Annotated in this window: 55 protein-coding genes (2 of these 55 running past the window's edge); 34 read left to right on the plus strand and 21 right to left on the minus strand. The window is 60.9% G+C overall.

Annotated features, from left to right (window positions below):
• Both gyrA and trhA read left to right on the plus strand, forming a co-directional pair.
• A protein-coding gene (gene gyrA, locus ACR3E4_RS17195) for a DNA gyrase subunit A (RefSeq protein ID WP_480532361.1) crosses the window boundary here: on the plus strand, positions 1-1297 show its 3' end. Its footprint begins 1409 nt before the window's first position; only the last 1297 of its 2706 coding nucleotides appear in the window; its start codon lies off the left edge, out of view; the stop codon is at positions 1295-1297.
• A 126-nt stretch (positions 1298-1423) separates the two neighbouring features.
• Positions 1424-2092: a PAQR family membrane homeostasis protein TrhA gene (gene trhA / locus ACR3E4_RS17200; RefSeq protein WP_480532188.1), complete on the plus strand. Its 669-nt coding sequence runs from the start codon at positions 1424-1426 to the stop codon at positions 2090-2092.
• Positions 2093-2112: 20 nt separating this feature from the next.
• Here the strand turns inward: trhA and ACR3E4_RS17205 are convergent, their stop codons facing one another.
• Genes ACR3E4_RS17205 through ACR3E4_RS17215 form a run of 3 tightly spaced genes read right to left on the minus strand, consistent with a single transcriptional unit; the run spans position 2113 to position 5536 of the window.
• Complete coding sequence (locus ACR3E4_RS17205) at positions 2113-3582, minus strand: carboxypeptidase M32 (RefSeq protein ID WP_480532186.1); 1470 nt, start codon at positions 3580-3582, stop codon at positions 2113-2115.
• Between the two features lie 4 nt (positions 3583-3586).
• Entirely contained in the window at positions 3587-4732 is a 1146-nt protein-coding gene (ctaA, locus tag ACR3E4_RS17210) for a heme A synthase (protein WP_480532184.1), read from the minus strand.
• Positions 4733-4792: 60 nt separating this feature from the next.
• A complete protein-coding gene (locus ACR3E4_RS17215) occupies positions 4793-5536 on the minus strand; it encodes an RNA methyltransferase (protein ID WP_480532182.1) in 744 nt (247 codons plus the stop codon).
• Between the two features lie 163 nt (positions 5537-5699).
• On the opposite strand from ACR3E4_RS17215, the gene ACR3E4_RS17220 reads away from it, so the two are divergent.
• The 4 genes from ACR3E4_RS17220 (at position 5700) to ACR3E4_RS17235 (ending at position 8923) form a co-directional block, all read left to right on the plus strand.
• Complete coding sequence (locus tag ACR3E4_RS17220; protein ID WP_480532180.1) at positions 5700-6320, plus strand: thiamine phosphate synthase; 621 nt, start codon at positions 5700-5702, stop codon at positions 6318-6320.
• 55 nt (positions 6321-6375) lie between these two features.
• A complete protein-coding gene (locus tag ACR3E4_RS17225) occupies positions 6376-7269 on the plus strand; it encodes a PfkB family carbohydrate kinase (RefSeq protein WP_480532178.1) in 894 nt (297 codons plus the stop codon).
• Positions 7266-8180, plus strand: a complete 915-nt coding sequence (locus ACR3E4_RS17230) for a pseudouridine-5'-phosphate glycosidase (RefSeq protein ID WP_480532176.1) — start codon at positions 7266-7268, stop codon at positions 8178-8180. The genes ACR3E4_RS17225 and ACR3E4_RS17230 overlap by 4 nt, the downstream gene beginning before the upstream one ends.
• 65 nt (positions 8181-8245) lie before the next feature.
• Positions 8246-8923 carry a DUF502 domain-containing protein gene (locus tag ACR3E4_RS17235; protein WP_480532174.1) on the plus strand — a complete coding sequence of 226 codons (678 nt, stop codon included), beginning with the start codon at positions 8246-8248 and terminating at the stop codon, positions 8921-8923.
• Here ACR3E4_RS17235 and ACR3E4_RS17240 read toward each other — a convergent pair whose 3' ends face one another.
• Positions 8924-9949, minus strand: a complete 1026-nt coding sequence (locus tag ACR3E4_RS17240) for a patatin-like phospholipase family protein (protein WP_480532172.1) — start codon at positions 9947-9949, stop codon at positions 8924-8926. It abuts the gene before it with no gap.
• Positions 9950-10013: 64 nt separating this feature from the next.
• Positions 10014-10787 (minus strand): 3-hydroxybutyrate dehydrogenase, encoded by a 774-nt coding sequence (locus ACR3E4_RS17245; RefSeq protein WP_480532170.1) that lies wholly within the window; start codon positions 10785-10787, stop codon positions 10014-10016.
• Positions 10788-11080: 293 nt separating this feature from the next.
• On the opposite strand from ACR3E4_RS17245, the gene ACR3E4_RS17250 reads away from it, so the two are divergent.
• The 5 genes from ACR3E4_RS17250 to ACR3E4_RS17270 all read left to right on the plus strand — a co-directional run bounded on the left by ACR3E4_RS17250 (position 11081) and on the right by ACR3E4_RS17270 (position 15336).
• A complete protein-coding gene (locus ACR3E4_RS17250; RefSeq protein WP_480532168.1) occupies positions 11081-12895 on the plus strand; it encodes an extracellular solute-binding protein in 1815 nt (604 codons plus the stop codon).
• Between the two features lie 32 nt (positions 12896-12927).
• A complete protein-coding gene (locus tag ACR3E4_RS17255) occupies positions 12928-13752 on the plus strand; it encodes an arsenate reductase/protein-tyrosine-phosphatase family protein (RefSeq protein ID WP_480532166.1) in 825 nt (274 codons plus the stop codon).
• Between the two features lie 26 nt (positions 13753-13778).
• Positions 13779-14255 carry an arsenate reductase ArsC gene (locus ACR3E4_RS17260; protein WP_480532164.1) on the plus strand — a complete coding sequence of 159 codons (477 nt, stop codon included), beginning with the start codon at positions 13779-13781 and terminating at the stop codon, positions 14253-14255.
• Positions 14252-14911: an aquaporin gene (locus ACR3E4_RS17265; protein WP_480532162.1), complete on the plus strand. Its 660-nt coding sequence runs from the start codon at positions 14252-14254 to the stop codon at positions 14909-14911. The genes ACR3E4_RS17260 and ACR3E4_RS17265 overlap by 4 nt, the downstream gene beginning before the upstream one ends.
• 188 nt (positions 14912-15099) lie before the next feature.
• On the plus strand, positions 15100-15336 hold the full coding sequence (locus ACR3E4_RS17270) for a hypothetical protein (RefSeq protein WP_480532160.1): 237 nt from the start codon (positions 15100-15102) through the stop codon (positions 15334-15336).
• Here the strand turns inward: ACR3E4_RS17270 and ACR3E4_RS17275 are convergent.
• On the minus strand, positions 15325-15948 hold the full coding sequence (locus tag ACR3E4_RS17275) for a helix-turn-helix domain-containing protein (RefSeq protein ID WP_480532158.1): 624 nt from the start codon (positions 15946-15948) through the stop codon (positions 15325-15327). The two genes, ACR3E4_RS17270 and ACR3E4_RS17275, sit on opposite strands and share 12 nt — an antisense overlap.
• Positions 15949-16013: 65 nt before the next feature.
• Here ACR3E4_RS17275 and ACR3E4_RS17280 point away from each other — a divergent pair, with 65 nt between their 5' ends.
• The 5 genes from ACR3E4_RS17280 (at position 16014) to ACR3E4_RS17300 (ending at position 21865) form a co-directional block, all read left to right on the plus strand.
• Complete coding sequence (locus ACR3E4_RS17280) at positions 16014-17531, plus strand: class I adenylate-forming enzyme family protein (protein WP_480532156.1); 1518 nt, start codon at positions 16014-16016, stop codon at positions 17529-17531.
• Positions 17528-18187 carry a DsbA family oxidoreductase gene (locus tag ACR3E4_RS17285; RefSeq protein ID WP_480532154.1) on the plus strand — a complete coding sequence of 220 codons (660 nt, stop codon included), beginning with the start codon at positions 17528-17530 and terminating at the stop codon, positions 18185-18187. Before ACR3E4_RS17280 ends, ACR3E4_RS17285 begins: the two co-directional genes overlap by 4 nt.
• Positions 18188-18260: 73 nt before the next feature.
• Positions 18261-19469 carry an MFS transporter gene (locus ACR3E4_RS17290; protein WP_480532152.1) on the plus strand — a complete coding sequence of 403 codons (1209 nt, stop codon included), beginning with the start codon at positions 18261-18263 and terminating at the stop codon, positions 19467-19469.
• A 57-nt stretch (positions 19470-19526) separates the two neighbouring features.
• Positions 19527-21191 carry a tetratricopeptide repeat protein gene (locus tag ACR3E4_RS17295; RefSeq protein ID WP_480532150.1) on the plus strand — a complete coding sequence of 555 codons (1665 nt, stop codon included), beginning with the start codon at positions 19527-19529 and terminating at the stop codon, positions 21189-21191.
• Positions 21188-21865, plus strand: coding sequence for an SH3 domain-containing protein (locus ACR3E4_RS17300; RefSeq protein WP_480532148.1), 678 nt, complete (start codon positions 21188-21190; stop codon positions 21863-21865). The genes ACR3E4_RS17295 and ACR3E4_RS17300 overlap by 4 nt, the downstream gene beginning before the upstream one ends.
• On the opposite strand, the gene mfd is transcribed toward ACR3E4_RS17300, so the two are convergent.
• Positions 21862-25317, minus strand: a complete 3456-nt coding sequence (mfd, locus tag ACR3E4_RS17305) for a transcription-repair coupling factor (RefSeq protein ID WP_480532146.1) — start codon at positions 25315-25317, stop codon at positions 21862-21864. The genes ACR3E4_RS17300 and mfd overlap by 4 nt on opposite strands.
• 20 nt (positions 25318-25337) lie before the next feature.
• The gene (locus ACR3E4_RS17310; protein ID WP_480532144.1) at positions 25338-25865 is read right to left on the minus strand and encodes a component of SufBCD complex; all 528 of its coding nucleotides are present in this window, start codon (positions 25863-25865) and stop codon (positions 25338-25340) included.
• Positions 25866-25985: 120 nt separating this feature from the next.
• Here ACR3E4_RS17310 and hemB point away from each other — a divergent pair, with 120 nt between their 5' ends.
• The 4 genes from hemB to ACR3E4_RS17330 all read left to right on the plus strand — a co-directional run bounded on the left by hemB (position 25986) and on the right by ACR3E4_RS17330 (position 30829).
• Positions 25986-26984, plus strand: coding sequence for a porphobilinogen synthase (gene hemB, locus ACR3E4_RS17315; RefSeq protein WP_480532142.1), 999 nt, complete (start codon positions 25986-25988; stop codon positions 26982-26984).
• A gap of 143 nt (positions 26985-27127) precedes the next feature.
• Positions 27128-27700 (plus strand): lipid-binding SYLF domain-containing protein, encoded by a 573-nt coding sequence (locus ACR3E4_RS17320; protein ID WP_480532140.1) that lies wholly within the window; start codon positions 27128-27130, stop codon positions 27698-27700.
• Positions 27701-27867: 167 nt separating this feature from the next.
• Positions 27868-30330, plus strand: coding sequence for a penicillin acylase family protein (locus ACR3E4_RS17325; RefSeq protein WP_480532138.1), 2463 nt, complete (start codon positions 27868-27870; stop codon positions 30328-30330).
• 103 nt (positions 30331-30433) lie between these two features.
• Complete coding sequence (locus tag ACR3E4_RS17330; RefSeq protein ID WP_480532136.1) at positions 30434-30829, plus strand: nuclear transport factor 2 family protein; 396 nt, start codon at positions 30434-30436, stop codon at positions 30827-30829.
• Between the two features lie 12 nt (positions 30830-30841).
• Here ACR3E4_RS17330 and ACR3E4_RS17335 read toward each other — a convergent pair whose 3' ends face one another.
• The 5 genes from ACR3E4_RS17335 to trkA all read right to left on the minus strand — a co-directional run bounded on the left by ACR3E4_RS17335 (position 30842) and on the right by trkA (position 35726).
• Positions 30842-31135 carry a putative quinol monooxygenase gene (locus ACR3E4_RS17335; RefSeq protein WP_480532134.1) on the minus strand — a complete coding sequence of 98 codons (294 nt, stop codon included), beginning with the start codon at positions 31133-31135 and terminating at the stop codon, positions 30842-30844.
• A gap of 32 nt (positions 31136-31167) precedes the next feature.
• Positions 31168-32439: a GTPase HflX gene (gene hflX / locus ACR3E4_RS17340; RefSeq protein WP_480532132.1), complete on the minus strand. Its 1272-nt coding sequence runs from the start codon at positions 32437-32439 to the stop codon at positions 31168-31170.
• A complete protein-coding gene (gene hfq, locus ACR3E4_RS17345) occupies positions 32439-32678 on the minus strand; it encodes an RNA chaperone Hfq (protein ID WP_005982826.1) in 240 nt (79 codons plus the stop codon). The genes hflX and hfq overlap by 1 nt, the downstream gene beginning before the upstream one ends.
• A 130-nt stretch (positions 32679-32808) precedes the next feature.
• Entirely contained in the window at positions 32809-34350 is a 1542-nt protein-coding gene (locus ACR3E4_RS17350) for a TrkH family potassium uptake protein (RefSeq protein ID WP_480532130.1), read from the minus strand.
• A complete protein-coding gene (gene trkA / locus ACR3E4_RS17355) occupies positions 34350-35726 on the minus strand; it encodes a Trk system potassium transporter TrkA (protein ID WP_480532128.1) in 1377 nt (458 codons plus the stop codon). Before trkA ends, ACR3E4_RS17350 begins: the two co-directional genes overlap by 1 nt.
• Before the next feature lie 96 nt (positions 35727-35822).
• Between trkA and ACR3E4_RS17360 the strand changes: the two genes are divergently transcribed.
• Positions 35823-36302: a hypothetical protein gene (locus tag ACR3E4_RS17360; protein ID WP_480532126.1), complete on the plus strand. Its 480-nt coding sequence runs from the start codon at positions 35823-35825 to the stop codon at positions 36300-36302.
• Positions 36303-36305: 3 nt separating this feature from the next.
• Here ACR3E4_RS17360 and ACR3E4_RS17365 read toward each other — a convergent pair whose 3' ends face one another.
• From ACR3E4_RS17365 to dusB, 7 genes are all read right to left on the minus strand, one after another.
• Positions 36306-37484 (minus strand): MFS transporter, encoded by a 1179-nt coding sequence (locus ACR3E4_RS17365; protein ID WP_480532124.1) that lies wholly within the window; start codon positions 37482-37484, stop codon positions 36306-36308.
• Positions 37485-37527: 43 nt separating this feature from the next.
• Positions 37528-38115 (minus strand): helix-turn-helix domain-containing protein, encoded by a 588-nt coding sequence (locus ACR3E4_RS17370; protein ID WP_480532122.1) that lies wholly within the window; start codon positions 38113-38115, stop codon positions 37528-37530.
• Positions 38116-38139: 24 nt separating this feature from the next.
• Entirely contained in the window at positions 38140-39549 is a 1410-nt protein-coding gene (gene ntrX / locus ACR3E4_RS17375) for a nitrogen assimilation response regulator NtrX (RefSeq protein WP_480532120.1), read from the minus strand.
• On the minus strand, positions 39546-41771 hold the full coding sequence (locus ACR3E4_RS17380) for a sensor histidine kinase NtrY-like (protein ID WP_480532359.1): 2226 nt from the start codon (positions 41769-41771) through the stop codon (positions 39546-39548). The genes ntrX and ACR3E4_RS17380 overlap by 4 nt, the downstream gene beginning before the upstream one ends.
• A gap of 162 nt (positions 41772-41933) precedes the next feature.
• Complete coding sequence (locus ACR3E4_RS17385) at positions 41934-43301, minus strand: response regulator (RefSeq protein WP_480532118.1); 1368 nt, start codon at positions 43299-43301, stop codon at positions 41934-41936.
• Entirely contained in the window at positions 43301-44380 is a 1080-nt protein-coding gene (locus tag ACR3E4_RS17390; RefSeq protein WP_480532116.1) for a two-component system sensor histidine kinase NtrB, read from the minus strand. Before ACR3E4_RS17390 ends, ACR3E4_RS17385 begins: the two co-directional genes overlap by 1 nt.
• Positions 44377-45360, minus strand: coding sequence for a tRNA dihydrouridine synthase DusB (gene dusB, locus ACR3E4_RS17395; RefSeq protein ID WP_480532114.1), 984 nt, complete (start codon positions 45358-45360; stop codon positions 44377-44379). The genes ACR3E4_RS17390 and dusB overlap by 4 nt, the downstream gene beginning before the upstream one ends.
• A 179-nt stretch (positions 45361-45539) precedes the next feature.
• Here dusB and ACR3E4_RS17400 point away from each other — a divergent pair, with 179 nt between their 5' ends.
• The 6 genes from ACR3E4_RS17400 (at position 45540) to ACR3E4_RS17425 (ending at position 51541) form a co-directional block, all read left to right on the plus strand.
• Positions 45540-46670, plus strand: coding sequence for a bifunctional 2-C-methyl-D-erythritol 4-phosphate cytidylyltransferase/2-C-methyl-D-erythritol 2,4-cyclodiphosphate synthase (locus ACR3E4_RS17400; RefSeq protein ID WP_480532112.1), 1131 nt, complete (start codon positions 45540-45542; stop codon positions 46668-46670).
• Positions 46667-47164: a phosphatidylglycerophosphatase A family protein gene (locus tag ACR3E4_RS17405; RefSeq protein WP_480532110.1), complete on the plus strand. Its 498-nt coding sequence runs from the start codon at positions 46667-46669 to the stop codon at positions 47162-47164. Before ACR3E4_RS17400 ends, ACR3E4_RS17405 begins: the two co-directional genes overlap by 4 nt.
• Positions 47161-47637 carry a CinA family protein gene (locus ACR3E4_RS17410; RefSeq protein WP_480532108.1) on the plus strand — a complete coding sequence of 159 codons (477 nt, stop codon included), beginning with the start codon at positions 47161-47163 and terminating at the stop codon, positions 47635-47637. The genes ACR3E4_RS17405 and ACR3E4_RS17410 overlap by 4 nt, the downstream gene beginning before the upstream one ends.
• A 186-nt stretch (positions 47638-47823) precedes the next feature.
• Positions 47824-49005: an ammonium transporter gene (locus tag ACR3E4_RS17415; RefSeq protein WP_480532106.1), complete on the plus strand. Its 1182-nt coding sequence runs from the start codon at positions 47824-47826 to the stop codon at positions 49003-49005.
• Positions 49006-49145: 140 nt separating this feature from the next.
• On the plus strand, positions 49146-49826 hold the full coding sequence (locus tag ACR3E4_RS17420) for an orotate phosphoribosyltransferase (RefSeq protein WP_480532104.1): 681 nt from the start codon (positions 49146-49148) through the stop codon (positions 49824-49826).
• Positions 49827-50050: 224 nt separating this feature from the next.
• Positions 50051-51541 carry a replicative DNA helicase gene (locus tag ACR3E4_RS17425; RefSeq protein WP_480532102.1) on the plus strand — a complete coding sequence of 497 codons (1491 nt, stop codon included), beginning with the start codon at positions 50051-50053 and terminating at the stop codon, positions 51539-51541.
• 3 nt (positions 51542-51544) lie between these two features.
• On the opposite strand, the gene ACR3E4_RS17430 is transcribed toward ACR3E4_RS17425, so the two are convergent.
• On the minus strand, positions 51545-52090 hold the full coding sequence (locus ACR3E4_RS17430; protein WP_480532099.1) for a GNAT family N-acetyltransferase: 546 nt from the start codon (positions 52088-52090) through the stop codon (positions 51545-51547).
• Between the two features lie 300 nt (positions 52091-52390).
• Between ACR3E4_RS17430 and alr the strand changes: the two genes are divergently transcribed.
• From alr to radA, 7 genes are all read left to right on the plus strand, one after another.
• Entirely contained in the window at positions 52391-53425 is a 1035-nt protein-coding gene (alr, locus tag ACR3E4_RS17435) for an alanine racemase (protein WP_480532097.1), read from the plus strand.
• Entirely contained in the window at positions 53422-54204 is a 783-nt protein-coding gene (locus ACR3E4_RS17440) for an MlaE family ABC transporter permease (RefSeq protein WP_480532095.1), read from the plus strand. Before alr ends, ACR3E4_RS17440 begins: the two co-directional genes overlap by 4 nt.
• A complete protein-coding gene (locus ACR3E4_RS17445) occupies positions 54201-54947 on the plus strand; it encodes an ABC transporter ATP-binding protein (protein ID WP_480532093.1) in 747 nt (248 codons plus the stop codon). Before ACR3E4_RS17440 ends, ACR3E4_RS17445 begins: the two co-directional genes overlap by 4 nt.
• Positions 54948-54955: 8 nt before the next feature.
• A complete protein-coding gene (locus tag ACR3E4_RS17450) occupies positions 54956-55339 on the plus strand; it encodes a hypothetical protein (RefSeq protein WP_480532091.1) in 384 nt (127 codons plus the stop codon).
• A 10-nt stretch (positions 55340-55349) separates the two neighbouring features.
• Entirely contained in the window at positions 55350-55802 is a 453-nt protein-coding gene (locus ACR3E4_RS17455; RefSeq protein ID WP_480532089.1) for a paraquat-inducible protein A, read from the plus strand.
• A gap of 148 nt (positions 55803-55950) precedes the next feature.
• A complete protein-coding gene (locus ACR3E4_RS17460) occupies positions 55951-56727 on the plus strand; it encodes a DNA repair protein (protein ID WP_480532087.1) in 777 nt (258 codons plus the stop codon).
• A 121-nt stretch (positions 56728-56848) separates the two neighbouring features.
• Positions 56849-57334, plus strand: partial view of a DNA repair protein RadA gene (radA, locus tag ACR3E4_RS17465; RefSeq protein WP_480532357.1) — the 5' portion only. It continues 879 nt past the right edge of the window; only the first 486 of its 1365 coding nucleotides appear in the window; the start codon lies at positions 56849-56851; its stop codon lies off the right edge, out of view.

Consider the following 57334-nt stretch of genomic DNA (forward strand, 5'->3'; position numbering starts at 1 on the left):
CACGGACGAGCTGGAAGAACTGGCCGCCAAGATCAAGGAATACCTGGATATTCTGTCCTCGCGCGAACGCATCATGTCGATCATCGGTGATGAGCTGCGCGACGTCCGCGAAAAGTTCGCCGTCGACCGTCGCACCGAGATCGTCGACTGGTCCGGCGACATGGAAGACGAGGACCTGATCGAGCGTGAGGACATGGTCGTGACCGTCACCTCGGGCGGTTACATCAAGCGCACGCCGCTGGCCGATTTCCGCGCCCAGAAACGGGGCGGCAAGGGCCTGTCGGGGATGCAGACCAAAGAAGAGGACGTGGTCACCAACCTCTTCGTGGCCAACACCCACACGCAGCTGCTGTTCTTCACCACCGATGGCATGGTCTACAAGCTCAAGACCTGGCGCCTGCCGCAATCGGGGCGGACCGGCAAAGGCAAGGCGATCGTCAACATCCTGCCGATCCCCACGGGCGTTTCCATCGCGGCGATCATGCCGGTCGATGTGCCGGATGAAGAGTGGGAGAACCTGCAGATCGTCTTTGCCACCAGCGCAGGCACCGTGCGGCGCAACCGGCTGTCGGATTTCACCAACGTCAAGCGCAACGGCAAGATTGCGATGAAATTCGAGGATGAGCACGCCGACACCAAGCTGATCAACGCGCGCATCTGTTCCGAAGATGACGATGTGATGCTGGTCACCAAATCCGGTCGCGCAATCCGGTTCCCGACCACGGATGTACGGGTGTTCAACAGCCGCGCATCGGTCGGGGTGCGCGGTGTGCGCCTGAATGGCTCGGATGAGGTTGTGTCGATGTCGGTGATCCGCCATTTCGAGGCCACCTCGGACGAACGTGCCGCTTATCTCAAGATGCGCCGCCTGATGGCCGGCATCACCGACGAGACCGAGGCGGACGAGGACGAAGGCAACGCCGACAGTGTGCTGCCGCAGGAACGCTATGCCGAGATGTCGGCGGCCGAGAACCTGATCCTGACTATCACCGCAGGCGGCTCGGGCAAGCTGAGTTCGTCGCATGACTACCCCGTTCGCGGACGCGGTGGCATGGGTGTGGCCGCGATGGATAAGGCGATGCGCGGCGGCGAGTTGGTGGCGTCCTTCCCGGTAGAACTGGACGACCAGATCATGCTGGCCACCTCCAAGGGTCAGTCGATCCGGGTGCCGGTCGAGGGCATCTCATTCCGGTCCCGCAGCGCGGGCGGTGTGCGGGTCTTCAACACCGGCAAAGGCGAAGAAGTTGTCAGCGTTGCCTGGATCGCCGATCAGGGTGACGAAGAAGCCGAGGAATAACAAAGCACTACAGAAATGTAACAAAACGCCCGTTTCGCGGGCGTTTTTTACGTTCTGGCACACATTCCCGCCAACGGCCCGGAGGGCAAGCTTGCCCGGGACCGATCACAAGCCTAGCTTTTTATTATGTGGTCTTTCGCCCATATCCGCCCCGCCTACAGCCGTGCAGAACGCATAAGCGACGGTGTAATACATGTGCTGGGTGTATCTTCGGCAATTATCGCGGTTCCGGTGCTGATCGTCATGACGGTCTTTTACCGCTCCGATCCCGCGGCGGTATTGGGCGCTTCGATCTATGGGATCACGCTGGTCCTGATGCTGACCTTCTCGGCGCTTTACAACATGATCGAACACGACGAGTGGGCAGATGTCCTGCGCCGTCTCGATCATTCCGGCATCTACGTGAAAATCGCCGGAACTTATACGCCCTTCCTGCTGCTCTCGGCCTCGCAACCACCGGGGTTGTTGCTGGGGTTGTGGTCGTCCGCAACGCTGGGTTCGGTTCTGAAGATGATCGACCCGAACCGGTTCCGCTGGTTCGGGCTGGTGCTTTATCTGCTGATGGGCTGGGCCGCTGTCTGGGCGGGTCAGTCCATGCTGGCCGAGCTGTCTCCAGGCACATTGACCCTGATGATTGCCGGGGGCCTCATCTATACCGCTGGCGTGGTCTTTTATCTTCTGGATTGGCTGCCCTATCACAACACGATCTGGCACGTATTCGTGCTGGCCGGAAGCGGCTTGTTCTTTGCCGCCGTCGCTCTGCGTATCGAAATGGTGCCTTCAGGGCCCGTCTGAAGCCGCGGGATGTACCAGAGTCAAAGACCGTAGAGCGCCCCGAATTTGTCCTCCAGATACGTCAACAGTGGCTCCGGCCCCGGCTCTACCCCGCTGGCGCGCCGAATGATCTCGCGCGGGGCGTAAAGCCCGCCATGTTGCTGCACGTGCTCGCGCAACCAGCTTGTGGCGCCAGAGGTATCCCCATTAGCCAGCTGCGCATCCAGCCCCGGCACCGCGCCCCGCAGCGCCTGATACAGACACCCGGCATAGACATTGCCCAGCGAATAGGTCGGGAAATAGCCAAACAGGCCAACCGACCAGTGCACGTCCTGCAAACACCCGTTCGAAGGTCTGTCGACCGCATAGCCGAAATCGGCTTTGAAGCGGTCATTCCAGGCGGCCTCAAGATCGCCGACCTGCAGATCACCGGCCATCAATGCGCGTTCCAGATCGAACCGCAGCATGATGTGCAGGTTATATTGCACCTCATCGGCCTCGGTGCGGATGTAACCGTTATGGACACGGTTGACGGTGGCATAGAACGCATCCGCATCGGCGATGCCAAAATCGCCAAACGCCTCTTTCATCTGCTCAAACAACCATCCGGTGAACGCGCGGGAACGGCCCAATTGGTTCTCGTAGATTCGGCTTTGGCTTTCATGCACACCCATCGAAACGCCGCTGCCCAGCGGGGTCAGCAGATAGTCACGGTCGATGCCTTGTTCATAGGCGGCGTGGCCGACCTCATGAATCGTGGAATAGAAACAGTTGAACGGGTCGGTCTCGCTGGTGCGGGTGGTGATCCGAACGTCCAGACCGCTGCCCGAGCTGAACGGATGCACTGCCTTGTCGACGCGTCCGTTGTTCAAGTCATATCCAAACGCCTCGGCCAGCTTTTGCGACAGTCGCATCTGGGTCAGTTCATCGAAGCTGCCGGTCAGAGCCGCAGGCTCGGGTCGATCCAGAACGGCGGCTCGCAAGGCAACCAGTCGCGGGCGCATTTCGTCAAAGATGGCGGCGATCTGGGCGCCGGTTGTATAGGGCTCATAATCCTCGACCATGGCGTCATAGACGTCGCCGCCCTGAGCCAGAGCTTCGCCCTCCTGACGTTTCAGGGATACGACCTCGCTCAACACGGGAAGGAAGGCAGAGACGTCTTCGTCCGCACGCGCCTGCGCCCATTGTCCTTGTGCCGCCGATGTCACACGTGCGATGGCCGTTGCCAGATCAGCGGGCACCTTCACCGCACGCTCGTAAGCGCGGCGGATTTCACGCAGCTGCGCCTTGCCGACCTCATCCTGCGGTGCGGCCTGTTCCAGCCAATCGGCCACACGCGGGTCGGATCGGCGAGCGTGCAGCACGGCCTCGATCGCGGCCATTTCCTCGGCCCGTTGCGGCGCGGCCCCGCGCGGCATCACGGTTTCCTGGTCCCAACCCAGCCGTCCGGCAATCTGGCCCAGGGCAGAGGTTTCGCGCTGAAAGGCCATCAGGTCGTTGAATGCTGTCATGGGATCAAACTCCGCGCACAGATGTTGCGATGGGATAAGCTGTCAGGAACCGCGCACGCAGGATCAGGGTCCAGACGACCACGGCCATGAACTGGTGGAAAATGGCGATCTGCCATGGCGCTGCATAGACAACGGTAATGATGCCCACGACCACCTGCAGCGACAGGGCTGCGAACATGGCGTTGAAGGCAAAGCGCGTCTGCGGATGCGCGCTGCTGCCGCCGCGCCGCCAGACGATGATGGCGAAAATGAACAGCAAATAACCTGTACACCGGTGGATGAACTGCACCAGACCGGGGCTTTCGAAGAAATTGCGCCAGATAGGCTCCAGCATGGTGGCATCCGGCGGCAGCAGCTGCCCGCCGATCAGCGGCCAGTCAGTGTATGATCTTCCGGCGTCGATCCCTGCCACCAGCGCGCCGATGAGTATTTGCAAAAAGGCAAAATGCATCAGGCCGGTCGACAGCGAGAACAGTTTAGCCTCTTTCGCGCGGCGAGCCTGCATCAGGTCACGTTCTTCGCGCCCCAGTTCAAAGATATACCACGCCAGAAACCCGAGGATGACAAAGGCCAGCCCCAGATGCACCGCCAGACGATAACTGGCCACAGCGGTCATGCCTTCGCCCTGCGTCACGCCCGAGGCGACCATCCACCAGCCGACCGCGCCTTGCACGCCGCCCAGAGCGCCGGGGATCAGCAGCTTGCCGGCCCATCCTGTCGGAATTTTGCGCGCCGCAAGGAAACCAAAGAACCCTAGGGCCCAAACGAGGCCGATCACACGGCCAAGCTGTCGATGGCCCCATTCCCACCAATAGATGGATTTGAAATCGTCCAGCTCCATCCACTGGTTCTGGATGCGCCACTGATCAATTTCTTTGTATTTGTCGAACTCGGATTGCCAGTCGGCCTCATTCATCGGCGGGATGGCCCCGGTAATTGGCCGCCATTCGGTGATCGACAAGCCGCTGTCGGTCAGGCGCGTCAGGCCACCGACGGCAATCATGATCACCACAAGCGCAAACAGGATCATCAACCAGACACGGATCGCCCCGCGCGCGCCACCGCGCCCACGGTCGATCATGCCGGGCTGAACCGCTTCCTGCTTCTGGTCGCCCGAGACCTCTTCGAAGATGCTGCGCTTGCCACTCATGCTGGCCTCATGTCTTTGATTTCGTCGCAAGCTAGGGCCAAGGCGGGCCGAGGTCCAGCCTCAGCCCTTATCCTTCCAGCGGACCATCTGCCGCATGATCCCGTGCAGCATCTGCACATCGGACCGCGTCATCCGCATCCGCGACCACAAATTGCGCAGATTGGTCTTCATCCCTTCGGCCTTTTCGGGCGGATAGAAGAACCCGGCCTCTTCCAGCCGGTCCTCGTAATGTTCGACCAGCTTTTCAACCTCGATGCCCGTCGCCCAGTCACCCTTGCCCAGATCGGTCGCTTCGTGAACAACGTCTCCGGTTTGGCGCATCCATTCATAGGCCGTCAGCAACACACACTGCCCAAGGTTCAATGAGGCATATTCCGGGTTCACCGGCACCGAGATGATGGCATTGGCCTTGGCGATATCCTCATTCTCAAGCCCGGCGCGTTCGGGGCCGAACAGCACGGCCACTTTCTCGCCCGCCGCCACCTTCTGCGCTGCAAGCTGCATCGCACGCTCCGGGCTGTAAACCGGCTTGGTCAGCCCGCGCTGCCGTGCCGTGGTGGCAAATACGAACGTCGAATCCTCCAGCGATGCGGCCAGATCGTCGAACAACTGCGCCTCGTCCAGCAATCGCCCGGCGCCGCTGGACATGGCGACCGCTTTGGGGTTGGGCCAGCCGTCGCGCGGGGACACGATCCGCATCCGATCCAGCCCGAAATTCCACATCGCCCGCGCCGCGGCACCGATGTTTTCGCCCATCTGCGGGCGCACCAGAACGAAGGAAGGCTGGGATGTGTCGCTGGGCATGGCTTACTCCAAAAAACTCCGCCTGCTCTAATGGCCGCGCCCGGCAAGGGCAAGCCGCCCCGGCTTGTTCCGCCGCCAAATAGACGCCCGGCAAGCATAAAAGTTTGCTTCCCCCGCCCAATCCGCTAAACCCCGCCAAAGAATGAACACCGAAGGATGCGCCATGGACACCCCCGAGCAGCCGCAGATTTACCTGATCACGCCTCCGACCATCGAGCTGAGTACGTTCACGAACAAGCTGGCAACCGTGCTGGACGGGGCCGAGATCGCCTGTATCCGTCTGGCCCTGGCTGGCAGTGACGAAGACACCATCGCGCGCGCCGCCGATGCCTGCCGCGAGGTGGCGCATGCGCGCGATGTGGCCATCGTGATTTCTAACCATGTTCTGCTTGCGCAGAGGCTGGGACTGGACGGGGTGCATCTGGATGACGGCGCGCGCTCCATCCGGGCAGCCCGTAAGGAACTGGGCGCGGACGCCATTGTCGGCAGCTTTTGCGGGGCCTCCAGCCATGACGGCATGACCGCAGGAGAAAGCGGTGCGGATTACGTTGCCTTCGGTCCGGTCGGTTCCGCCACCCTCGGTGATGGCACACAGGCCGAGAAAGACCTGTTCCAATGGTGGTCCGAGATGATCGAAGTCCCCGTTGTGGCCGAAGGCGGCCTGACCACTGATCTGGTCCGAGACCTTGCCGCCTGTACCGATTTCTTCGGCATCGGAGACGAAATCTGGTCGCAGGACAACCCGCTGGACGCGCTGAACTCTCTGATAGCCGCAATGCGCTGAGGGATGTGAGCGTTAACCCTTGCACCCGCGCCGGGGCTGCGGCATGACACGAGGCATGAACAAGAACAGCGAAATCCTGTGTATCGGCTCGGTCCTGTGGGACGTGATCGGCCGGTCGGCCAGCGCCATGCGTCAGGGCTCGGACGTGCCGGGCCGCATCACCCGCCTGCCCGGCGGCGTTGCTATGAACATCGCCATGACACTGGTGCGGTTCGGTATGACCCCTACGCTGCTGACGGCTATTGGCCGCGATGCCGAGGGCGACGAGCTGGTTCAATCCTGCGCGCGCCTCGGGATGGTCACCGATCACATCTATCGCTCGCAAGACCTGCCGACCGACAGATATATGGCCGTCGAAGGGGCCAACGGATTGATCGCCGCGATTGCGGACGCGCATTCGCTTGAAGCCGCCGGTGCCAAGATCCTGCGCCCCCTGATGCACGGGCCGCTGGGCTATGAGAACACGCCCTTTGAAGGCCTGATCGCATTGGATGGCAACCTGACGCTGACCCTGCTGGAAGAGATCGCCCAAAGCCCGGCCTTCGCCAAAGCCGATCTGCGCGTCGCGCCTGCCTCGCCCGGCAAGGCGGAACGCTTGTTGCCCTTCCTCAAACACGCCCGCGCGACGCTGTATGTAAACCTTGAAGAGGCCGGACTGCTGTGCCAGCGCGAATTCACCGATTCTGAAAGCGCCGCCAAGGGCCTGCTGGATCGCGGTGCGCTGCGGGTGCTGGTAACCGATAGCGGCAGTTCAGCCTCTGTCGGGGATGCTGATGGCGTTCTGACCCAAACACCCCCTTCCGTTCTGGTCACCCGCGTGACAGGCGCTGGGGATACCTTCATGGCGGCCCATATCGCCGCCGAGGCAAATGGCGCAGATAACGACGCGGCCCTCACCCGCGCCCTGCACGCCGCCGCAACCTATGTTTCCGGAGAAACCCCACTGTGATCACCCTGCACTATTCCGCCGAGGTCCGCGCCGCCAAAGACGCAGGCCAGCCCATCGTGGCGCTGGAAAGCACCATCATCACCCATGGCATGCCCTATCCTCAGAACATCGAGGTCGCAGCACAGGTCGAACAGGACATCCGCGACGCAGGCGCGATACCGGCCACAATCGCCGTGATCGACGGCGTTCTGAATATCGGCCTTGAAGCCGACCAGCTGAGCGCGCTGGGTCAGGCGCAAGGCGTCGCCAAACTGTCGCGCGCCGACATGGCCGCCTGCCTCGCCACTGGCGGCACCGGCGCCACCACGGTCGCGGCCACGATGATCGCCGCGCATTATGCTGGCATCGAGGTCTTCGCCACCGGCGGCATCGGTGGCGTCCATCAGGGGGCCGAAACCTCGTTCGATATCTCCGCCGACCTGCATGAGCTTGCCCAGACCCCGGTTACGGTTGTGGCGGCGGGGGCCAAAGCCATCCTCGACCTCGCCAAAACGCTTGAGGTTCTGGAAACGCTGGGCGTGCCGGTCATCGCGCATGGACAGGACGAATTCCCGGCATTCTGGTCCGCGAAATCTCCGCTCGCGGCCCCGCTGCGCATGGACAGCGCCGCCGACATCGCCAAGGCCCACGCCACCCGCCGCGCGCTGGGTTTGCCCGGTGGTCAACTGGTGGCCAACCCGATCCCGAACGCCGATCAGATCCCGTCCGACGAACTGGCCCCGATCATCGCCTCCGCCCAGTCCGACGCCGAAGCGCACCGCATCACCGGCAAGGGCGTCACACCCTATCTGTTGCAACGTATCTATGAACAGACCGAGGGCCGCTCCCTCACCGCCAATATCGCGCTGGTCCGCAACAATGCCCGTCTGGCTGCCGCCATCGCGCGCGAGCTGGCCAAATCGGCACCGTGACCGGGGGCCTATTGTACCCAGGCCCTTGACTGCTTAATTAATCCGCAAAACCACTCAGGACCGCAATGAACACGCCGTTTGACGAAGAACCCCACCGCCGCTCTGGCCTGCTGAGCAGTCTGCGCGCGTCTTTCCTGACGGGTATCGTCGTCATCGCACCGGTCTGGTTGACGATCTGGCTGATTTGGTCGGTGGTCGGCTGGATCGACAGCGCGGTCCTGCCGCTGATCCCGCAGAAGTTCCAACCGTCGGAATATGTTGGCATCAATCTGCGCGGTGTCGGCGTGGTGATCTTCCTGATCTTCACCGTCATCGTCGGCTGGATAGCCAAGGGCATTCTGGGCCGCTCACTGATCCACTTCGCCGAAAGCGTCGTCGACCGGATGCCGGTTGTCCGTTCGGTCTATTCCGGCATCAAGCAAATCTCGGAAACAGTATTCGCCCAGACTGAACGGTCCTTTGAAAAAGCCTGCCTGATCCAATACCCGCGCCGGGGCATCTGGGCCATCGGCTTTGTCTCGACCACGGCCCGCGGTGAAGTCAGCGATCGCGCCGAAACCGGGGGCGAATTGCTGAGCGTGTTTGTCCCCACAACCCCGAACCCCACATCCGGTTTCCTGCTGTTCTTCCCCGCCGAAGACGTGATCCTGCTGGATATGACCATCGAAGACGCCGCCAAACTGGTAATCTCTGCCGGCCTTGTCTATCCCAACGAAAAAGACCCGACCGAACCGCCCGAATAATCAACCGAACATTGCGGGCAGATCGACGGTGCTGCGCTCACCCAGATCGTCCTTGTGCAGGCTTAGAAACTGATCCGCCGCAGCGCGCCCTGCGCGTTTCAACCGGTTCAGCACAACCGGATTCGGCACGATCTTGGTGGCCGCCGACAGATCGTTCATCAAGGCGTCATCAGCGATCATGTGAACCAGCACCCGGCTCATCTCGCCCGCCTTCAGTTTGCCCTCGGCCAGCAGGCGCTGAACGAAATTGATTGCCCGCAACTCGCGAAAAAGCGACGAGTTAAAGCTGATCTCGTTGACCCGGTTCTGGATCTGGTGCGGCGTTTTGGGAACCTCATCCCTCTCCAGCGGATTGATGTTCACGATCACCACGTCATCCGGCAAACCCGCATTGAACAGCGGATAAAGCGCCGGGTTGCCCGTATAGCCGCCATCCCAGTATGCCTCGGTCCGACCAGATTTCGGATCATAGATTTCAACCGCCTGAAACAGGTTGGGCAAACAGGCCGAAGCCAGAATGGCATCGGTCGAAATCTCCTCGCCGGTGAATACCCGAATCTTGCCGCTACGCACGCAAGTGGCGCAGACAAACAATTCTGGCCCCTCATCAGCACAAATCTCATCAAAGTTGAACCGGTCGACCACCGGGGTCAGCGGGTTGCGATAAAACGGTCCATAAGCATAGGGCGACACCAGCCGCGACCACGCCTCGGCCATCGAAAACGGAACCGAGTATTCCAGCGCCTGCGCGACATGAGCGGGCTCGATGCCACGCATCCAATGGGCGATCCGCATATCTCCGACGGCCCCCATGCGCTTCCACAAACCGTTCAGGCTCTCACGCGCCCCATCGCGCCCTGCATGCACCATCCCGGATTTGAATGCCGCCCCGTTCAGCGCCCCCGCCGAGGTTCCGGTGATGGCCGCAACCTCGATATCCTCTTCATCCAGCAGCCGATCCAGAACTCCCCAGGTAAACGCGCCATGCGCGCCACCACCTTGCAAAGCCAGATTTATCTGTTTCACCGGATCCTCCCTTCATCTGGCCAAAAATATCCCGGGGGTGTGGGGGCAACGCCCCCACTGAAAGTCACAGCGCTGTCCAGCCCCCATCGACCGAAATCGTTGTCCCGGTAATCTGCGCCGCCGCATCCGAGCACAGGAAAATCGTGGTTCCACCCAACTGCTCGACCGTGGCAAACTCTTTCGATGGCTGCCGTTCCAGCAGAACGTTCTTCACCACATCCTCACGGCTCATGTTGTATTCTTTCATCGTGTTGGGAATCTGCGCCTCGACCAGCGGGGTCAGCACATAGCCCGGGCAGATCGCATTGCAGGTGATCGGTTCCTGCGCAGTTTCCAGCGCCACGGTCTTGGTCATCCCGACCACACCATGCTTGGCCGCAATATATGCCGCCTTAAAGGGCGAGGCCGTCAGACCATGGGCCGAGGCGATATTCACGATCCGCCCCCAGCCCGCCGCGCGCATCAACGGCAGTGCCGCTGCCATGGTGTGGAAGGTCGAGCTCATGTTGATCGCGATGATCGCATCCCACTTGTCAGCCGGAAACTGATCGATCGGGGCGACGTGCTGAATGCCCGCATTATTCACCAGAATGTCGCAGGCGCCCGCTTGCTCGATCAGGGCACGACACTCATCCCCTTTGGACATGTCCGCCTTGATATAGCGCGCATTGGTTCCCGTCTCTTGCCCGATTTCAGCGGCCAGCGCGTGATCTTCGTCCCGGTCGGTGAATGAGTTCAGCACCACGTTCGCCCCGGCCTTCGCCAGTTCGCGGGCGATGCCCAGCCCGATCCCTGAATTCGATCCCGTGATGACGGCTGTTTTGCCCGACAGACTCATGACACTTTCCCTTCTGGATTCCATTTCGTGGACACAGTGCCATGCTGCACCTGCAAAGAAAACGGGGAATGATGACAGGTTTGTTTCCCGGCCCGATTGGCCAAAAAAAACGCCCGCACGAAGCGGGCGTTAAGTTATTGAGGCAGGTTTCATACAGGCAAGAAACCTATCGAGCAGTGCATCCTTTATAAGCAATTCTGCGCCTTCGTCCAAGCTAAAAGTTTGAAAACAGGAAAAATCATGGCTACGATGAATCCCAAACAAAATAAGGCCAGAGCAGGATTGTTTCCAAAATGAGCCCCGATTATCTTCGCCCCGTTCGACCCCTTATTGCGGGAATCACCTGCATTTTTGTTGCCTCTCTGGCGTCGGCAGAATCGGCCCATGGCATAGCTATGTATGGCGAACCGGCCCTACCACCGGATTTTGTGTCGCTGCCCTACGCAAACGCGGACGCACCCAAGGGCGGCAAAGTTGTGTTCGGAAATACCGGCGCCTTTAACAGCTTGAACCCGTTTGTGCAAAAAGGCACGTCACCCTGGCAGTTGCGATTTTGGACCCATGAAAGCCTGATGGGCCGGTCCTGGGACGAACCTTTCACTCTTTACGGGTTGTTAGCCGAATCAGTTGAAACGGCCAAGGACCGCTCCTGGGTCGAATTTACCCTCCGTGAGAACGCCGCATTTTCAGACGGATCACCCGTCACTGTTGATGATGTGATCTGGTCGTATGAGGTTTTGGGCACCGAAGGGCACCTGCGCTATCGCGGGCTCTGGGGTAAGATCGACAGTATCGAACAGACAGGCCCGCGAACGGTGCGCATCACCTTCAATGAGCCCGACCGCGAACTGGCGCTGATCGCCGGTCTGCGCCCGATCCTGCAAAAGGCGCAATGGGAAGGTAAGGATTTCGCCAATGCCTCGCTTCACGACATCCCGATCGGGTCGGCCCCCTATGTCGTGGATGACTATGAGGCCGGGCGCTATGTCACCCTGAGGCGGAACCCCGATTACTGGGGCGCGGATATTCCCTTCCGCAAAGGCACCATGAACCTCGATGAAATGCGGATCGAATTCTACGGCGATGCGACCGTACTGTTCGAGGCCTTCAAGGCCGGTGAACTGACCGCCGTGCGCGAATTCAACGCCGACAAGTGGGACACCCAATACGGCTTTCCCGCCGTTCAACGCGGCGATGTGATCAAGACGGAAATTCCGCACGGCAAACCTTCGGGCATGACGGGCTATGTCATGAACACACGCAAAGCGCCGTTCGATGACTGGCGCGTGCGTGAGGCGCTGACGCTGGCCTTCAACTTCGAGTTCATCAACGACACCATCACCGGCGGCGCACAGCCCCGGATCACCTCGTATTTCTCGGGTTCGGACCTTGCCATGCAACCGGGGCCGGCGACGGGCCGGGTGGCCGAGCTGCTGCAACCCTACGCCGCCGACCTGCCACCCGGTACACTCGAAGGCTACACACCACCCGAGGGCGACGGATCGGCCCGCAATCGCGCCAACCTCCGCAAGGCCGCAAAACTGCTGGCCGAGGCGGGCTGGACCATTCAGGACGGCGTCTTGCGCAATGACAAGGGAGAGCCGTTCACTATCACGGTCCTGCTGCAACAGGGCGACAGCGACAATATGACGGCGATGGAGATCTATACCCGCGCGCTGGAACGTCTGGGTATTGCGGTGACCATCGAACAGGTCGACAGCGCGCAATACACCGGTCGCACCGCCGAGCTGGATTTCGACATGACCATCTTTCGCCGAGCTCTGTCGCTGTCTCCGGGCAATGAGCAGCGCCTGTATTGGGGCAGAGAGAACGCTGACTCGCCGGGCACGCGAAACCTGATGGGTGTGGCCTCGCCTGCGGTCGACGGGCTGATCGATGCGATGCTGGCCTCGGAAAGCCATGAGGATTTTGTTGCCGCCACCCGCGCATTGGATCGCGTGCTAACCGCCGGTCGCTATGTCATCCCGATCTGGAGCTTCGATGTCGGGCGCATTGCCCACGCGAAACAGCTGAAGCAACCCGAAACCCTGCCCATCTATGGCGACGGGCCGGAATATATGCCTCAGGTTTGGTGGTATCAGGATTGACGCACCCATTCTATTTCCATATTTCATGAAATATGGAAATAGAGATTCATGACAGATTAGGCGCGCTTGCGCACCCCAAACGGCTGGACCTGTTCCGGTTGCTGATGCGCCGCTATCCGGATTCCGTCCCGGCGGGTCAAATCGCCGAGGCGCTGGCGCTGAAACCCAACACGACCTCAACCTATCTGGGCGCGCTCAAGGCTGCGGGTTTGATCGAACAGACCCGCGCTGGCACGTCGTTGCAATACACCGCCAACCTGTCCGCCGTGCGTGGTCTGTTCGACGGTCTGTTGGGGGACTGCTGTCAGAATCGCCCCGATCTGTGTCTGCAACCTTCCGATGAGCCTTTGGTGGTTCAGCCGAACCGCGTGATGAACGCCCTCTTCATCTGCACCGGAAACTCAGCCCGCTCGATCATGGCCGAGGCCATTCTGAATCGTCAGGGCAACGGGTTGTTCCGTGCCTTCTCTGCCGGAACCACCCCGTCAGAGGGGCCGAACCCGAACGTGTTGGAGCTGCTTCAACAGAAGGAATACGACATCTCCGATCTGCGCTCGAAATCGCTGGATGAGTTTGCATCCAATGACGCGCCGAAGGTGGATTTCGTCTTTACCGTCTGCGATCACGCCGCCAACGAGGCCTGCCCCGCTTGGCCGGGCCAGCCGATCAGCGCCCATTGGGGCCTGCCCGACCCGGTCAAGGCCCAGGGCACCGGGGCGCAAAAGCAACTGGCGTTTCAACAGACCTATGGGCTGCTGCACAATCGTCTCACCGCGTTTGCCAGCCTGCCTTTTGAAACGCTCGACCGTATCTCATTGCAACACAAGGTGGACGATATCGGCCGCATGGTCGAGTGATCCCCTACCAACGCAAGGACTTCCGCATGAACATACTGGTTCTCTGTACGGGCAACTCTGCCCGGTCGATACTGTTGGAATCGATCTTCAATCACACCAGCGGCGGGCGCGTGCGCGCCTACTCTGCCGGATCGAATCCGGCCGGCAAAGTGCATCCGCAATCGCTGACGCTGCTGGGCAGCGAAGGCCACGATGTCCGTGACTCCCGATCCAAAAGCTGGGATGAATTTGCTGCCGAAGACGCGCCCGAAATGGACATGGTGATCACCGTCTGCGGCTCGGCCGCCGAGGAAACCTGTCCCGTCTGGCCTGGTGCTCCGGTCCGCGCCCATTGGGGCGTCGAAGACCCTGCCGCCGCATCCGAGGCCGATTGGGACACCGCCTTCCGCACCGCTTATGACATTCTGGGTCGCCGCGCCGAGGCCCTGCTGGCCCTGCCCATCGAGACCATGGACAACGACGAGCTAACCGCTCAACTCAGTCGTATCGGAGAGATCACATGAATGCCCGTCAGTATTTTGCTGAATTCCTCGGCACCGCATTCCTGCTGATCGGGGTCGTCGGATCGGGCATCATGGCGCAGACGCTGGCGGGCGGGAACATCGCGCTGGCGCTTCTGGCGAATGCAATTGCGACCGGCTGCATGCTTTACGCCATCATCACCACGCTTGGCCCCGTCTCGGGCGCGCATTTCAACCCTGCAGTGACGCTGGCCTTCGCTTTGCGTGGTGAACATCCCTGGCGCGCGGTCGCGCCCTATATGCTGGTCCAGATCGCTGGCGGCATCGTCGGCGTATGGGCCAGCCACTATATGTTCGACCTGCCGATTCTGCAGAGTTCAGAAACCCTGCACCGCACCGGATCGCACCAATGGTTCTCGGAAATCATCGCAACGCTGGGCCTGCTCTTTGTGATATTCGGCGGAATTCGGCACAAACCGGATACGGTACCAGCGCTTGTGGGTCTCTATATCACTGGCGCCTACTGGTACACGTCTTCAACAAGTTTTGCGAATCCGGCTGTTACCATCGCAAGGGGCTTTACGGATACATTTGCCGGGATATACCCTGCGCATATCCCGATGTTCATCTTAATGCAGATAATTGCTGTATTTATCGGGTATGTATTGCTGAACTGGCTGTTTCAGCCAGAAGAATAACGGACCGGCCGCCACTCACTAAACAGCAGGTCCGTGCGCCCGTTGCGGTTTTACCGCAGCGGGTTTTTGTCTCTGGTCGACCAATTAACGCCCTGCGACATTTTGTCATGTCCGCAGCATCGCCCCCCGCTCCGTAAGCTGACTTGGGGGAGAGCTATCCTGAAACACCAACAAAGGAAGGCTCGCAGATGCTAAACTGGGCTGATCTGACGCAAGATTGGGGCGCGTCGTATGAGCGCGCTAAACGCAGGTTTCCGAACCTGCGCGACACGGACATGGCGCGCGTTGGCGAAGACCGCAAACAGTTCGAGGCCTATCTGGCCGAGCGCCATCATCTGACCGTAAACGAAGCGCGCGAAGAGCTTGAGGATTTCCTGTTCACCGAAGCGCTGAACCGCGAGGCGGCTCAATCCTTAAGTAAGTGACGTCACCCAAAGGATCGTGGCGTCCTCATCACTGACCGAGATGACATTGTGCCCCATGCTGCCATCGTAATAGGCACTGTCGCCCCGGCGCATCTCGACGGGTTCATAGAATTCGGTAAACAGACGTACCACACCAGTCAGAACATATAAGAATTCCTCACCATCATGACGCACCCAGCCGTCGAACTCCTCCATCGACCGCGCACGCACGCGGGCGCGATAGGGCAGCATCTGCTTTTTGGTCAGCGTTTCGGCCAGCAGCTCGTGTTCATAGGTTGCGGTCGCGTGCGCGGCACCTTCCCCCATCTTGGTCACGGACATACGGCCAATCACCTGATCCCGCTGCGGCGGCGTGAATAGCTGTGGCACCGAAATCTCCAGCCCCGTCGCCAGCTTTTTCAGCGCGTCATAGGTCGGGGACATCTGGCCGTTTTCGATCTTGCTGAGCGTCGACCGCGCCAGTCCCGCCTGCGTGGCCGCCTGTTCAAGCGTCCAATTCCGTGCCTTGCGCAGTTCGCGCACCCGCGCGCCCAGATCGACTGGCTCAAGCTCGGTGCTGATGCCGTTGTCGCGCGCGATGCGGACGATGGAGTTATGATCTTTCGTGGTCATGGCTCTTTCTATAGGCCCAGCCCGCGCCGCTTGCAACGCGCCGCAACCAGCGATAGCCGTGGGCCATGTTGTCGATCTTTGATCAGGGACCCTTCGCGCCCTGCCCCAGCCCGTTCAATCTGGCCGCGCATGTGCTGCGCCATGCCAATGACTGTGCCGACAAAACGGCTCTGTCCGTTCTCGGCCCGCACTCTGCCAGTGACTGGAGCTATGCAGAGCTGCAGGCTGCGATCCTTGGCACCGGAACCGGCCTGCTCGACGCGGGGCTGACGGCCGGAGATATCGTGCTCATGCGGCTGGGCAACACGGTCGATTTCCCGATTGCCTATCTGGGTGCCATCGCGGTGGGGCTGGTTCCGGTTCCGACCTCGTCGCAGCTGACCCAGACGGAAACGGCAGCCATCATCAAAGACCTGAACCCGGCTGCGATCCTGCGCGATCCCGACGTGCCCTGCGCCCCGCATCCGCGTCAGATCACCCTGCTCGATCTGACCGAGATACGCAGCCGGCCCCCGGCGCAGTTCGAGATGGGAGACCCAGACCAGATGGCCTATGTGGTCTATACTTCGGGCACCTCGGGCAAACCTCGTGCGGTCGCCCATGCGCATCGGGCGATCTGGGCGCGGCAGATGATGGTTGAGGGCTGGTATGGGCTGACGCCATCCGACCGGCTGTGCCATGCGGGCGCGTTCAACTGGACCTATACGCTGGGCACCGGGTTGATGGACCCTTGGACTATTGGTGCAACTGCACTGATCCCTGAGCCCGGGACCGACACCTCGGATCTGGCTACATTGCTGAACACCCACAAGGCCACGATCTTCGCCGCCGCACCCGGCGTCTATCGCAAGATACTGCAGGACCCGGCACGCGTAACCCTGCCCAACTTGCGGCACGGCCTCAGCGCGGGCGAGAAACTGTCGCACCACCTGCATGAGCTTTGGCTGCAGACCACGGGCACCGAGCTTTATGAGGCTTATGGCATGTCCGAATGCTCGACCTTCATCTCCTCCAGCCCAAGCCACCCGGCACGCAGAGACGCTCTGGGCCAGCCGCAGCCCGGGCGCCGTGTCGCCATTGTCGGACCGGACGGCCCGGTTCCGCAGGGGCAAGAAGGCACAATTGCTATCCACCGTAATGATCCCGGCCTGATGCTGACCTACCTGAACGCCCCCGAAGAGGCACAGGCTCGTATGACCGGCAATTGGTTCCTGACCGGCGATCAGGGGGCGATGGCGGCGGACGGGCAGATCATCTATCTTGGGCGCGATGACGACATGATGAATGCGGGCGGCTATCGGGTGTCCCCGGTCGAGGTCGAGACCGCCCTGTCCACCCATCCCGGCATCACGCAGGTCGGCGCGGCGGCGGTCGAGGTGAAACAGGATGCTTCGATCATCGTTGCCTTCTACACCGGCCCCGAAGAACTGGACGCGGACGAGCTGCGCGCCTATGTGTCTGACAAGCTGGCGCGCTACAAACAGCCGCGCGCCTTTGTCCACCTGCCCGCCCTGCCCACCGGAGGCAACGGCAAACTCCTGCGCCGCGCCCTGCCGGCCTATTTCAAGGCGACGCCCGAATGACACAGACCGTAAAGCTCGACATCATGTCCGACCCGATCTGCCCCTGGTGCTATATCGGCAAGACCCATCTGGACAAGGCGTTGGCCGAAGTACCGAACCACCCGTTTGTGATCGAGTGGCACCCCTTCCAGCTGAACCCGGACATGCCCGACGCAGGCATGGACCGGCGTGAGTATCTGGAGCGCAAGTTCGGTGGCAAGGACGGTGCTGTCCGCGCCTATGCGCCCGTGGTCGAACATGCAGAAAACGCCGGTCTGAAGATCGATTTCGAGGGCATGAAACGCACCCCCAACACGCTGGACGCCCACCGCCTGATCCATTGGGCCGGGATCGAGGGCAAACAGAACGCCGTGGTCGACGCGCTGTTCAACGCCTATTTCGTCGAGGCGCGAGACATCGGCGACCATGAAGTTCTGGCCGATATCGCCGACAGCGCCGGTATGGATGCTGCCGTGGTGGCGAAACTGCTGAAATCGGACGCCGACCGAGAGGATATCCGAACCCGCGATTCGCATTCCCGCGAGATGGGCGTGAACTCGGTGCCCACCTATATCGTGGCCAATCAACATGCGGTTCCCGGCGCGCAACCGCCTGAACTGTGGGGCAAAGTGATCGCCGAGATCATGTCTCAGATTGAGGCTTCTCCTGCAGAATAGCACATACCTCTGTGCATTCCTGATCTAGTCCAACCCGCAGCAGCGTGATAGCGCTGCTGGGAAGGAGCTCCCCATGACCAATCGCATGTCCCGGGGCGAATTCATTGCGCTGGTCGCGATGATGTTCGCCACGATCGCCTTTTCGATCGATTCAATGCTGCCCGCCCTGCCCGAGATCGGGGCAGAGCTCAGCCCCGGTGACCTCAACAAAGCGCAACTGATCCTGACGTCTTTTGTTCTGGGTATGGGGATCGGCACCTTCTTCACCGGACCGATTTCCGACGCGGTCGGGCGCAAGCCGGTCATCTTTGGCGGCGCGGCTTTGTATATTCTTGCCTCTGCCGTCGCCTGGGCCAGCTCGTCGCTGGAACTGGTGTTGGCTGCACGCGTGGCCCAAGGCCTGGGTGCCGCCGGCCCGCGCGTTGTCGCGATGGCTATCATCCGTGACCTCTTTGCCGGGCGCGAAATGGCCCGCATCATCTCAATTGCGATGATGATCTTCACGCTGGTTCCGGCAATCGCGCCGCTGCTGGGTGCGGGTGTTATCGCTCTGGTCGGGTGGCGCGGTATCTTTGCGTCCTTCATCCTGTTCGCGTCGATCATCATAATCTGGATGGCGCTGCGCCTGCCCGAATCCCTGGCCCCCGAAAACCGCCGCCCCTTCCGTCTGCCGCTGATGATCGCAGCTGTGCAAGAGATGATGGCCCATCCCACCGTGCGCCTGTCGATCCTTGTGCAGACACTGTGCATGGGGCTGCTGTTCACCATGCTGACCATGGTGCAGCCGATCTTTGATGTCATACATGGCCGGGCCGAAAGCTTCCCGTTCTGGTTTGGTGTGGTGGCGCTGTTCTCTGGCTCGGCCAGTCTGCTAAACGCCGCGCTGGTGATCCGTGTGGGCATGCGCCGGATGGTGACCTGGGCCCTTGGCGCACAAATCCTGATCACAAGCGGCGTCGTCTTCCTGAACATGACCCCATTGTCGCCCGACACCTCGTTCGGCCTGTTCGTAGCCTGGCAGACGTCAATATTCTTCATGGCAGGCGTGACCATGGGCAACCTGAACGCCATCGCGATGGAGCCGATGGGCCATATCGCAGGCATGGCCGCATCTGTAATCGGTTCAATCGCAACGGTGCTGGCGGCAGCGATTGCGGCCCCGGTCGGATTGCTGTTCGATGGCTCGATCACACCACTGACGACCGCCGTTCTGATCATGTGCATCCTTGGCTTTGGGCTGATGCTGCATATGGGCCGGATCGAAAACAGACTGCCCGCCTGATCTGTGCAGAGCGTATGAATCGCGCTAACCTGCCTGCATTCAGTGGGGAGGGGATTCATGAGCGACTATTACAATCTGGGCACATATTCCTGTGCGGTCAGCACGTCATCACCTGAGGCGCAGCTCTGGTTCGATCGCGGGCTGGTCTGGACCTATGGCTATAACCATGACGAGGCGGTTGCCTGTTTCCAGAAAGCCGCCGAGCATGACCCCGACTGTGCCATGGCCCATTGGGGCGTCGCCTATGCGGCAGGGCCGAACTACAACCTGCCGTGGGAATTGCGCGACGAACAGGGCCAAACCAATGCGTTGGCGACTGCCTATGACGCGATGCAACGCGCGATGGCTTTGCTGGACAAATGCACGCCGGTCGAGGCGGCGCTGATCCGCGCGCTGCCTGCCCGGTACCCGCAGCGGGATCCGGCCGAGGATATGCACCGGTGGGACTATGACTATGCCGACGCCATGCGCGCGGCTTTCGCTGATCACCCGGACGATCTGGACCTGCGCACGATTTATGTGGAATCGCTTCTGAATCTGACCCCATGGCAGATGTGGAACCTGAAAACCGGGCAACCCGCCGAAGGCGCGGCCACGCTCGAGGCGCAAGAGGCGCTGGAAACGGCGATGGCCGAAGACCCGGCGGCGATGTCGCATCCCGGTCTTCTACACCTCTATGTCCATCTGATGGAGATGTCGCCGACGCCGGAAAAAGCCCTGAAAGCCGGTGATATCCTGCGCACTCTGGTGCCCGATGCGGGGCATCTGGTACATATGCCAACCCATATCGACGTGCTCTGCGGCCACTACCAAAACGTCGTCCATTGGAACGCGCAGGCCTCGGTCGCCGATCTGAAGTATTACGAGCGTGAGGGCGCGTTCAACATCTACACCGGTTATCGCCAGCACAACTATCACTTCACCATCTATGGCGCTTTGTTCCTCGGCCAGATGGAACCGGCCCTGCGCGCCAATCAGGGCCTGTGGGACACAACCCCCGAAGATATGCTGCGGATCGAAAGCCCGCCCATGGCGGACTATTTCGAAAGCTACATGTCGATGGGCCCCCATATCCTGATCCGCTTTGGCCAATGGGAAGAGGCGAAGGCGCTGGCATTGCCCGAGGACCCTGATCTCTATCGCACGCTCACCGCGACCACGCATTACGCCCGCGCCATCGCCCATGCGGCCACCGGCGAAGTGACACAGGCCGAATCCGAAGAACAACTGTTCCTCGCCGCCAAGACCTGCGTGCCCGAGACCCGCCGCCTGCACAACAACCGTGTCATCGACCTGCTGGAGATCGCAGCCGAAATGCTGCGCGGCGAGATCGAGTATCGCAAAGGCAATTACGAGATCGCCTACGCTCATCTGCGCCGCTCGGTCGAGTTGGACGATACGCTGCCCTATGACGAGCCCTGGGGCTGGATGCAGCCCACCCGCCACGCGCTGGGCGCGCTGTTGTTTGAACAGGGCCACGTCGCCGAGGCCGAAGCTGCCTATCGCGAGGATCTGGGTCTTGGCGGAGCGCTCAGCCGTGCCTCGGTTCACCCGGACAATGTCTGGAGCCTTAAGGGGTTGCATGATTGCCTGAAGGCACGTGGTGAGACGGTGGAAATCCGCCAGATCAAGCAACGCCTGGATCTCGCGCTTGCCCGCGCGGATCGTGCCGTCGGTGCATCATGTTTCTGCGCCCAGGCCGCGATGAGGGCCGCTGAATGAAAGTGACCCTTCTGGTGGCAAGCCTGCTGATCGCTGGCCCGGCCCTTGCGCAGCGCCAGACCTTTCCGCCCGTCGATGAGGCGGACAAAAACCCTTCATTGGTCGCATTCCGCGCCGACCTGCTGGCGAAGATCATGGCGCGCGACACCGACGCCGTCACCGCCGCCGCCTGCCCCGACATTTATCTCAGCCATGGCAGCGCCGGTGGCCCGGAAGAGTTTCACACCAACCTCACCGTCCCCCCGGAAACGCTTGGCGAAGAATTTCAGGACGAAGCCGCAGAGCTTCGCGAATATTACTGGACGCAATTGCAGGAAACGCTTTCGCAACCGGGATATTTCGACGATCAGGGCGAATTCTGGATGCCGCATCACTGGCGGATCACCCTGCCCGCTTCGGTGGACCCGTTCACGGCCTTCTTTGTCTCGGGGGAAAGCGTCACGCTGCGCCAGACCCCGTCGCGCGGTGCGGCTATCCTGGCGCTGGTCAGCCATGAGATAGTGATCGTGCCTGACTTTCAGCCCGATGCGGAATACCAGAAAATCCGGCTGACTGACGGAACACCGGGCTACCTGCTCAGCGATTTTCTGACATCAATGGTAGGTTACCGCGCCGCGTTGGTCCAATCCGACACGGGCGAGTGGCAGCTTTGCACATTCGTGACCGGCGACTAGGCTTTGGCCTTCTTCTTCTCGGCCACGACCTTCTCGGCCAGATCGCGGGCGATCGCAAAGGCCCCCTTGATCTTGTCGCTGTCCTTTTTCCAATCGCGCCGGACAACGATTTTATTGTCCTTGACCTTGGCCAGCCCGCGCTGGTTCTGGATGAACTCGACCAGCCCCTGAGGTGAAGCGAACTTGTCATTGTGGAACTGGATCGTCGCGCCCTTTGGCCCGCCATCCAGCTTGGCAATGCCTGCGCGTTTGCACATCGCCTTGATGCGCACCACCAGCATCAGGGTGTTGACCTCTTTCGGCAGCGTTCCGAAACGGTCGATCAGTTCGGCGGCGAAACCTTCCAACTCGACCTTGGTCGACAGCGACGACAGGCGACGATAAAGCCCCAGGCGCACATCCAGATCGGGCACGTAATCCTCGGGGATCAGCACCGGCACGCCCAGATTGATCTGCGGCGCCCATTGGTCATCGGCGTCCGACAGCCCCTCCATCTCACCGGCCTTGATCTTGGCAATCGCCTCTTCCAGCATGGACTGATAAAGCTCATAGCCTACATCGCGCATCTGGCCAGACTGTTCCTCACCCAGCAGGTTGCCCGCACCGCGAATGTCGAGATCCTGCGACGCCAGCGTGAACCCGGCCCCCAGCGTATCCAGTGATCCCAAGACCCGCAGGCGCTTTTCGGCAGTCGCCGTCAGCCGCTGGCGCGGCTTGGTGGTCAGATAGGCATAGGCACGGGTTTTCGAGCGCCCCACCCGGCCCCGGATCTGATAGAGCTGCGCCAGCCCGAACATATCCGCCCGATGCACAACCATCGTGTTCGCGGTCGGGATATCCAGCCCGCTTTCCACAATCGTCGTGGCCAGCAGCACGTCATATTTACCGTCATAGAAGGCGTTCATCCGGTCGTCGAGTTCACCTGCCGCCATCTGCCCATGGGCGACCACATAGGTCAGCTCGGGCAGTTGCTCTTTCAGGAATTCCTCGATCTCGGGCAGGTCCGAAATGCGCGGCACCACATAGAAGCTCTGTCCGCCGCGATAGTGTTCGCGCAGCAGCGCCTCGCGGATTGTAACGGCATCGAACTCGCTGACATAGGTGCGGATCGCCAGACGGTCGATGGGGGGCGTGCCGATGATCGACAGGTCACGCACGCCGGTCAGGGATAGTTGCAGCGTGCGCGGAATCGGCGTTGCGGTCAGGGTCAGCACGTGGATGTCGCTGCGCAGCTGTTTCAGGCGTTCCTTATGCCCCACACCGAAATGCTGTTCCTCGTCGATGATCAGCAGGCCCAGATTGTTGAACCGTATCCCCTTGGCCAGCAGCGCGTGGGTGCCGATCACGATATCCACCGTGCCGCGCGCCAGCCCGTCACGTGTCTGCTGCGCCTCTTTCGCCGAGACGAAACGCGACAGTTGTCGGACCTCCAGCGGGAATCCCCGGAAGCGTTCCTTGAATGAGGCCGCGTGTTGACGTGCCAGCAGCGTGGTGGGCGCGATCACCGCGACCTGTACGCCGGACATGGCGGCGACAAAAGCGGCGCGCATCGCGACCTCGGTCTTGCCGAACCCAACGTCGCCGCAGATCAGGCGATCCATCGGCGCACCGGAATGCATATCCTCCATCACCTCGGATATAGCGCGCAACTGGTCGTCGGTTTCCTGATAGGGAAAGCGCGCGCTGAACTCCTCCCACGCATGCGGCGGAGGGTCCATCACGGGCGCCTTGCGCAGGGCGCGTTCAGCGGCGATGCGGATCAGCTTGTCCGCCATTTCGCGGATGCGCTCTTTCAGCTTTGCCTTCTTGGCCTGCCACGCGCCACCGCCCAGCCGGTCCAGCAGCCCCTCGTCATGGCCGTATTTCGACAGCAGCTCGATGTTTTCCACCGGCAGGTACAGCTTGGACTGTTCAGCATATTCCAGCAGCAGGCATTCATGCGCGGCACCGGCGGCGGTGACCACTTCCATCCCCTGATAGCGGCCGATGCCGTGATCCACATGCACCACCAGGTCACCGGGGGACAGCGACTGGGTCTCGGTCAGGAAATTCTCGGCTTTCCGGCGTTTCTTGGGCTGGCGGATCAGCCGGTCACCCAACACGTCCTGTTCCGCAATCACTGTCAGGTCCGGGGTTTCGAACCCGTGTTCCAGCGCCCACACGGCCAGATGCAGACCGCGCTTGCCAACGCGGGTGCCGTTGGCCACAGGGATTGCCTCGGCCAAACCTTCGTCCTCGATCAACCCGGTCAGACGTTCGCGCGCACCTTCGGAATACGACGCAATCAGCACCGGCCCCTTGGTCATCTTGTCGGTGATGTGACTGGCCAAAGCACCAAACAGGCTGATGCTTTCCTGCTGCCGCTCGGGGGCAAAGTTGCGCCCGATACGTCCGCCCGCGTCGATCACACCCGGGCCGCTGGCTTGCGGCAGCGGGCTGAACTGCAGCACCCGCCGGTCGCCCACCGCCTGTTCCCAAGCCGCATCATCCAGATACAGCAGACCCGGTGGCGTCGGTTTGTAGACCGTATCCATGCGCGAACGGTTCTCCAGCGCCAGTTTGCGCGTCTCGTACTGATCGGCAATCGTATCCCAGCGCGCCAACCGCGCCGGGGTTACCTGATCGTCCAGCGAGATCGTCGCGACCGGCAGATAGTCGAACAGCGTTTCCAGCTTTTCATGGAAGAACGGCAACCAATGCTCGATGCCCTGATGCTTGCGGCCTGCGCTGACCGCCTCGTATAACGGGTCATCGGTACCGGCCGCGCCAAATTCGATGCGATAGTTCTGGCGGAACCGAGTGATCGCGGCCTCGTCCAGAATGACTTCGGACACCGGCGCAAGCTCGACCACCTCCAGCTTTTCCGTGGTGCGCTGCGAGACAGGATCGAACCGGCGCGCACCGTCCAGAACGTCTCCGAACAGGTCCAGCCGCACGGGGCCGGATTCGCCCGGCGGAAAGATGTCGATAATACCGCCCCGGATGGCATAATCACCGGGCTCCATCACCGTGGGGCTTTGGGTGAACCCCATACGGACCAGAAACTTGCGCAGCGCGTCCTCATCCACCCGATGATCGACCCGCGCAGTAAAGGCCGCCTCGCGCAACACATCACGTGCGGGCACGCGCTGAGTCGCGGCATTCAGCGTGGTCAGCAACACGAACCGATCCGGCATCTGGTGCACCAGCGCGGCCAGAGTCGCCACCCGCGCCGCCGCGATATCGGCATTGGGCGAAACCCGGTCAAACGGCAGACAATCCCAGCCCGGAAACACAAAAACCGGCATGTCTGGCGCAAAGAAGGCCAGCGCGGCCCGCATCGCCTCCATCCGCTTGTCATCGCGCGCAATATGGCACACCGGCCCGCCCGAACGATCGATTTCCTTCAGAACAAGCTGTGCGTCAAACCCCTCGGGGGCGCCGCCAACCGTTACTTGGTTCGGAGCCGTCATCGCCTTGCCCTTCCTCGCGGTTACCAGCCCAAAAGGCCGATCGAGAAATTCTGGTACATCCCCCAAAGGGAGGTGATCAAGATTGAAATCATGCCGATGATCTGTGTGTAGACCCGGCATCGCGTCAGCGTTTTGGAAATCGCCTCAAGCGTCTTCTCTTGCCGACGCAATCGCCGCGCCGCCGCGATATTCACCAGCATGACGAAGCTCAGCGGAAAAAGCAGCAGGAACACGGCCTGCGCAAATTCGACACCATAGAAAAACCCCAGTGTCGCCAGACCGGTAAAGAAAAAACAACTCAACGCCAGAATGACCAGCCCGGATACGTCGACGATATACAGCAAGCGGTTCACATTGATGCGCACGATGTCCAGCAGGTCCTGCTCGGTCTGGCCGCCCACCCGGCGCGCACGCACCACCAGATCATAAGGAATGCCCATGGTCCAATGGCTGGCGGTTGACCACAGAACAGCCAACCCGATCCAATACCACAGATTCGAGAAGCTGCGCATGTCGATGAGTTCGAAAATCGAAGAGTATATGTCCAAGCACCAGCCCCTTATTCACTGTCTGCAGGGACCCTCATCGCAGTGACGCGTCCATTGTTACCCTTGAGACCACGCGCAATTCATGCCACCCAATGCGCAATTGATCAAGGAGAGTGCGCCATGAAACCCACCATCGCCCCCTATCCGCAGACCCGCTTCCGCAGGGCACGTCAATCCGAGGCGATCCGGGGGCTGGTGCGCGAGAACACATTGACGGTGGATGACTTCATCTGGCCGGTCTTTGTGCGCGATGGTGAAGGCATCGAAGAGCCCGTGCCGTCCATGCCCGGCGTCATGCGCCGCTCGGTCGATCTGATTGCCAAAGCTGCGATTGAGGCACAGTCACTGGGTATTCCGGCGATCTGCATCTTTCCCTACACCGATCCAAGCCTGAAAACCGAAGACTGCGCCGAGGCCTGGAACCCCGACAACCTGTCGAACCGCGCCATCCGCGCGATCAAGGCGGCGGCCCCCGACATCGCGGTGATGACCGATGTGGCGCTGGATCCCTATAACATCAACGGCCATGACGGCTATGTCGTTGATGGCGAGATCGTGAACGATCAGACCGTCGAGGCGCTGGTGAAAATGACGCTGGCACAGGCTGAGGCCGGGGCTGACATCATCGGCCCGTCCGACATGATGGATGGCCGCATCGGTGCCATGCGCAGCGCACTTGAAGCGGCGGGGCATCAGAATGTGATGATCCTCAGCTATGCCGCCAAATACGCCAGTGCCTTCTACGGCCCGTTCCGCGATGCGGTTGGGGCCTCGGGCGCGCTGACCGGCGACAAGAAGACCTATCAGATGGACCCGGCAAATTCGAACGAAGCGCTGCGTCTGATCGAACGCGATCTGACCGAAGGCGCGGACATGGTGATGATCAAACCCGGCATGCCCTATCTGGACATCTGCCGCCGGGTGAAGGACAGCTTTGGCGCGCCGACCTATGCCTATCAGGTGTCGGGCGAATACGCGATGATTCAGGCCGCCGCACAGAACGGATGGATCGATGGCGAAAAGGTGATGCTGGAAAGCCTGCTGGCCTTCAAACGCGCCGGATGCGACGGCATCCTGACCTATTTCGCGCCCGAGGCCGCGCGTATCCTCCAGAGCTAACACCTCAGTTTTTCGCAATTTTTCGCCGATTTGCTGCGGTAGCGGCACAGCTTTCCCGTGACAGGCGGGCACAATCGGCGTATTCTTGCACACAAGATCGGGAATACCCGACATTTCAGGCACATTTACAGAGACAGAGAAACATGAGCAGTTCCAATCTTCCCCGACTAAGCCGTCGCGGCTTTGCCTTTGGCATGGCCGGACTGACCCTGACCGCGGCTTGCGGCAACGGTGTCGGCAACTCGAACGCAGCCACCATCGACGCGCGCGTCGATGCGACGCTGACCGAGATGTACAACAAATACCCCAACACGCGTGAGATCGCCAACAAGGCCAATGGGATGCTGGTCATGCCGCTGATCACCGAGGCCGGGTTTATCTTTGGCGGTGCCTACGGTCAGGGTGCGCTGCGCATTCAGGGCGCGACCGTCGACTATTATTCGGCCATCTCGGGCAGTGCGGGCCTGCAGATCGGCGCACAGCAATATGCGCATGTGCTGTTCTTCATGACCGAAGAAGCCCTGAACGATTTCCGCCGTTCCAGCGGTTGGACCGCCGGGGCCGATATCGGCTATGTGGTTGATGCGACCGGAGAATCCCTGTCCACCGACACCACGCAGCTGCGCAAACCCGTGCTGGCGGCCGTCTTCGGACAGGCTGGCCTGAAGTTCGGAGCCACCGTCGAAGGCACCAAATATACGCGCATCATTCCCTGATCCCGCAGATACCCCCCCTCCCCCCCTCGGACGAGCCCCGCTACATCTTGTGGCGGGGCTTTCAGTTTTGTTGGATATCCACAAATTCCTGTGTCATTCCTCTTTCGATCCGGTGGGTGTTCCAGTAACCTCGGCGCAAACGAATACTTAAGAAACTTGAGGGACAGATGGGTCTGGTTTTTCGCTGGCTGGTGAGACTTACGACAGGCCTGATCGTGCTGGCGGTCGCCGCCGTGGGGCTGGTCTATTTTCTGGCCAGCCAATCGCTGCCCGAATATGACCAAACCATTGAGGTCAAAGGCATAACCGCACCGGTCGAGATCATCCGCGATACGGCCAACGTGCCGCATGTTCTGGGCCAATCCGACCCGGATGTGTTCTTTGGCCTCGGATATGCCCACGCACAGGACCGGCTTTGGCAAATGACCGTCCTGCGCCGGACCGTGCAGGGCCGGTTGTCCGAGGTATTCGGGCAGCGCACCGTACCTGTCGACAAGTTGTTGCGCCGGCTGGATCTGTATGGCCTCGCCCATCGCTCGGTCGAGGTGCAGGACGATTATACCAGGGCCGCCTTGCGCGCCTATTCCGCCGGGGTCAACGCACGACTTGCCGAGATCAACGAACAGGCGCTTGGCCGTGGCGCCCCCGAGATGTTCCTGTTCAACGCGCCTGTGCCACCATGGCAGCCGGGCGACAGCCTTGCCATCATGAAGCTGATGAGCCTGCAATTGTCCGGTCATCTCGCCGATGAGGTACTGCGCGCGCGCACGTCTCTGATACTGAATGATCCGGCGCGGCTGGCGGATATCCTGCCCGACGTGCCGGGCCCGGGGATTGCCGCCCTGCCCGAATACGCCGCTCTGTTCCCGATCCTGCCGCAATATGCGCAGGGCACGCCGATGCCCTATACGCCGCTTTCGCCCTTTCCCGAACGTGGTCTGGCAGGCGCGTCAAACGCCTGGACCGCCGCGCCATCGCGTTCGGCCAGCGGGGGTACCTTGCTGGCCAATGATCCGCATCTGGGACTCACCGCCCCCGGCATTTGGTATCTGGCGCGACTGGAGCTGGCCAAAGGCGGTGTCATCGGCGCGACCATTCCGGGCATTCCCGCCGTCTCTGCCGGGCGCAGCGAGCGTTTGGGTTGGGGCGTGACATCGTCTTATCTGGATGATCAGGATGTTCACATCGAACAGCTGAACCCCGACAATCCCGAAGAATACCTGACCCCCGCTGGCTACAAGCGGTTCCAGACCCGCCCCTCGATTATCGAGATCAAGGACGCGGCTCCTATCACCCTGACCCTGCGCTGGACCGAAAACGGCCCTGTCCTGCCGGGCACGCATTATGATCTGGGCACCATCACGCCTGCGGGCCACGTGGCCTCGTTGTCCTGGACGGCTCTCAGCCCGCGCGACACGTCGATGAGCGCATCGCTGGCGCTGATGAACGCTGATACGGTGCGTGAAGCCATAGATATGGTCGAGGATTACATCGCCCCATCGCAGAACCTGTCTCTGGTCGACAAAGACACGATCGGGCTGAAACTGGTCGGTGCGATGCCCCGGCGCGATCTGAACAACCAGAGCCGGGGCCGCATCCCCACCCCCGGCTGGCTGGAGCGGAACCGCTGGCAGGGTCGATTGCCCTATTCCGACAACCCCGAATTCGTGGCGCCAGCCGGTGGCGTACTGGGCAACACCAACAACAAAATCATCGACCGGCCTTTCCCGCGTCACGTCTCGTATGAATGGGGCGACACACAGCGGGTCAACCGCTGGGAACGTCTGATGCAATCGCGCGAGGTGCACACCCGCGACAGCTTTATCGAGGCGCAACTGGATACGGTCAGCTTCACGGCGCGCTCGCTGCTGCCGCTGATCGGTGCCGACCTCTGGTTCACGGGCGAATCCGCGCCCGAAGGCACGCCCGAACGGCAACGTCAGATTGCGTTGGATCTGCTGGCCAACTGGAACGGCGAGATGAACGAACATCTGCCGGAACCCCTGATCTATGCCGCGTGGCTGCGCGCGCTGCAAATCCGCCTGATCTCGGACGAGCTTGGCCCGCTGGCGGCTGAATACAAACATGTGGAGCCGCTGTTCATCGAACGCGTTTATCGCGATATCGACGGGGCCTCGATCTGGTGCGATGTTCGCCAAAGCGCCCCGGTCGAGACCTGCACCAACATGGCCCGGCTGGCGCTGGATGACGCCATCATCTGGATTTCCGAACGCTACGGCAGCGCTCTGGAATCCCTGCGCTGGGGCGATGCGCATCAGGCCACCCACGACCATCCGGTATTGGGCGAGCTTCCGGTGCTGCGCTTCTTCGTCAATATCCGCCAGTCCACCAGCGGCGGCGACAATACTTTGCTGCGCGGACGCACCTCGGGCGAAGGGCCGGATCCATTTCAGAATGTCCATGGCGCCGGTTATCGCGGCGTTTATGACTTTGCCGACCCCGACAGTTCGGTGTTCATAACGGCAACCGGCCAATCGGGACATTTTCTATCGCGCTATTATGACGATCAGGCCCAGCTGTGGCGGCGCGGAGAATACATCCCCATGTCGCTGGATATCGGACTTGCCCGCGCGGCGGCGGTCGGCGTGACTGTGCTCAACCCGCGCTGATCATATCGGCAAATCCCCGCCCCTTTTTGCGCCCTGCGTAGACGCAGTTGTACGGCTGCGCCTGAACGCACAAGGTGGGCACATTGCACGAGGGGGGAAAGGCATGGGCAGCCTTCGCGATACGTTGAACAATCTGGCGCGCGACTACGCCATCGCCTGGAGTTCGGGCGATCCCGAAGCGGTCGCAAGCTTCTTCGCGCCCGATGGCCGGGTCACCATAAATCACGGCGAGACCCTGCACGGCCATGCCGCAATCGCCGAGATGGCGCGCACGCTCTATTCGGATTTTCCCGATCTGGAAGTGCGTTGCGATATGATGCGTTGGGCCGGACCTCATGCCCTGTTCGTCAGAACCCTTGAGGGCCATCACAAAACCACCGGAAACCGTGTTGTCACCCGAGGTTGGGAACAATGGGAATTGACGCCGGACAACAAAATCCAATCGTCGCTGGAATGGTTCGATACGGATGAACGTCAAAGCCAGATTGACGGCCTCTAGGGCATTCGGGCGCTACTGTGAGGTTATTGAATACGTCCGGGGGATGCCCTGCGTGATCTCATACCAGTCCGAGTTCTTCGTCCGTGCCTGATGGGCATCAAACGCGGCCTGATTTACAAACACCTCAGACACATTGAACCGGCCGGGCTGATCCGTATCTTCGTGGACCTCAAACGACACACATCCCGCCTCCGCCCGTGTCAGCGCGATATGCGCAGGTAAAGCCTGCCGCACATGTTCCAAGCGGTCTGGCGGGACCATGATCTGCCCTCGGAGATAGACCTTTGCAGTGTCTTCGCGCGTCATCGGTTCCTCCTTGAGATGAGGCTGGCCACGGGTCACAGTGCCGCGAAGCGGGCCGCCTGTTTGTCGGTCCAAAGCACCGTGATTTCGAATCCTTCTTCGGTCTGTTCCTCCGACCGCACAACATCCTGACGAAACAGCCAGGCGCGTTTTTGGCCATCGGCAAAGCCCAAAGACAGCGTGACCTCGTGCCGCGCACCCTGCAGGATCGTGGCGATTTCGGACAGTAGAGGATCAACGCCCTCACCCGTCACCGCCGATATTGCAAAGATCGACGGATCGCGCTCGGCCCGCGCCAATGCGGCTTCGCGCTCCTCGGGGCTCAGCAGGTCGATCTTGTTCCAGACTTCCAGCCGGGGGCGATCATCCTCGACACCCAGAGAGGTCAGGATCGTCTCGACATCCTGCGCCTGTGCATCCGTCTCTTCGTGGCTGATGTCGCGGACATGCACGACCAGATCGGCGCCCAGCACCTCTTCCAGCGTGGCGCGGAAGGCGGCGACCAGTTCCGTGGGCAGGTTCGAGATGAATCCCACCGTGTCCGACAGGATTACCTCGGGGCCGTCCGGCAATTGCACCCGCCGCATGGTCGGGTCCAGCGTGGCAAACAGCATGTCCTTGGCCATCACCTCAGCCCCGGTCAGACGGTTGAACAGCGTGGATTTTCCGGCGTTGGTATATCCGACCAGCGCGACAATCGGATAGGGCACCTTGGCCCGTGCCGCCCGGTGCAGCGTTCGGGTCTTCACCACTTTCTGCAACTGGCGACGCAGACGCACCAGTTGTTCGTCGATGGCACGGCGGTCAGCCTCGATCTGAGTTTCACCCGGGCCGCCGACAAAACCAAGCCCGCCGCGCTGACGTTCCAGGTGAGTCCAGGCCCGTACCAGCCGCGTGCGCTGATAGCTCAGCGCCGCCATCTCGACCTGCAGCACACCTTCGCGGGTGCGGGCACGGTCGCTGAAAATCTCAAGGATCAAGCCGGTCCGGTCGAGGATTTTGACCTTCCACGCCTTCTCCAGATTGCGCTGCTGGACCGGCGTCACCGGGCCGTCGATCAGAACCAGCTCGATCTCGTTGTCATGCAGGCGGTCGGCCAGTTCCTCAATCTTGCCGCTGCCGAACAACAATCCGGCCTGTGCACGCGGCAGACGCACGATTTCGGACCCGACCACATCCAGATCGGGCAATGCGGCAGCCAGCGCCACCGCCTCTTCCAGCGCCGGTTCGGGGACGCGGCGCTGTTCGTCTGATTTGATTTCGGGATGCAGCACCCAGGCCCGGGTGCGCGCCCTCTCATGTTCCATCAAGAGGCGTCTTCGCCCTCATACAGGTTGATCGGCTGCGAAGGCATGATGGTCGAAATCGCGTGTTTGTAGACCAGCTGCGACTGTCCGTCGCGGCGCAGCAGCACGCAGAAATTGTCGAACCAGGTGATCACACCCTGCAATTTCACACCGTTGATCAGGAAAATCGTGACCGGGACCTTTGCTTTCCGTACATTGTTCAGGAACGCGTCCTGCAGATTCTGTCTGTCCGAAGCCATATTTTATTATCTCGCCATTGTTCTTGCTACGCGCTGCGGACCAACGCGCTCCCTCCGGCGGAGTATGGAGTGCTGCGCGCAGATATTCCAGATGAAAAATCAGGCAGTAACACCAACAGTTGACGATAGGTCAATCGCGCCACAGGGTGGGCGTGATCAACGCAACGATGGCCAGCGTCTCAAGCCGCCCGATCACCATCGCCGCACACAGCGTCAGCTTGGCGCCCACAGACAGATCGATCAGGCGGATCGGCACGTCGGTTGCCAGCTCGATCAACGGCCCCGTGGTGCTGAGGGCGGCAACGCTCAGCACCATCGCCTGTTCGAATCCGACCCCCATCATCGCCAGCAACAGATCGAACACCGCCAGCGTCAGGGCGAACATCATCAGAAAGATCCAGGCGATGAACGCTCCATCACTCTGGATTCGGCGGTTGCCCCCGCCCTCTCCACTGACCGACGAGGGATAGATCAACCGGTCAATCTCGCGCTTGCCATTGAGATACAGCGCGAAGACCCGCAGCAGCTTGACCCCGCCCGCCGTGGTGGCCACCCCACCGCCGATCAGCGCCAGCCCCATCAGGATCAGACCCGGCGTGCCCAAACCGGACAGTTGCTGCGCATCATTCCAGTTAGCGCTTTCGAAACCGGCTGTGGTCAGAAAGGACAGCGCGGTAAAAATCATGCCCCAGATCACATGCAGCGCCTGCAGCGGCGTCACTTCGAGGCTCAATTCGGCCACCCCGGCCAGGAAGCGCAGAAACAACAGGCTGGCCACGGCCAGAACGATCAGGATACCGATGCGGAACTCGGGGTCCTTGTCCAGCCGCGAATAGCCCGACGTCGCGGTGTCGGTCGAAAAGGTAAGCCGCGACAGGGCGAAGAACAGAAAGAGGAACAGGATCGCCTCACCCGTAATCCCTGCCTTTGATCCTTCGAGCCCTCCGACCGGAGAGATGCCCGAGGTCGCAAGGATCGACATCGCATGGCAGACGGCAGTCAGGCCCTGCTCACCCGCGATCAGCAGCAGCACCCAGATCACCGCAGTCAGCCCCGCATAAACCGGGGTCAGCGTGCGTGTTACCCGGATCAGATGCCCGCGCGGGTCCATCTTCTCGCTTTGCGCCACGCCCGAGACCGGACGCCCCGGCTGCCCGCGCGCGGTGACCTCGAACCCGCCCAGCGACAAGGGGGCAAGGATCGCAGCAGCCGAAATCCACATCAGCAGACCGCCCATCCAGCCAACCTGGGCGCGCCACAGATGCAGGGGTGCATTCAGGCGCGAGGGGTCGGGGAACAGATCGGCCCCGGTGGTAGTCAGGGCACTGACCATATCGAAATAGGCATTCAGAAAACTGGTGGTGCCCAGTGCTTCGTGGAAAGGGATGGCCAGAAACAGCGGCAATATCGTGAAGGCGGACAGCAGAACCGCCAACTGTCCCAGGGTTCCACGGCGCGGGGTTCGGTTCGACATCGCCAGCGCGATGATCAACACCGCAAACAGACCCAAAAGCCCGGAATAAAAGAACGAGCGCGAGGTTTCGTGATCATCCAACGTCAGCGCATAGACCGCCGGTATCCACATCAGGAGCGCGGCAATACCCCAGATCATCAGCAACAGCGGCAATCGCCGCAGCACTCCGACCCGTTGCTGTTGGCGCGCCTGCAACATCAGAAGAAATCAATCGAGACCTGCATCAGCCGTTCGACCTCGGGTACGTCTTTGGCCATGGCAAAGATGGCAACCACGTCTTTCTCTTCGATCCGCAGACTGCCGGTCGGGCGCAAGACCTCATCGCCCTTTCGCACCGCGCCAACAAGCACACCTTCGGGAAAGTCGATATCGCGCAGCTTTTGCCCGGCCATGGGTGAGGTCGACAGCACTTCGGCCTCGATCACTTCAGCTTCGGCATCGCCGATGGAATAGACCTGACGCACGCGCCCGTGGCGGATGTGACGCAGGATGGAACTGACGGTGGTGGCGCGCGGGTTGATATAGGCGTCGATCCCCAGCGGCCCCATCAGCGCCACCATGCTGGGATCATTGATCAGCGCAATCGCCAAGGCGCAGCCTTCGCCCTTGGCACGCACAGCGGCCAGCATATTGGTGCGGTCATCATCAGTGACCGCCAGCATCGCATCGGCGCGTTCGATGCCCGCCTCGCTCAGCAGCGCAGAATCCAGACCGTCGCCATTCAGAACGATTGTGCGTTCCAGCGCCTCGGCGGCGATTTCAGCGCACTTGCGGTCCCGCTCGATGATCTTGGCGCGCACCCGGCTTTCATGCTCTTCCAACGTCCGGGCCACTTCCAGCCCGACATTGCCGCCGCCAACGATCACGACCCGATCCTGTCTGCGCTGCGCTTTGCCGAACACCTCCATCGTGCGATCGACATCCTTGACGCTGGTGAAGACGTAACATTCATCCCCCACAAACAGTTGATCCCCCGGTTCCGGAGCAAACAATGTGCCTTCGCGCCGAACTCCCACCACGATCGAGCTGAGGGTCGAGAACAGGTCGGTCAACTGGCGCAGTGGTGTGTTCACGATAGGACAGTCTTCTTCGACGCGAATGCCCAGAAGCTGCGCCTTGCCATCCATGAAAAGTTCGGTGTCAAAGGCCGAGGGGGCCGAAAGGCGCCGCATGGCGGCCGCTGCAACCTCGCGTTCGGGGCTGATCACCACATCGATGGGCAGATGATCACGGCGATAGAGATCCGAGTGGATTGCTTCCAGATACGACTTGGACCGCAACCGCGCGATCTTGCGCTGAATCGAGAACACCGAATGGGCCATCTGGCAGGTGACCATGTTCACCTCGTCCGAATGGGTCGCGGCGATGATCATGTCGGCATCGCGGGCCCCTGCCCGATCCAACACATCTGGATAGCTGGCAAAGCCGGCAATCCCCTGCACGTCCAGCGTTTCGGTCGCGCGGCGGACCAGATCGGGGTTGTTGTCGACCACCGTCACATCGTTCAGCTCGCCCGAAAGGTGACGCGCAATCTGCCAGCCCACCTGACCGGCACCGCATATGATGACCTTCATAACTCTGGCCCTTCTGCCTGAAATCTTTGAATGACAGATGCCCCCAAAGCGGTCAATTGAATTGTCATGCTGCCTGAGCTGCGGCATGATAAGCACATGAAAACATTGCTGCCCGGCCTGATCTGCCTGCTGACCCTCTCCGCTTGCGGCCCGCTATCGCTCTACTACCGCGAAGGTGAGAGCGTTGCGCGCATGCAGACCGAGACCACCGCCTGTCAGGTGCAGGCGCTGAAAGACGCCCCCGTGGCCAATCAGGTCCGACAGAGCCCGCCGACCTATTGGCCGGGTCGTACCTATTGCGACGGTCGGGGTCGGTGCTATCGCAATCCCGGCTGGTGGGAACCGGGGCGGGTTTATACGGTCGATGTGAATCAGGGGTTGCGGAACAAGGTCGAAGCTCAGTGCATGGCGTCCAAGGGGTATCGCCCTGTCAGCTTGCCGCCCTGCAAACAAGGGGTAAAATCGAGTGTTGCCCCCGCTCGTACAACCACATTGCCGCCGTTGAGCACAGCATCCTGTTTCGTGAAGTTTGACGATGGCTCGTTCCAGATCATCACGCCCGGGCAAGCGGGCTGATACTCATTCCTGGCTGACAGCCGCCTCGCGGCGCAGCCCCAGAAACATGTGCACTATCATGGCGATGGCATAGAAGCCCAGAACAGCCAGGAACATTGCCGCCTCACCCTGACCCACTAGAATCGCCAGCAGAACCGGCGTGCCCAGCAGGTTTCCGGCATTGCCCATCTGTGCCATTCCACCATAGCTGAGCGCCTGCGCCTCTGCCGTGTCGTTGAGCTGGGGCACCGCCGCAAAGCTGCCGCCTTGTACCAGCCCCAACACCGCGAACAACGCGACACAGACAACCGCCAGCGGAGCGCCCATGAACAAGATCCCGATGGCTGCTATGCCCAGACCAAATCCGAGATTGACCACCGTGACGCAGGATAATGCATTCAGAAGCAGAGGCACCAGTAGCCAGGACAAAGCGATCCCGGCTAATGGCATCAATGCCGCGACCGACGCGCCCTGCGCCTCGGGCAGCCGTCCGGGCAAAATCGCCAGCAGCGAGACAAAGGTCAGCGTATAAAAGAACCAGCCAATCGCCGGGGCCGAGATAAAGGGTGAGCGATAGGTTCTGACATGCGCCGCAACAAATTCAGCCCATCCACGACCGGTTTCCCTGATCGTTCCCATCTCGACCCTGATCCGGCTCAGCGCGATCATCGTGGCGATCAACAGCATCAGGGCTCCGTGCAGGGCAAAATAAGCAGACAATCCGAAACGGTCGACAATCGGCAGACCGAACCACGCATTCAGCGCAAAGGCGACACCAAAGAAGGTGCTCCACAACACCATCGCAAGATTGCGCGCTTTGCCAGTGGTGATCTGCGCAATCAGTGTGGGCGCCGCCACAACGATTGCCAGATGCGACACCCCTTCGACCAAACGGCTTGCCAACATAAGGTGGAAACCCGGCAGGCTGGCTTGCAGCACAGACAACACTCCGCCCAGAACCAGACCCGACAAAAGCAGGCGCATCGGCCCGACCCGCGCGGTTATCGCGCCAGAGGTCGCTCCGAACACCGCGCCCATCAGGCTGATGATCGACAACAGCCAGCCAATCACTGCGGACTGTTCAGGATAGAGCAGGCTGATATCGGCGAAGGGCACTGCGATCTTGGCGAACTGCGTGGCAGCGCCAAGCCCCGCCAGCCAGATCAGCATGACCTGCACAAATCTCAGGTAAGGATGTGTCATACCCCGGATTTAGCCTGCCCGCTCATCCACGGGAACGCATAAATTATGCGGCGCGCCCTCGCGACCCGCTGACCAGACGTACCGGAGTGCCATCGGCCAGGTAAAGCCGCTCCCAAACGATCTGACCCGCGCTGATCCTGATCCGGTCATGCACGGCCTCAGAGGTCAGAAACGCCTTGGGCGCAGGGGTATGCATGTCCCACCAGCCTTCGTTCTGCAACTCTGCCTCGGCCTGCCGGATTTCATCCGTTGCAAATTGCCAAAGCGAAACACCCAGCAACGCGGTCTGAGACGTCTTCCAATCACGGGCCCGGCTGGCTGAATAAGCCAGACAGGTATGGCTGGCTTCCTCGACCAGATGAACGCAATCGGTCGAATGGGCCACCAGCCTTTTCAGCGCAGAATCCTGAGCTCGCACCGGACCAAGGATTGAAAAGACGCCCTGCTGAACCTCAGCCGAGGGCGCCTGAGCCTCGTTTTCCCACCGCGATATCGTGGCCTGATCGACCTCCAGCATATCGGCCAAAGCGGATTGCTTGAGACCGACCGACCGGCGCAGTCTGAGCCTGCGACCAAAGGCAGGATAACCGATAGGCCCTGTGCCATCAGCCTTGGCATACCTGCTGATCATACGGCCCCCCTTTGGTCGGCGAAATCACTCTGCCGGTTCAGGTTCGTCAATCTGCGCGACACGTGCGCCCGATTTGTTCGAAGTCACGACCCCCAGCGATTTCAGCTTGCGATGTAGTGCACTGCGCTCCATGCCGACAAAGCTGGCGGTGCGGCTGATATTGCCGCCGAAACGGTTGATCTGGGTCAGCAGATATTCGCGCTCGAACGCCTCGCGTGCCTCACGCAGCGGCAGGGTCGCCAATGCGCCAGACAGAACAACACGACCGGACTCGTCGGATTTTTCTTCCTCGCTCGGCAGTTCGCGCGCCTCGATCGGGCCGGTGCCATCGCCAAGGATCAGCACACGCTCGATCAGGTTCTTGAGCTGGCGCACGTTGCCCGGCCACGTCATCGTTTGCAGCAGCGCGACCGCCTCGTCTGTCAAATCACGGGCTGGCAAGCCCTGTGTCTCGTTGCACATCTCGATGAAATGCTGCGCCAGAACCGGAATATCCTCGCGCCGTTCTTCCAGAGACGGAACCGCAATCGGCACGACGTTCAGGCGATGATACAGCTCTTCGCGGAAGCGTTCGGCTGCAATCTCAGTTTCCAGATCGCGGTTGGTCGACGAGATGACGCGCAGATCGACCCGCACCTTGTCACTGCCGCCCACCCGCTGGAACTGCTGATCCACCAGAACCCGCAGGATCTTGGACTGCGTGCCCAAGGGCATATCGGCGACCTCATCGAAATAGATCACGCCGCCATGCGCCTCTTCCAGCAGCCCGGATTCGATCCCGCGTTCCGAGGATTCGCGCCCGAACAGAACCTCTTCGACCCGCTCAGGCTCGATCCCTGCGCAGTTCACCGTGACGAAGGGGGCATTCGCGCGGTTGGAATGGGCGTGGATATAACGTGCGGCGATTTCCTTGCCCGACCCGGCAGGGCCGCTCAGCATCACGCGCCCGTTCGATTTGGTCACCTTGTCCAACTGACCCTGCATCGCCCGGAACGAAGCCGACTTGCCGATCATGTCCGAACAGCTCACCTCTTTGCGCTTCAGCGAGGCATTCTCGCGGCGCAGGCGCGAGGTTTCCATGGCGCGGCGGATCACCACCATCAACTGGTCTATGTTGAAGGGCTTTTCGATAAAGTCGTATGCACCTTGTTTGATGGCAGCCACTGCTATCTCGATATTGCCATGGCCCGAAATGATCACCACCGGCACATCCGGGTTGTCGCGTTTCACCGCCTTCAGGATGTCGATCCCATCCATGCGGCTGTCCTTCAGCCAGATATCCAGAATCAACAGCCCCGGAGGTTCGGCATTGATCGACGACATACACTCGTCCGAGTTTGCCGCCAGCCGGGTGGAATAGCCTTCGTCCTCGAGAATATCGGACACCAATTCGCGAATATCGCGTTCGTCATCTACGATCAGAATGTCGCTCATCTTTGGCCTGCTTTCAGTTTGTTTGTTTTAATCGCCTGTTTTTCCGGCGCGATTGTCGGGTCGCCTGAGACCCCGGGAAGACGAATGACAGCCATCGCGCCGAAATGGTCCTGTCCGTCGAATGTGGGCGCATCTTCCAATGTCAGCGCTCCGCCATGTTCTTCGATGATTTTCTTCACGATAGGCAAGCCGAGACCGGTGCCCTCATCACGAGTTGTCACATACGGTTCAAACAGCCGCGCCCGGTCTTCGGGCAGGCCGATACCGTTGTCGGCAATAGTGATTTGCGTACCCGCGTCGTCGCTGGAAACCGCCACTTTGATCTGAGGTTTCAGATTGTCCGGCGCGCCCTTTTCTTTCAGCGTTCCAATGGCTTCGCCTGCGTTCTTGATCAGGTTGGTCAGCGCCTGGCTGAGCATGGTGGCATCCACGTCCGCCATAATCGCATCCTCGGGCAGATCGGCGTCGATCTGCACATCCGGCTGCCCGGCCTGCTGCAGCAACACTGCCTCGCGCACCAGGCCCACAATATTCTCTTCCCGCCGTTCCGGTTCCGGCATCCGGGCGAATTTCGAGAACTCATCCACGATCCGCCGCAGATCGTTGGTCTGTCGTACGATCACGTCCGTCATCGACTCGAGACTGTCGCAATCTTCCTCATCCAGCTTACGCGAGAATTTACGTTTTATGCGCTCGGCGCTCAATTGGATCGGGGTCAGCGGGTTCTTGATCTCATGCGCGATCCTTCGGGCCACGTCCCCCCAGGCCGCCATACGCTGGGCGCTGACCAGATCGGTCACGTCATCGAAGGCCACCACATAACCTTCCAGCCCGCCATCTTCACCGCGCCGTGTGGCCATGCGCACCAGCAGGTTTTCCAGCTGCCCCTTGCGTGTCACCTTTACCTCGCCCTGCACCGCCTCCTGCCCGCTGGATTTCAGGTCGTCGAACAGCGGCAGGAACTCGGGCACGGCAATGCCGATGGCCAGATGCTGCTCTCCGCCTGACCAATCCAGCAAACGTTCAGCCGAACGGTTCACAAAGGTCACGCAGCCATCGGGATCGACCCCCACGACACCCGAAGTCACAGAACTCAGCACCGAGTCGAACAGCCGCCGCCTGCGCTCGATGTGGCGCGTGTTTTCCAGCAGCGTATCGCGCTGGCCTTTCAACTGGCGGGTCATCTGGTTGAAGTAACGGCCCAGCATGGCGATCTCATCATCGCTGGCCTCTTCGTAGACCTGAACGCTCAGATCCCCGGCACCGACGCGTTGCGCGGCCGTCGTCAGGCGGCCAACCGGGCGCGATAGCCGCTCGGCAAACCACATGCCCAGTGACATGGCGGCCAGGATCAGGATCACCGCAAACCCCAGATACAAAAGACCGAATTCGAACAGCACCCTGCCCCGTTCACTCTCCAGCTGGCTGTAGAACTGCGCTGTTTCCTTGGTTTCATCGAGCAGCGTCAACAGCTCGCCATCTACCTCACGACTGACATAAAGATAGCGGTCCAGATAAGCCTGCAGCGGTACAAGCGCGCGGAACTCGCTGTTTTCCCAATCGGCGATGATGACCATGCCCTGATCATTCGCCTCGATCATCTCTTCCGGCGTTGGGGCTTCGTAGTCGAACAGGTAGGAACGATCGCCACGCGACCGGATCTCACCAATGCCATCTATTACATAGGCCTCGCGCAGGCCGCGCTGAATTTGCGCCTGCCCCTGGGCCAGAACCTCACGCAGTTCGGCATCCGAGATGTAGTAGTTCAGCGTTCTCGCGTTATCCAGAAACCGCGCCAGAACTGTGGCATCCTGCGTCAGACCCTGCCGGTGCTCTTGTTCATAGGCTTCCGCCGCGCTGAGGGAGGAACCCACTACCTGCCGCACCCGGTCCGAAAACCAGCCCTCAAGACCGATATTCACGGTCAGACCGGCGAAGATCGCCACCGTGACGGTCGGCACCAGAGCCAACAGCGTGAATGCGCCGATCAAACGCAGGTGAAGACGCGACCCTGCCGATTTGGCCCGCCGCGCTGCGATCAGACTGAACAGCTGCCCCAGCACAAGTGCGGCCACGACCAGCACGTAAACCAGATCGGCCAGAAGTATCAGCCGCAGCGTCGGGGCTGCGGTGCCAAGATCGAAAGGACCGATGACCAGATATGTCGCCAGCGCCAGAACCGGGCCCAACATAACAAGGCCCAAGGTGCTGAAATTGCGCATCTTCCGGGACTTGCGCCACCGGTTGATCGATAGGATCGGCCCGTTCTGTGCCCGGGTTGCCACCGTCTGCCCTCTTACTGATGTGCCGCTTTCGCGGCGTACCGCCATATGTCGTGGTCGTTCCCGGGTGCGAACCCGAATGCCACGGTTTGTGTGGCGATATTACATCAGTTTGCGACGACGTGTCACCTGAATATCGAGGTCGGTGATCTTTTTCCGCAGCGTATTTCGGTTAATCCCCAGAAGATCGGCACATTTTGCCTGATTGCCGCCGGTCGCATCCAATGCGATTTCGATCAATGGCACCTCGACCTCGCGCAGAATGCGCTGATACAGGCCCGGAGGCGGCAGGATATTTCCGTGCAGATCGAAATAGCGTCGCAGGTGGCGACCGACCGAGGCAGACAGCTTCTCGCGCTCGCCATCGCCCAGAACCGGTTCAGCCTCGGGCTGACTGCCCAGCACCATCTCAACTTCGGTGCGCGAAATTTCATCGACGCGGCTGGTCAGGCTGAGGCGGCGGATCGCGTTTTCCAGTTGGCGCACATTCCCGGGCCAGGAATACCGGCGCACCAGTTCAGCGGCCTCGGGGCTGAGACGGCGTTGCGTGCCGCTGTCCCGCTCTTCCCGCGCCAGAAAGTGATCAGTGAGCAAAGTGATATCATCGACCCGTTCCCGCAAGGCCGGAACATGGATCGTTGCACCGCAAAGGCGGTAATAGAGGTCTTGCCGCACGCGGCCGCTCTCCATCGCTTCGGTCAGATCCGTTTGGCTGGTGGCCATGAAACGCGGCACATGATCGCCGGTCGTGTCCATCATCCGCACGATGCGGGCCTGAATTTCGTCATCGATATCGGCAATCTCATCAATCAGCAGCGTCCCGCCCCGCACGCGTGCCATCACCCGCGCGGGGCCTTCCAGATCGCTCAGATCGGCGGCCGTCGCGGTTACAAACGGCAGCGTCCGACGGTCCGAAAAATCGTGAATGGCACGCCCGATCAGGGACTTACCCGTACCGCTTTCGCCCGAAATCATTACCGACAGATCGGTATTCATCACCCGTGCCACCAGACGATACAGCGCCTGCATCACCGGGGTGCGCCCCACCAGCGGCAGGTCTTCCGGGCGGTCTTCGACGACCGCAACAGGATCAACCTGCGCGCGCTGTTTCTGGTCCAGCGCACGGGCGGTGCGCTTCATCAGATCGGGCAGGTCGAACGGCTTGGGCAGATAGTCATAAGCCTCGGCCTCGGCTGCCTGAATGGCCGTCATGATAGTGTTCTGGGCCGAGATCACGATGACCGGCAAACCGGGACGGTCCTGCGCGATCTTGGGCAGCATCTCCAATCCGTTTCCATCCGGCATCACCACGTCCGAAATCACCACGTCACCCTTTCCCTCGGCCACCCAGCGCATCAGCGTGGTCAGCGACGAGGTCGCATGTACCTTGCACCCCGCCCGCGTGAGGGCCTGTGTCAGAACCGTGCGGATCGTGCGGTCGTCATCGGCAACCAGAACTGTGCCATCCATCAGATGCTCTCCTTTTCATAGGCGTCCGGCGGCGCGCGCCGCAGGGACAGGCGGAAGACGGTGCGCCCGGGCACCGATTCCGCTGAAATCCAGCCGTCGTGGTCGGAAACGATCTTGCTCACCAGCGCCAGCCCAAGACCGGTGCCGTTTTCCTTGCCCGAGACGAACGGATCGAAGATATCGCTCTGGATATCCTCGGGCAGGCCCGGCCCGTCATCGATGATCTCAATCTGCAAGGGCAGCAAATGACCGGACCCGTCACTGCGCCGCAGCCGAAAGGAATGCTCGAAATAAGTTCGCAGCCGGATTGTGCCATTGCCTTCAGCGACTTCCGAGGCGTTCTTGAGCAAGTTCAGGATCACCTGCAAGAACTGATCCGGGTCTCCGTAGGCCAATGGCAGCGACGGGTCATAATCCTCGACAATGGTCATATGCGCGCCAAACCCCAGCAGCGCCGAGCGGCGCGCACGGTCCAGAACGTCGTGTATATTGACCGGCTTGAAATCGGGTTGCGACAGGTTTCCGAACTGCTCCACCTGCTCCAACAGCTTCACGATGCGGCGGCTTTCCTCGACGATAAGGTCTGTGAGTTCAAGGTCTTGCTGCGAGATATTCATGCTGAGCAATTGCGCCGCGCCGGTAATTCCAGCCAAGGGGTTCTTGATCTCATGCGCCAGCATCTCGGCCATGCCGATGGCAGACTGCGCCGCCGATTTCACCGTATTGCCCCGCGTCATCCGACCCGCCAACTCGCGGGGCGAAATGATCATGATCATCGAGCCAGGATGCCCCATCAGCGGCGCGATCTGCAGCGCGCATTGCAGCGGCGCGCGATTGCCCGAGCCCACATCCACATCATTCACGAACAAGGGCGTGCCCTGCTGACGGGCGCGCAAGAACGCCTCCTCCAACGGTGCATCGACCGCCAGTTGATCCCAGACCGGGTGTCCGATCACCGCCTTGCGTGAGGCGTTCAGAAACCCCTCGCCCGAGGAATTGACGTCGGAAATACGATCCTCAGAATCAATGATGAAGGCCGGAACCGGAAGCGAGCTCCAGATGCTTTGGTCCGAGGTCACGCCGCCACCTCCGCCCGGTCGCTCAGCGCATCGCCAAGAAGGTTCAGAACCTCATCCGTATCGCGCGACGTCAGAACCGCGCGCCGCAAGGTGGCCTGTGTCCCGGCTTCATCCATGTACCAGCCCAGATGCTTGCGCGCGACACGCAGACCCAGATCAGCGCCATAGAACGCCAGCATCGCCTGATAATGCGCGCGCACCATGTCGATCAGGTCCGAACCCGTCGGAATGATCGGAGCTTCAGCGCCATAAAGATCGTGACATATCTGTGCCAGCAGCCAAGGCTTGCCCTGCGCGCCGCGTCCCACCATCACTCCGTCAGCCCCGGATTGATCCAGCGCGCTTTTCGCGGCCTCCGTGTCAATGATATCGCCATTTGCGATGACGGGGATCGAGACCGCTTCTTTCACTGCCCGGATCGCGTGCCAGTCGGCGCGGCCCTTGTAGAACTGACAGCGGGTGCGCCCATGGATCGTGACCATCCGAATGCCTGCGTCCTGCGCCCGCCGCGCCACATCGGGTGCGTTCAGCAGAGTGTCATCCCACCCCAGCCGTGTCTTCAACGTCACCGGCACGTCCACCGCACTCACGACGGCCTCGATCAGCGTCAACGCATGATCCGGCGTCTTCAACAAAGCCGAGCCGGAATAGCCGTTGGTTACCTTCTTGGCGGGACAGCCCATGTTGATATCGATCACCCGCGCGCCCCGATCGACGACCTGCCGGGCGGCCTCGGCCATCCAATGCGCCTCACGTCCGGCCAGTTGCACGGCAGTGTTTTCCACATCCGCCGACAGTTCGGCCCGTTCGCGCACGCCCGGTTTGGCCTGTACCATCTCCTGACTGGCGACCATTTCACTGACCACCATGCCCGCGCCAAAGCGCATCACCAGATCCCGAAACGGTCGGTCCGTGATTCCGGCCATGGGTGCCAGCAGCACCGGAGGGGTCAGATCCTTATCAGCAAGATGCAGGGTCAATGTGCCTAATCCTTGAGCAGTTGCGCATTTGATATCGAAATCGCAGCATATGAACAACAAAACGGCGCCATTCAAGCCTGCAAAATCATCATTTGCCTAATTATTGGGCATGTTGACGCGGGTGATTGCCTCTGCATTCACCGCCCCCTAAACAATGCCCCAATCAGGAGAACCCGCAGATGACCACAGCCGCCATCATCGTCGCCGCCGGACGCGGCCAGCGCGCCGGGGGCGGTATGCCCAAACAGTGGCGCGCTTTGGCTGGCCAACGCGTCGCCGATTGGACCATTGAAAGGTTCAGGGGTCTGGTTGACCATATCGTTCTGGTGCTGGCCGAAGAAGACACCGCCGCCTGGGACGAATTCGGCGCAACCGACCTGATTCTGGCGCCGGGCGGCACAGACCGGGCCGGATCGGTCCGCAACGGGCTGCGGGCCTTGGAAGCATATGGCGTTAGAAAGGTTCTGATCCACGACGTTGCACGGCCTTGTGTCAGTGCTCGGGTAATCCACGATGTTCTGGCTGCGCTCGACACGTATCCCGCAGCCGCGCCGGGTCTGGCGGTCACCGACGCGCTCTGGACCGGGGATGGATCGGTGGTAACAGGCACACAGGACCGGTCCGGTCTGTACGCTGCGCAAACGCCGCAAGGGTTTCACTACGGCGCAATCACTACCGCCCACGCGACCCATCCGGGGGGTGCCGCAGATGATGTCGAAGTCGCACGCGCTGCCGGGATTGATGTTGCGATCATTCCGGGCGACGCGGATAACCTGAAAATCACCCGGCCCGAAGATTTCGACCGGGCAGAACGCATAATGGGTAAAGATATGGATGTAAGGCTGGGCAACGGCTATGACGTGCACCGCTTTGGCGACGGAGACCACGTGATCCTCTGCGGCGTAAAGGTACCGCATGACCGAGGATTGCAGGGCCATTCCGATGCCGATGTCGGAATGCACGCGGTCACCGACGCGATCTATGGCGCGCTGGCGCAGGGCGATATCGGGCAGCATTTCCCGCCCTCTGATCCGCAGTGGAAAGGTGCAGCCAGCGAGATATTCCTGCGCCATGCCGTCGATCTGGCCGGGCAGATGGGATATGCCATTTCGAATGTCGATTGTACGCTGGTCTGCGAATACCCCAAGATCGGTCCGCACGCCGCGGCAATGCGGGATCAGATGGCCCTGATCATGGGCCTGCGCGCCGATCAGGTCTCGGTCAAGGCCACCACGTCCGAGCGGCTGGGCTTTACCGGCCGCAGCGAGGGCATCGCTTCGCTCGCCACCGCCTGTCTGGTGAAGTCATGACTGCGGCGCGTCTGATCGGAACCGTCTGTGGCGTTGGCTACCTGCGCCCTGCCCCCGGCACATGGGGGTCGCTGGCCGCGCTGCCATTGGCCTGGGTGCTGCACATGCTGGGCGGCTTCCCCCTTCTGGTCATCGGAACACTCGCAGCCTTCATCGGTGGCCTCTGGGCCACGCGCGTAATGACCGCAGGACAGGAAGACCACGACCCGTCCGAGATCGTCATTGATGAGGTCGCGGGCCAATTCATCGCGCTCTGGGCGATTTCCTACCCTTCATGGGCGCACGGGATCGAAATCACCGCGCTGTGGCCCGGCTGGATCGCCGGTTTCCTGCTGTTCCGACTGTTCGACATCACCAAACCCGGCCCGGTCGGTTGGGCCGACCGGCGCGGAGACCCGATGGGCGTGATGCTGGACGACGTGATTGCGGGCATCTTTGCCGCAATCGGTGTGGCGCTGCTGGCCGGGTTTTCGCACGGAGTGCTGGGCCTGTGACCGCGACCGAAATCCTCGACCGCGCCAGGGCGCAGGGCGTGATGATCGCCACCGCCGAAAGCTGCACCGGCGGCATGGTCGCCGCCGCGCTGACCGATATTCCCGGCAGCTCTGCCGTGGTCGAGCGTGGTTTCGTCACCTATACCAACACCGCCAAGCGGGAAATGTTGGGCGTACACGCTGACACGCTTGAAGCCCATGGTGCAGTCTCGGAACAGGTTGCCCGCGAAATGGCCGAGGGCGCGCTGCGGAACGCGCACGTGCAACTGGCGGTTTCGATCACCGGCATCGCAGGCCCCGGCGGGTCAGAGCACAAACCCGAAGGGCGCGTCTGTTTCGGGCTGGCCCGCGCGGCACATCCAACCCGCACCGAAACTGTAGAATTCGGCGCGCTGGGGCGGGACAACGTGCGCAAAGCCGCGCGCGATCACGCGTTGCAGATGTTGCTGAGCGGCCTTTCGCAATCCGCTTAATTATAGGGCATAAGCGCCAAAAGGGCGCAAAACCAATCGTCATTTGAGAAAAAGCCGCCCAAACAGGCGGCTTTTTGCACCTCTGCCTCTTTTTTCCCCAACCCGGCTCGGCTTCAAACCGCCCCACACCACTCGCGACGCATCGGGCGACCCCGCCCGACGCCCAAAGGGAAAGGAGAGCGGCCCATGAACGGAGCCGATACAGCGTGGATCATCGTGGCAACAGCACTGGTCCTGTTCATGACATTGCCGGGCCTTGCCCTGTTCTATGGCGGGCTTGTCCGTGCCCGAAATGTACTCAGCGTCTTCATGCACTGCTTCTCGATTGCCTGTTTGATGAGCATTCTGTGGCTAGTCGCAGGCTATTCCATCGCCTTCGGCCCGGGTGAAAGCGGCCTGTGGGGCGGTTTGGGCAAAGCGTTCCTGAACGGTGTGGACGCCGACAGCCTTGCGGGTACCCTGCCCGAGGTGCTGTTCTTCGCCTTCCAAATGACTTTTGCCATTATCACCCCTGCTCTGATCGTCGGCGCCTATGTCGAGCGGGTGGGCTTTGGCTTTGTCCTCACCTTCTCGGCGCTGTGGATGCTGCTGTGTTATGCGCCTGTGGTGCATTGGATCTGGGGTGGCGGGATGCTCGCGGACGGAGGCATTCTGGGAGAGATCGGCGTGCGCGATTTTGCGGGCGGCATCGTCGTCCACGAAACCGCCGGTTTGGCGGCACTGATCATTGCCGTTGTCCTCGGCCCGCGCCGCAATCGAACGACACCGCCGCACAACCCCGGTTACGTGATGGTAGGCGCCGCGATGCTATGGGTCGGTTGGTTCGGCTTCAACGGCGGCTCGCAACTGGCAGCTGACGGAGGCGCTGCGATGGCCATGACCGTCACGCATCTGTCCGCCGCTACCGCGTCGCTGACCTGGGCGATGTGGGAACGCATCCGCTTTGGCAAGGCCTCGATGGTTGGTCTGGTGACCGGCACCATCGCGGGTCTGGCCTCGATCACCCCGGCCTCGGGTTTTGTGGGTCCGGTTCAGGCTCTGATCATCGGTGCGGTTGCAGGTATCCTGTGTCAGGAGGCCGTCAGCGTGATCCGTAACAAGTTGAACATCGACGACACGCTGGACGTTTTCGCCGTTCACGGTGTCGGGGGTATCTTTGGTACTCTGATGATCGCGCTGTTCGGTCTGGGCACATGGACCGCGCAGTTGGGCGGGCTGGTGATCGTGGGTGCCTTTACGGTAATTGTCACGATTGTGTTGGTGAAGGTGGTTGCGTTGATCACCCCGCTTCGCGTAGACGCAGAGACCGAAACAAACGGGCTCGACCTTTCGGTACATGGGGAACGCGCCTATGACATGAGCAGCTAAGCCCACCTTAGCGCTCTGCCGCCCGCAAGGGCAAAGCGGACCTCTTGGGGGTCCGCTTTTCTTTTGGTCAGCCCCCTCGACTCTGCACCGGGGCTCGGGCTATCAGCCTGCGACACCCTTCCAGCCCAGAGGTTTGCGCTATGATCCCCAGTTCCTTCCCCGACAGCACCGAAATCGCCCGCCTGACCGCGCGGATGCTGCTGGAGATCAAAGCGGTACATTTCAATTCGCGCGAACCGTTCACGCTGGCATCCGGCCTGCCCAGCCCAACCTATATCGACTGCCGCAAGCTGATCTCATACCCGCGCATCCGCTCGACCCTGATGGATTTCCTGACCGTCACCGTGATGCGCGACGCCGGATTCGAGGCGTTCGACAATATTGCAGGTGGTGAGACCGCAGGCATTCCCTTCGCCGCAATGGTCGCCGAGCGCATGGCGCTGCCGATGACCTACGTGCGCAAGAAACCCAAAGGCTATGGCCGCAACGCCCGCATCGAAGGCGCGATGAGCGAAGGGGAACGCGTGCTTCTGGTCGAGGATCTGACCACCGATGGCGGCTCGAAACTGTCTTTCGTCGACGCGATCCGCGAAACCGGTGCCACTTGTGGGCATACTGCGGTGATTTTCTACTACGGTATTTTCCCAGAGACCGAGAAAACGCTGGGTGATCATGGGGTGAAGCTGCATTCACTCTGCACGTGGTGGGATGTTCTGGCCGAAGCCAAAGCGCAGAAAGCGTTTGATGAAGAGACCCTTAACGGTGTCGAGGCTTTCCTGAACGACCCGCGCGGCTGGCAGGAAGCGAACAAATCCACGTAAATCTCCTGTGGATGAATTGGGGATAAGTCTTAAAGAATCGGGTCGCAGACCACGATATCTGGTGACTTTTTACCGAGTTCATACATAATAGACCAGGCATACGCAGGTATCCAAACTATCCGGAAAGTTATCCCAAGGCTTTATCCATAGTTAGCCACAGGGATTTCCAGATAGCCGACACGCCGGAATTGCGTGTAGAAAGCGCCGTGGGCAGCGGGGACAAGATGAACGAGATCAGCAGTATCGAGCAGGCAGCGGCACAGATTCAGAATGCCGAAACCATGCCGCACTCCATCGAGGCCGAACAGCAGCTTCTGGGTGCGATCCTGACCAATAACGACCTCTATGACCGGGTCGCCTCGATCATCGGGGCCGAGCATTTCTATGACCCTGTCCATTCACGCATCTACGAAGTCGCGGCCACCCGCATCGCCAAGAATGCGCTGGCCTCGCCGGTCACGCTGAAATCCTTCATGGCCGAGGATGAGGGGCTGAAGGAACTGGGCGGCCCGGCCTATCTGGTCAAACTGGCCGGCGCGTCGATCAGCGCGTTTGCGGTGCACGACTATGCCCAGATGATCTATGACCTCGCCATCCGGCGCGAGTTGATCCGGCTGGGTCGGGATATCTCGGACAAGGCGGCGCGGGTCGATGTCAGCAGCGAGCCCAAGGAACAAATCGTCGAGGCCGAGCAACAGCTCTATCAGCTATCCGAGCAGGGCCAGACCGAGCAAGGCTTTCAATCCTTCCTTAAGGCGGTCACAGAAGCCGTCAACGTCACTAACGAGGCGTACCAGCGCGGTGGCGGCATGGCGGGGATTTCCACCGGTCTGGCCGATCTCGACAAGCAGTTGGGCGGATTGCACCCGTCCGACCTGATCATTCTGGCCGGTCGTCCGTCGATGGGTAAAACCTCGCTGGCGACCAACGTGGCGTTCAACGTGGCCAAGGCCTACAAGCGCGGGTTGAAACCCGATGGCAGCGAAGGCGCGGTTGACGGCGGTGTGGTCGGATTCTTCTCGCTCGAAATGAGCGCAGAACAGTTGGCGGGCCGGGTTCTGGCCGAAGCCTCCGAGATTTCGTCTCACAAGATCCGTCAGGGTGACATGACCGAGGCCGAGTTCCGCCGTTTCGTGGACGCGGCCAAAGAACTGGAAGCCTGCCCGCTGTTCATCGACGACACCCCCGCCCTGCCCATTTCTCAGCTTGCTGCCCGTGCGCGGCGGCTGAAGCGGACGCATGGGCTGGACCTGCTGGTGATCGACTATCTACAACTCTGCCGCGGTATGGCCGACAACCGCGTCAACGAGATTGCCGAGATTTCGATGGGCATGAAAGCCATCGCCAAGGAACTCAATATCCCGGTCATCGCCCTGTCACAGCTATCGCGTCAGGTCGAAAACCGCGACGACAAGCGCCCGCAACTGTCCGACCTGCGGGAATCGGGCTCGATCGAACAGGACGCAGACGTGGTGATGTTCGTGTTCCGCGAGGAATACTATAAGGAACGCGAAAAACCCGGCGATCACGAGCTGGAAAAGATGGAAGAGTGGAAGCAGGCCATGGAACGCCTGCATGGCAAGGCCGAGGTTATCGTCGGCAAGCAGCGCCACGGCCCCATCGGCACGGTCGAGCTGTCATTCGAGGCCCAGTTCACCCGCTTTGGCAATCTGGTCAAACCCTGGCAACAGGGCGGCGAGATCGAAGGATACTGACGCCTACCAAAGCTCGGGCCGGTTCAACGCCGCAACACAGCGCGACGCGCCTTTCAAGGGGTGCATCTGGTCCCCCGACAGGGATTGCGCCAGCCAACCGTGCGGATAGCTCAGCTTCAAGGGCGCCTGCGCAACCGCCTCTGAAACCGGCAGGAATCCCGTTTTGCCGTAATAGGTCGGGTCTCCATAGGTAAAGACCACATCCACCCCCGCTGCGCGCAGCTGATCCAGTCCATGACGGATCAGAGCCTGCCCAATTCCGGCCTTCTGATGGTCTGTCCTGACCGCGACTGGGGACAGAATGAACACCTGCCGCGCATCCTGCGCGAACCACATACGGGACAGGAAGATGCACCCAAGCAGAACGCCATCTTCGACGGCTGAAAACACATAAAGATCCTCTTCGGCCGTATTTACCATCAGATCGCGCACAAACGCGCCGATCTGTTTGCCTTCATCCGCCCCTTCTGAGGCTGTGAAGACATCAGTGAAAAGCGCCCCGATCCCGGCCTCACAATGGTTGAAACCTGACATAAATTGGATAGCCATCGACATGCCCCTGATCGCCTTAATCCCCGACCACAGAGTGCCTCTGGCCTTCGCAGCATAGCAACCATCAAATAAGCATATCGCTCTGCCTGCACGAAAAACATGAACGATTGGTGCCTGAGGGATGTTTTAACACCGATGTGAGTACAATCACGCTCAGGGCCTGAGTTTGATCCAAACCGCGCAAATCCTTGGATTTATTGGCCCTACGACGCATCAAACTCATTCTGAGACATCAAAGCCTGTTGCTGGTTACCATTCCCTCTTGACCTTGGTTCGGGCAATGTTTTGAACGGGATCATGAGTACTGCACATCTAACGATCAATCTGCACGCGCTGGCACAGAACTGGCAGGCGCTTAATGCCAAAACTGACGTCGAAACCGGCGCCGTAGTAAAAGCCGACGCATACGGGTTGGGGGCGGAACCGGTTGCATGGGCTTTGGCCGAAGAAGGTGTGCGCAAATTCTTTGTGGCCGCAGCCGAGGAAGGCGCCATCGTCCGCGAGGCGGTTGGCCCCGGCCCGATGGTTGCCGTCTTTTCAGGCCATATGGAAGGCGATGCCGATCTGCTGCGCGACCACAAGCTGACGCCGCTGATCAGCTCGCCCGAACAGTTCAAACGCCATCTCGAGGCCCTGCCGGATCACAAGTTCGGCATCCAGCTGGACAGCGGCATGAACCGCCTCGGGCTGGAACCCGCGGATTGGGCGGAACTGCGACACGACGCGTTAAAGCGTGATCCGCTGGTTGTGATGTCCCATCTGGCCTGCGCGGACGAGCCCGACCATCCGATGAATCGCCAACAGCTTGAGACGTTCAAGCAGATGACTGATGGCGTCGAGGTGCCCCGCTCGCTGGCCGCGACCGGGGGTATTTTGCTGGGTCCCGAATATCACTTCGACTTCTGCCGTCCGGGCATTGGCCTGTATGGTGGGATGCCCTTTGCCGGGGCCAAGCCGGTGGTCGCTGTCGATCTGCCGGTAATTCAGGTCCGCGACGTCGCGGTGGGTGAGACCGTGGGCTATGGCGGCACCTGGACCGCGCGCCGTCCGTCCAGGATCGCAACTGTCGCGGCGGGCTACGCCGATGGGCTGCATCGTGCCATCGGCGGCGGCATCGATACATTCGCTGGTGATCAGCCCTGCCCGGTGGTAGGACGTATCTCGATGGACCTGATCACCGTGGATGTAACCGATTTGCCATACAAACCCGATCGCCTGCGTATTCTGAACGGGCACCAAACCGTCGATGATCTGGCCGAAGCCGCCGGAACCATCGGCTATGAAATTCTGACCTCTCTCGGCAGCCGCTATTCCCGAGGCTACGTGGAATGAACCCCGTCTCATTGCTGGGTGAGCTGGGACGCGCCATCCTGACCGTGCTGGCCGCGTTTGGCCGCGTCGCGCTGTTCGCGCTCGACGCGGTTTCGCATATTTTCCGACCGCCGTTTTATCCGCGCGAGTTCGGCATCGCCTTGCTGAATATCGGCTGGCTGTCCCTGCCCGTGGTCGGTCTGACCGCCATCTTCACTGGCGGCGCGCTGGCGCTGCAGATCTACGCCGGTGGCGCGCGATTCAATGCCGAAGCCGTGGTGCCCCAGATCGTCGCCATCGGCATGGTGCGAGAGCTTGGCCCGGTACTGGTCGGCCTGATGATCGCCGCCCGCGTGACGTCTTCGATCGCCGCCGAGATCGCGACCATGAAAGTGACCGAGCAGATCGACGCACTGGTCACGCTCTCCACGCACCCGATGAAATACCTCACCGCCCCGCGCGTGCTGGCCGCCCTGATCACCGTCCCGGCGTTGGTCGGGGTCGGAGATATCATTGGCATCGCAGGGGGTTACACCGTGGCCACGCAAAATCTGGGCTTCAACCCGGCGGCCTATCTGAAAAACACGGTGGACTTCCTTGAAACCCGCGACATCGTCTCATCACTGGTCAAAGGCGCTGCTTTCGGCGTCATCGCCGCCATCATGGGCTGCTATTATGGCATGTCCTCGGGCCGCGGCGCGCAGGGCGTGGGCCGCGCCACAAAAGGCTCGGTCGAGGCCGCCGCCGTGCTGATCCTCGCCGCCAATTTCGTACTCACGGGGGTGTTCTTCTCGCTATGATCCGGATGGAGAACGTAACGAAAGCCTTTGACGACAACCGCGTCCTGCAAGGCATGAACCTTGAGATTCCCAAGGGCACATCGATGGTCATCATCGGCGGCTCAGGGACGGGCAAATCGGTGGCGCTGAAATGCATCCTCGGCCTGATCAAGCCCGACAGCGGCATGATCTATGTCGACGGCAAGGACGCTACCAAAGGCGACCGGGATGCGTTTCTGGCCCGCTTCGGGATGCTGTTTCAGGGCGCGGCGCTGTTTGACTCGCTGCCCGTCTGGCAAAACGTCGCCTTCCGCCTGCTGCGCGGCTCACTGAAACGCCCTGCGGACGAGGCCCGCGAGATCGCCATCGAGAAACTGCGCCGTGTGGGCCTGAAATCCAACGTCGCTGACCGCTTCCCAGCCGAGCTTTCGGGCGGCATGCAAAAACGCGTCGGCCTCGCCCGCGCCATCGCCGCCGAGCCCGAGATCATCTTTTTCGATGAGCCCACCACCGGCCTCGACCCCATCATGTCCGGCGTCATCAACGACCTGATCCGCGAAATCGTGACCGAGATGGGTGCCACCGCGATGACCATCACCCACGACATGAGCTCGGTCCGCGCGATTGCCGACAACGTGGCCATGCTGCACGGAGGCCTGATCCAATGGACCGGCCCGGTCAGCCAGATGGACGCCTCAGGTGATCCTTATGTCGAGCAGTTCATCAGCGGGAGTGCAGAGGGGCCGATTGAGGCGGTGCGGTAGTGCAATTCGTGAAACTGCTCATTGAACAGCTTCCGTTTCTCTACTTCATTTCGGTTGTGCTAGCTTGGTTTACCATTCATTTCATAGGCGAGAAGTCGGGAGTCCCACGCTCGCTGCGAACCGAAGTCATTTTCGTTCCTGTCATAATCTCCGCTTTGCAGGGTGCCTTTCCGGGAATGCTCGCGTCGATTCTATTGGTAAAAACGCTGAACATTGAAGAACCGCTCTCGGGTATTCCTTTGTCCGTTGGGTATGTCATTTCAGGACTTCTGCTGCATCGGAAACTACTTGTCACTGTCGCAGACAAAAGAATGTCATATGGCCTTGTTGGCGGCATTACCTTGCTGTTCATTGTGGGTTGGATGGTTTCCGTCCGAAACATGATCAACTAGCGTATCGGATATGACCCTCCGCCTCGCCACCCTCTCCCTCCTGATCCTCTACCCCATCGCATGGTTCGCCCCGCTGATGCGCGCAGGCCTCCTGCCGATCTTCGGCCTCAGCGAGATCAGCGTCATCACCGGCCTCCAGTCCTTGTGGAAATCCGACATCTTCCTCGCGCTGGTCGTCACCGTCTTCGCCCTCTTCGCGCCCTACATCAAAACCATCGGCACCGCGCTGGTCCAATGGAACCTGCTCGACCCGCGCGTCCAACCCGCGCTGAACATCCTCGGCAAGCTTGCGATGGCCGATATCTTCCTCATCGCGCTCTACATTACACTGGCCAAGGGCATCTCATACGCCACCATCGAAACCGCTTGGGGCCTCTACCTGTTTACCGGCTGCATCCTTGCTTCGTTGACCCTAGGTCATATTACAGAGATGACATTTGGATCACGAAAACCTCAGACCTAATTGATTGAAAACGCATTTCTGAGTATCTTTATGATATTTCGAGCAGCAACGTGTTTGTAGTTCACGGGTCCTGAGCGGACCAGATCGTGCTTGATTGTCGTCCGCTTTGACCCGGTTTCACATCGGTTGAAGAAGGAGATCGACGATCATGGCCGCCCTCCATAGCCTGACTTTGCAGTTTCAGAATGCCCTATTGAAACTGACATTTTTCCTGATCTGCGCCGCAGCATTATTCGCGGTCACAACAACTGTTCTATCTGCCTTCGGCATCCTGCCATGGCTTTCGCTTCAGGCCGGCCTCAGCGGTGGTGCCACCATCGATGCCGGTCCCTATGTCCAATTCGGCCTGACCGTGCTGATCCTGATGCTGGCCTTTTACCTGCCCTCCAGTGCCCGCATGATGGCGCTGGAACGGACCCACCGAAACTTCTCGCTGAACATGCAGGACGTGGCCGGGGCGTATCAGCTGGCCCATGCCGCCGACCGCAGCGGCGCCTTTGCGCTGTCCTCGGAATTCGACGCGGTGAAAGAACACATGGCCTTCCTGCGCGACCATCCCGATCTGCAAGGGCTCGAGCCGCAGGTGCTGGAACTGGCTGCTCAGATGAGCCAGATCAGTCAGGAACTGGCCGAGACCTACGGGGACGCCAAGGTCGAGCGCGCCCGCGCCTTCCTGCGGCAGCGTCAGGAAGAGGTCGAGCAATTCCAGCACCGGATCGAAGACGCCCAGACCATCCAGCATGAGCTGCGCCAATGGACCCGCGATATCGAGATCGAGGAATCCATCGCCAAATCGCAACTCGCGCGCCTCAGGGATGAACTGTTCGACCTTCTCCCCGAGCTTTCCGCTCAGTTGCAATCCCCCTCGGACGACAAAACACCCGCCAGCGTGGTGGCCATGACACCCCCTCGGGCAGCCGAATAGGCGCTTTCAGCGCCCGCCGCGGACGATGGCCCACAGGGCCTGAGGACGCGGCGCGCCCCCGGCGGTGAGGAAAGCCCGCAAGGGCTTGAAGAACCGCCCTTCCTCGGGCACCAAGGGCGGTATGGCAAAGACACAATCCTTCACCTGCTCCGCCTGCGGTGCCTCACATACAAGATGGTCGGGCCGCTGCGATGGCTGCGGCGAATGGAATACCATCATTCAGGAAGCACCCCTCTCGGCTGGGCCAGCCAAGAAATCGCTCGGCGGCAAACGTGGCCAATCCGTCGCGCTCACTGACCTGTCGACCGAAGAAACACCCCCGCCACGCACGCTCTGCGGCGTCGAAGAGCTTGACCGCGTTCTCGGCGGTGGCCTCGTCCCCGCCTCGGCCCTGCTGGTCGGCGGAGATCCCGGAATCGGCAAATCCACTCTACTGCTACAGGCCGCTGCGCGTTTTGCGCGCAAGGGCGTGAAAACCATCTACGTCTCGGGTGAAGAAGCCAGTGCGCAGGTTCGGATGCGCGCGCGCCGGTTGGGTCTGGAGGAATCGCCTGTTCAACTGGCCGCCGAGACCAACCTGCGCGACATCCTCACCACGCTGGAAGCT

This window comes from Ruegeria sp. AP11, assembly GCF_056535865.1.

Coding starts and splice junctions, on each gene's coding strand:
- trhA (WP_480532188.1), top strand. CDS start 1,424: ATGTGGTCTTTCGCCCATATCCGCCCCGCCTACAGCCGTGCAGAACGC.
- ACR3E4_RS17205 (WP_480532186.1), bottom strand. CDS start 3,582: ATGACAGCATTCAACGACCTGATGGCCTTTCAGCGCGAAACCTCTGCC.
- ctaA (WP_480532184.1), bottom strand. CDS start 4,732: ATGAGTGGCAAGCGCAGCATCTTCGAAGAGGTCTCGGGCGACCAGAAG.
- ACR3E4_RS17215 (WP_480532182.1), bottom strand. CDS start 5,536: ATGCCCAGCGACACATCCCAGCCTTCCTTCGTTCTGGTGCGCCCGCAG.
- ACR3E4_RS17220 (WP_480532180.1), top strand. CDS start 5,700: ATGGACACCCCCGAGCAGCCGCAGATTTACCTGATCACGCCTCCGACC.
- ACR3E4_RS17225 (WP_480532178.1), top strand. CDS start 6,376: ATGAACAAGAACAGCGAAATCCTGTGTATCGGCTCGGTCCTGTGGGAC.
- ACR3E4_RS17235 (WP_480532174.1), top strand. CDS start 8,246: ATGAACACGCCGTTTGACGAAGAACCCCACCGCCGCTCTGGCCTGCTG.
- ACR3E4_RS17245 (WP_480532170.1), bottom strand. CDS start 10,787: ATGAGTCTGTCGGGCAAAACAGCCGTCATCACGGGATCGAATTCAGGG.
- ACR3E4_RS17250 (WP_480532168.1), top strand. CDS start 11,081: ATGAGCCCCGATTATCTTCGCCCCGTTCGACCCCTTATTGCGGGAATC.
- ACR3E4_RS17255 (WP_480532166.1), top strand. CDS start 12,928: ATGGAAATAGAGATTCATGACAGATTAGGCGCGCTTGCGCACCCCAAA.
- ACR3E4_RS17260 (WP_480532164.1), top strand. CDS start 13,779: ATGAACATACTGGTTCTCTGTACGGGCAACTCTGCCCGGTCGATACTG.
- ACR3E4_RS17265 (WP_480532162.1), top strand. CDS start 14,252: ATGAATGCCCGTCAGTATTTTGCTGAATTCCTCGGCACCGCATTCCTG.
- ACR3E4_RS17270 (WP_480532160.1), top strand. CDS start 15,100: ATGCTAAACTGGGCTGATCTGACGCAAGATTGGGGCGCGTCGTATGAG.
- ACR3E4_RS17275 (WP_480532158.1), bottom strand. CDS start 15,948: ATGACCACGAAAGATCATAACTCCATCGTCCGCATCGCGCGCGACAAC.
- ACR3E4_RS17280 (WP_480532156.1), top strand. CDS start 16,014: ATGTTGTCGATCTTTGATCAGGGACCCTTCGCGCCCTGCCCCAGCCCG.
- ACR3E4_RS17285 (WP_480532154.1), top strand. CDS start 17,528: ATGACACAGACCGTAAAGCTCGACATCATGTCCGACCCGATCTGCCCC.
- ACR3E4_RS17290 (WP_480532152.1), top strand. CDS start 18,261: ATGACCAATCGCATGTCCCGGGGCGAATTCATTGCGCTGGTCGCGATG.
- ACR3E4_RS17295 (WP_480532150.1), top strand. CDS start 19,527: ATGAGCGACTATTACAATCTGGGCACATATTCCTGTGCGGTCAGCACG.
- ACR3E4_RS17300 (WP_480532148.1), top strand. CDS start 21,188: ATGAAAGTGACCCTTCTGGTGGCAAGCCTGCTGATCGCTGGCCCGGCC.
- mfd (WP_480532146.1), bottom strand. CDS start 25,317: ATGACGGCTCCGAACCAAGTAACGGTTGGCGGCGCCCCCGAGGGGTTT.
- hemB (WP_480532142.1), top strand. CDS start 25,986: ATGAAACCCACCATCGCCCCCTATCCGCAGACCCGCTTCCGCAGGGCA.
- ACR3E4_RS17320 (WP_480532140.1), top strand. CDS start 27,128: ATGAGCAGTTCCAATCTTCCCCGACTAAGCCGTCGCGGCTTTGCCTTT.
- ACR3E4_RS17325 (WP_480532138.1), top strand. CDS start 27,868: ATGGGTCTGGTTTTTCGCTGGCTGGTGAGACTTACGACAGGCCTGATC.
- ACR3E4_RS17330 (WP_480532136.1), top strand. CDS start 30,434: ATGGGCAGCCTTCGCGATACGTTGAACAATCTGGCGCGCGACTACGCC.
- ACR3E4_RS17335 (WP_480532134.1), bottom strand. CDS start 31,135: ATGACGCGCGAAGACACTGCAAAGGTCTATCTCCGAGGGCAGATCATG.
- hflX (WP_480532132.1), bottom strand. CDS start 32,439: ATGGAACATGAGAGGGCGCGCACCCGGGCCTGGGTGCTGCATCCCGAA.
- hfq (WP_005982826.1), bottom strand. CDS start 32,678: ATGGCTTCGGACAGACAGAATCTGCAGGACGCGTTCCTGAACAATGTA.
- ACR3E4_RS17350 (WP_480532130.1), bottom strand. CDS start 34,350: ATGTTGCAGGCGCGCCAACAGCAACGGGTCGGAGTGCTGCGGCGATTG.
- trkA (WP_480532128.1), bottom strand. CDS start 35,726: ATGAAGGTCATCATATGCGGTGCCGGTCAGGTGGGCTGGCAGATTGCG.
- ACR3E4_RS17360 (WP_480532126.1), top strand. CDS start 35,823: ATGAAAACATTGCTGCCCGGCCTGATCTGCCTGCTGACCCTCTCCGCT.
- ACR3E4_RS17365 (WP_480532124.1), bottom strand. CDS start 37,484: ATGACACATCCTTACCTGAGATTTGTGCAGGTCATGCTGATCTGGCTG.
- ACR3E4_RS17370 (WP_480532122.1), bottom strand. CDS start 38,115: ATGATCAGCAGGTATGCCAAGGCTGATGGCACAGGGCCTATCGGTTAT.
- ntrX (WP_480532120.1), bottom strand. CDS start 39,549: ATGAGCGACATTCTGATCGTAGATGACGAACGCGATATTCGCGAATTG.
- ACR3E4_RS17380 (WP_480532359.1), bottom strand. CDS start 41,771: ATGCGCAATTTCAGCACCTTGGGCCTTGTTATGTTGGGCCCGGTTCTG.
- ACR3E4_RS17385 (WP_480532118.1), bottom strand. CDS start 43,301: ATGGATGGCACAGTTCTGGTTGCCGATGACGACCGCACGATCCGCACG.
- ACR3E4_RS17400 (WP_480532112.1), top strand. CDS start 45,540: ATGACCACAGCCGCCATCATCGTCGCCGCCGGACGCGGCCAGCGCGCC.
- ACR3E4_RS17405 (WP_480532110.1), top strand. CDS start 46,667: ATGACTGCGGCGCGTCTGATCGGAACCGTCTGTGGCGTTGGCTACCTG.
- ACR3E4_RS17415 (WP_480532106.1), top strand. CDS start 47,824: ATGAACGGAGCCGATACAGCGTGGATCATCGTGGCAACAGCACTGGTC.
- ACR3E4_RS17420 (WP_480532104.1), top strand. CDS start 49,146: ATGATCCCCAGTTCCTTCCCCGACAGCACCGAAATCGCCCGCCTGACC.
- ACR3E4_RS17425 (WP_480532102.1), top strand. CDS start 50,051: ATGAACGAGATCAGCAGTATCGAGCAGGCAGCGGCACAGATTCAGAAT.
- ACR3E4_RS17430 (WP_480532099.1), bottom strand. CDS start 52,090: ATGGCTATCCAATTTATGTCAGGTTTCAACCATTGTGAGGCCGGGATC.
- alr (WP_480532097.1), top strand. CDS start 52,391: ATGAGTACTGCACATCTAACGATCAATCTGCACGCGCTGGCACAGAAC.
- ACR3E4_RS17440 (WP_480532095.1), top strand. CDS start 53,422: ATGAACCCCGTCTCATTGCTGGGTGAGCTGGGACGCGCCATCCTGACC.
- ACR3E4_RS17445 (WP_480532093.1), top strand. CDS start 54,201: ATGATCCGGATGGAGAACGTAACGAAAGCCTTTGACGACAACCGCGTC.
- ACR3E4_RS17455 (WP_480532089.1), top strand. CDS start 55,350: ATGACCCTCCGCCTCGCCACCCTCTCCCTCCTGATCCTCTACCCCATC.
- ACR3E4_RS17460 (WP_480532087.1), top strand. CDS start 55,951: ATGGCCGCCCTCCATAGCCTGACTTTGCAGTTTCAGAATGCCCTATTG.